The organism is Novosphingobium silvae (genome assembly GCF_009856825.1).
In the GTDB taxonomy this organism is placed as follows: Bacteria; Pseudomonadota; Alphaproteobacteria; order Sphingomonadales; family Sphingomonadaceae; genus Novosphingobium; species Novosphingobium silvae.
The window spans coordinates 109757-166227 of sequence record NZ_WVTD01000007.1 but is presented as its reverse complement, the minus strand read 5'-3'; the positions used below and the strand labels follow the sequence as shown (position 1 = coordinate 166227).

General features: G+C 61.3%; 59 protein-coding genes and 1 tRNA gene (2 of these 60 running past the window's edge). 35 read left to right on the top strand and 25 right to left on the bottom strand.

Annotated features, from left to right (window positions below; translation table 11 throughout):
- The 4 genes from GR702_RS11545 to GR702_RS11530 form a co-directional block, all read left to right on the top strand.
- A protein-coding gene (locus GR702_RS11545; RefSeq protein WP_160986034.1) for a hypothetical protein crosses the window boundary here: on the top strand, positions 1-3308 show its end. The gene continues 6832 nt to the left of window position 1, outside the view; the window shows 3308 of its 10140 coding nt (coding positions 6833-10140); its start codon lies off the left edge, out of view; its stop codon occupies positions 3306-3308.
- 343 nt (positions 3309-3651) lie between these two features.
- Entirely contained in the window at positions 3652-4386 is a 735-nt protein-coding gene (locus tag GR702_RS11540; protein ID WP_160986033.1) for a hypothetical protein, read from the top strand.
- 513 nt (positions 4387-4899) lie between these two features.
- The gene (locus GR702_RS11535; protein WP_160986032.1) at positions 4900-5112 is read left to right on the top strand and encodes a hypothetical protein; all 213 of its coding nucleotides are present in this window, start codon (positions 4900-4902) and stop codon (positions 5110-5112) included.
- Positions 5113-6144: 1032 nt separating this feature from the next.
- On the top strand, positions 6145-6357 hold the full coding sequence (locus GR702_RS11530; RefSeq protein WP_160986031.1) for a hypothetical protein: 213 nt from the start codon (positions 6145-6147) through the stop codon (positions 6355-6357).
- On the opposite strand, the gene GR702_RS11525 is transcribed toward GR702_RS11530, so the two are convergent.
- Positions 6338-6970 carry a glycoside hydrolase family 19 protein gene (locus tag GR702_RS11525; protein WP_160986030.1) on the bottom strand — a complete coding sequence of 211 codons (633 nt, stop codon included), beginning with the start codon at positions 6968-6970 and terminating at the stop codon, positions 6338-6340. The two genes, GR702_RS11530 and GR702_RS11525, sit on opposite strands and share 20 nt — an antisense overlap.
- 199 nt (positions 6971-7169) lie before the next feature.
- Between GR702_RS11525 and GR702_RS11520 the strand changes: the two genes are divergently transcribed.
- A complete protein-coding gene (locus GR702_RS11520; RefSeq protein ID WP_160986029.1) occupies positions 7170-7427 on the top strand; it encodes a type II toxin-antitoxin system HicA family toxin in 258 nt (85 codons plus the stop codon).
- The gene (locus tag GR702_RS11515; protein ID WP_160986028.1) at positions 7424-7996 is read left to right on the top strand and encodes a type II toxin-antitoxin system HicB family antitoxin; all 573 of its coding nucleotides are present in this window, start codon (positions 7424-7426) and stop codon (positions 7994-7996) included. The genes GR702_RS11520 and GR702_RS11515 overlap by 4 nt, the downstream gene beginning before the upstream one ends.
- Before the next feature lie 68 nt (positions 7997-8064).
- Here GR702_RS11515 and GR702_RS11510 read toward each other — a convergent pair whose 3' ends face one another.
- A complete protein-coding gene (locus GR702_RS11510) occupies positions 8065-8601 on the bottom strand; it encodes an HNH endonuclease signature motif containing protein (protein ID WP_160986027.1) in 537 nt (178 codons plus the stop codon).
- Positions 8602-9525: 924 nt separating this feature from the next.
- Between GR702_RS11510 and GR702_RS11505 the strand changes: the two genes are divergently transcribed.
- Positions 9526-10893 (top strand): hypothetical protein, encoded by a 1368-nt coding sequence (locus GR702_RS11505; protein WP_160986026.1) that lies wholly within the window; start codon positions 9526-9528, stop codon positions 10891-10893.
- Positions 10894-11334: 441 nt separating this feature from the next.
- Positions 11335-11556: a response regulator transcription factor gene (locus GR702_RS11500; protein ID WP_160986025.1), complete on the top strand. Its 222-nt coding sequence runs from the start codon at positions 11335-11337 to the stop codon at positions 11554-11556.
- A 461-nt stretch (positions 11557-12017) separates the two neighbouring features.
- On the opposite strand, the gene GR702_RS11495 is transcribed toward GR702_RS11500, so the two are convergent.
- Positions 12018-12602, bottom strand: coding sequence for a hypothetical protein (locus tag GR702_RS11495; RefSeq protein ID WP_160986024.1), 585 nt, complete (start codon positions 12600-12602; stop codon positions 12018-12020).
- 1098 nt (positions 12603-13700) lie between these two features.
- Between GR702_RS11495 and GR702_RS11490 the strand changes: the two genes are divergently transcribed.
- The 7 genes from GR702_RS11490 to GR702_RS11460 all read left to right on the top strand — a co-directional run bounded on the left by GR702_RS11490 (position 13701) and on the right by GR702_RS11460 (position 17437).
- A complete protein-coding gene (locus GR702_RS11490; RefSeq protein WP_160986023.1) occupies positions 13701-14333 on the top strand; it encodes a DUF4376 domain-containing protein in 633 nt (210 codons plus the stop codon).
- A 103-nt stretch (positions 14334-14436) separates the two neighbouring features.
- Positions 14437-14805: a helix-turn-helix domain-containing protein gene (locus GR702_RS22675; protein WP_160986022.1), complete on the top strand. Its 369-nt coding sequence runs from the start codon at positions 14437-14439 to the stop codon at positions 14803-14805.
- A gap of 174 nt (positions 14806-14979) precedes the next feature.
- Positions 14980-15387 carry a hypothetical protein gene (locus tag GR702_RS11480; protein WP_160986021.1) on the top strand — a complete coding sequence of 136 codons (408 nt, stop codon included), beginning with the start codon at positions 14980-14982 and terminating at the stop codon, positions 15385-15387.
- Between the two features lie 114 nt (positions 15388-15501).
- A complete protein-coding gene (locus tag GR702_RS11475) occupies positions 15502-15801 on the top strand; it encodes a hypothetical protein (RefSeq protein WP_160986020.1) in 300 nt (99 codons plus the stop codon).
- Positions 15802-15864: 63 nt separating this feature from the next.
- Positions 15865-16485 (top strand): hypothetical protein, encoded by a 621-nt coding sequence (locus GR702_RS11470; RefSeq protein ID WP_160986019.1) that lies wholly within the window; start codon positions 15865-15867, stop codon positions 16483-16485.
- A 121-nt stretch (positions 16486-16606) separates the two neighbouring features.
- Positions 16607-16807, top strand: coding sequence for a hypothetical protein (locus GR702_RS11465; protein WP_160986018.1), 201 nt, complete (start codon positions 16607-16609; stop codon positions 16805-16807).
- A 186-nt stretch (positions 16808-16993) separates the two neighbouring features.
- Positions 16994-17437 carry a mechanosensitive ion channel family protein gene (locus tag GR702_RS11460; RefSeq protein ID WP_337192589.1) on the top strand — a complete coding sequence of 148 codons (444 nt, stop codon included), beginning with the start codon at positions 16994-16996 and terminating at the stop codon, positions 17435-17437.
- A 58-nt stretch (positions 17438-17495) separates the two neighbouring features.
- On the opposite strand, the gene GR702_RS11455 is transcribed toward GR702_RS11460, so the two are convergent.
- Together GR702_RS11455 and GR702_RS11450 are read right to left on the bottom strand one after the other, a co-directional pair.
- Entirely contained in the window at positions 17496-18401 is a 906-nt protein-coding gene (locus GR702_RS11455) for a GGDEF domain-containing protein (RefSeq protein ID WP_237449676.1), read from the bottom strand.
- Positions 18402-18704: 303 nt separating this feature from the next.
- Positions 18705-19397, bottom strand: a complete 693-nt coding sequence (locus tag GR702_RS11450) for a helix-turn-helix domain-containing protein (RefSeq protein WP_160986016.1) — start codon at positions 19395-19397, stop codon at positions 18705-18707.
- Between the two features lie 231 nt (positions 19398-19628).
- On the opposite strand from GR702_RS11450, the gene cobA reads away from it, so the two are divergent.
- The 6 genes from cobA (at position 19629) to GR702_RS11420 (ending at position 24951) form a co-directional block, all read left to right on the top strand.
- Complete coding sequence (gene cobA, locus GR702_RS11445) at positions 19629-20432, top strand: uroporphyrinogen-III C-methyltransferase (protein WP_202408213.1); 804 nt, start codon at positions 19629-19631, stop codon at positions 20430-20432.
- Positions 20429-20725, top strand: a complete 297-nt coding sequence (locus GR702_RS11440; protein WP_160986014.1) for a DUF2849 domain-containing protein — start codon at positions 20429-20431, stop codon at positions 20723-20725. Before cobA ends, GR702_RS11440 begins: the two co-directional genes overlap by 4 nt.
- Positions 20725-22359, top strand: coding sequence for a nitrite/sulfite reductase (locus tag GR702_RS11435; RefSeq protein ID WP_160986013.1), 1635 nt, complete (start codon positions 20725-20727; stop codon positions 22357-22359). The genes GR702_RS11440 and GR702_RS11435 overlap by 1 nt, the downstream gene beginning before the upstream one ends.
- Positions 22352-22786: a DUF934 domain-containing protein gene (locus GR702_RS11430; RefSeq protein ID WP_160986012.1), complete on the top strand. Its 435-nt coding sequence runs from the start codon at positions 22352-22354 to the stop codon at positions 22784-22786. The genes GR702_RS11435 and GR702_RS11430 overlap by 8 nt, the downstream gene beginning before the upstream one ends.
- A 23-nt stretch (positions 22787-22809) precedes the next feature.
- Positions 22810-23619, top strand: coding sequence for a phosphoadenylyl-sulfate reductase (locus GR702_RS11425; RefSeq protein ID WP_160986011.1), 810 nt, complete (start codon positions 22810-22812; stop codon positions 23617-23619).
- A 135-nt stretch (positions 23620-23754) separates the two neighbouring features.
- On the top strand, positions 23755-24951 hold the full coding sequence (locus GR702_RS11420; RefSeq protein WP_160986010.1) for an MFS transporter: 1197 nt from the start codon (positions 23755-23757) through the stop codon (positions 24949-24951).
- A 10-nt stretch (positions 24952-24961) separates the two neighbouring features.
- Here the strand turns inward: GR702_RS11420 and GR702_RS11415 are convergent, their stop codons facing one another.
- Both GR702_RS11415 and GR702_RS11410 read right to left on the bottom strand, forming a co-directional pair.
- Positions 24962-25486 (bottom strand): dihydrofolate reductase family protein, encoded by a 525-nt coding sequence (locus GR702_RS11415; protein WP_160986009.1) that lies wholly within the window; start codon positions 25484-25486, stop codon positions 24962-24964.
- A gap of 112 nt (positions 25487-25598) precedes the next feature.
- Positions 25599-26138 (bottom strand): hypothetical protein, encoded by a 540-nt coding sequence (locus GR702_RS11410; RefSeq protein ID WP_160986008.1) that lies wholly within the window; start codon positions 26136-26138, stop codon positions 25599-25601.
- 52 nt (positions 26139-26190) lie between these two features.
- Between GR702_RS11410 and xth the strand changes: the two genes are divergently transcribed.
- Together xth and GR702_RS11400 are read left to right on the top strand one after the other, a co-directional pair.
- Positions 26191-26967, top strand: a complete 777-nt coding sequence (gene xth / locus GR702_RS11405; RefSeq protein ID WP_160986086.1) for an exodeoxyribonuclease III — start codon at positions 26191-26193, stop codon at positions 26965-26967.
- Between the two features lie 267 nt (positions 26968-27234).
- A complete protein-coding gene (locus tag GR702_RS11400; RefSeq protein WP_160986007.1) occupies positions 27235-28302 on the top strand; it encodes a DUF1440 domain-containing protein in 1068 nt (355 codons plus the stop codon).
- A gap of 61 nt (positions 28303-28363) precedes the next feature.
- Here the strand turns inward: GR702_RS11400 and GR702_RS11395 are convergent, their stop codons facing one another.
- Positions 28364-28927, bottom strand: coding sequence for an ankyrin repeat domain-containing protein (locus GR702_RS11395; RefSeq protein ID WP_337192588.1), 564 nt, complete (start codon positions 28925-28927; stop codon positions 28364-28366).
- Positions 28924-31068: a catalase gene (locus GR702_RS11390; protein WP_160986006.1), complete on the bottom strand. Its 2145-nt coding sequence runs from the start codon at positions 31066-31068 to the stop codon at positions 28924-28926. Before GR702_RS11390 ends, GR702_RS11395 begins: the two co-directional genes overlap by 4 nt.
- Before the next feature lie 306 nt (positions 31069-31374).
- Here GR702_RS11390 and GR702_RS11385 point away from each other — a divergent pair, with 306 nt between their 5' ends.
- From GR702_RS11385 to mnhG, 11 genes are all read left to right on the top strand, one after another.
- Entirely contained in the window at positions 31375-31956 is a 582-nt protein-coding gene (locus GR702_RS11385; protein WP_160986005.1) for a class I SAM-dependent DNA methyltransferase, read from the top strand.
- Positions 31957-32246: 290 nt separating this feature from the next.
- Positions 32247-34238 (top strand): TonB-dependent receptor plug domain-containing protein, encoded by a 1992-nt coding sequence (locus tag GR702_RS11380; protein WP_160986004.1) that lies wholly within the window; start codon positions 32247-32249, stop codon positions 34236-34238.
- An 84-nt stretch (positions 34239-34322) separates the two neighbouring features.
- A complete protein-coding gene (locus GR702_RS11375; RefSeq protein ID WP_160986003.1) occupies positions 34323-35114 on the top strand; it encodes an energy transducer TonB in 792 nt (263 codons plus the stop codon).
- 27 nt (positions 35115-35141) lie between these two features.
- Positions 35142-35945 (top strand): DUF4198 domain-containing protein, encoded by an 804-nt coding sequence (locus GR702_RS11370; protein WP_160986002.1) that lies wholly within the window; start codon positions 35142-35144, stop codon positions 35943-35945.
- Between the two features lie 26 nt (positions 35946-35971).
- The gene (locus GR702_RS11365; protein WP_237449675.1) at positions 35972-36442 is read left to right on the top strand and encodes an EF-hand domain-containing protein; all 471 of its coding nucleotides are present in this window, start codon (positions 35972-35974) and stop codon (positions 36440-36442) included.
- 286 nt (positions 36443-36728) lie between these two features.
- Positions 36729-39458: a hydrogen gas-evolving membrane-bound hydrogenase subunit E gene (mbhE, locus tag GR702_RS11360; RefSeq protein WP_160986001.1), complete on the top strand. Its 2730-nt coding sequence runs from the start codon at positions 36729-36731 to the stop codon at positions 39456-39458.
- Positions 39455-39835, top strand: coding sequence for a sodium:proton antiporter (locus GR702_RS11355; protein WP_237449674.1), 381 nt, complete (start codon positions 39455-39457; stop codon positions 39833-39835). The genes mbhE and GR702_RS11355 overlap by 4 nt, the downstream gene beginning before the upstream one ends.
- Positions 39828-41300 (top strand): proton-conducting transporter transmembrane domain-containing protein, encoded by a 1473-nt coding sequence (locus tag GR702_RS11350; protein ID WP_160986000.1) that lies wholly within the window; start codon positions 39828-39830, stop codon positions 41298-41300. Before GR702_RS11355 ends, GR702_RS11350 begins: the two co-directional genes overlap by 8 nt.
- A gap of 2 nt (positions 41301-41302) precedes the next feature.
- Positions 41303-41629 carry a Na+/H+ antiporter subunit E gene (locus tag GR702_RS11345; protein WP_160986082.1) on the top strand — a complete coding sequence of 109 codons (327 nt, stop codon included), beginning with the start codon at positions 41303-41305 and terminating at the stop codon, positions 41627-41629.
- On the top strand, positions 41626-41901 hold the full coding sequence (locus GR702_RS11340) for a monovalent cation/H+ antiporter complex subunit F (RefSeq protein ID WP_160985999.1): 276 nt from the start codon (positions 41626-41628) through the stop codon (positions 41899-41901). Before GR702_RS11345 ends, GR702_RS11340 begins: the two co-directional genes overlap by 4 nt.
- The gene (gene mnhG / locus GR702_RS11335; protein WP_160985998.1) at positions 41898-42248 is read left to right on the top strand and encodes a monovalent cation/H(+) antiporter subunit G; all 351 of its coding nucleotides are present in this window, start codon (positions 41898-41900) and stop codon (positions 42246-42248) included. The genes GR702_RS11340 and mnhG overlap by 4 nt, the downstream gene beginning before the upstream one ends.
- Before the next feature lie 76 nt (positions 42249-42324).
- Here the strand turns inward: mnhG and GR702_RS11330 are convergent, their stop codons facing one another.
- From GR702_RS11330 to GR702_RS11270, 13 genes are all read right to left on the bottom strand, one after another.
- Entirely contained in the window at positions 42325-43215 is an 891-nt protein-coding gene (locus GR702_RS11330; protein ID WP_160985997.1) for an SMP-30/gluconolactonase/LRE family protein, read from the bottom strand.
- On the bottom strand, positions 43199-43996 hold the full coding sequence (xylB, locus tag GR702_RS11325) for a D-xylose 1-dehydrogenase (protein ID WP_272916667.1): 798 nt from the start codon (positions 43994-43996) through the stop codon (positions 43199-43201). The genes GR702_RS11330 and xylB overlap by 17 nt, the downstream gene beginning before the upstream one ends.
- Before the next feature lie 28 nt (positions 43997-44024).
- Positions 44025-45149: a fumarylacetoacetate hydrolase family protein gene (locus tag GR702_RS11320; protein ID WP_160986080.1), complete on the bottom strand. Its 1125-nt coding sequence runs from the start codon at positions 45147-45149 to the stop codon at positions 44025-44027.
- A 32-nt stretch (positions 45150-45181) separates the two neighbouring features.
- A complete protein-coding gene (locus GR702_RS11315) occupies positions 45182-46810 on the bottom strand; it encodes a family 43 glycosylhydrolase (RefSeq protein WP_202408212.1) in 1629 nt (542 codons plus the stop codon).
- Between the two features lie 265 nt (positions 46811-47075).
- Positions 47076-48089 (bottom strand): copper resistance protein B, encoded by a 1014-nt coding sequence (locus GR702_RS11310; protein WP_160985996.1) that lies wholly within the window; start codon positions 48087-48089, stop codon positions 47076-47078.
- Complete coding sequence (locus tag GR702_RS11305; RefSeq protein ID WP_160985995.1) at positions 48089-49870, bottom strand: copper resistance system multicopper oxidase; 1782 nt, start codon at positions 49868-49870, stop codon at positions 48089-48091. Before GR702_RS11305 ends, GR702_RS11310 begins: the two co-directional genes overlap by 1 nt.
- A gap of 24 nt (positions 49871-49894) precedes the next feature.
- A complete protein-coding gene (locus tag GR702_RS11300; RefSeq protein WP_202408211.1) occupies positions 49895-50374 on the bottom strand; it encodes an RNA polymerase sigma factor in 480 nt (159 codons plus the stop codon).
- Positions 50375-50469: 95 nt separating this feature from the next.
- Positions 50470-50910 carry a periplasmic heavy metal sensor gene (locus GR702_RS11295; protein ID WP_160985993.1) on the bottom strand — a complete coding sequence of 147 codons (441 nt, stop codon included), beginning with the start codon at positions 50908-50910 and terminating at the stop codon, positions 50470-50472.
- 2 nt (positions 50911-50912) lie between these two features.
- A complete protein-coding gene (locus tag GR702_RS11290; RefSeq protein ID WP_160985992.1) occupies positions 50913-51176 on the bottom strand; it encodes a hypothetical protein in 264 nt (87 codons plus the stop codon).
- Positions 51177-51456: 280 nt separating this feature from the next.
- Positions 51457-51909, bottom strand: coding sequence for a hypothetical protein (locus GR702_RS11285; protein WP_160985991.1), 453 nt, complete (start codon positions 51907-51909; stop codon positions 51457-51459).
- A 184-nt stretch (positions 51910-52093) separates the two neighbouring features.
- Positions 52094-52170, bottom strand: a tRNA-Met gene (locus GR702_RS11280).
- Between the two features lie 107 nt (positions 52171-52277).
- Entirely contained in the window at positions 52278-52826 is a 549-nt protein-coding gene (locus tag GR702_RS11275) for a 2'-5' RNA ligase family protein (RefSeq protein ID WP_337192587.1), read from the bottom strand.
- Entirely contained in the window at positions 52823-53353 is a 531-nt protein-coding gene (locus GR702_RS11270; RefSeq protein WP_160985990.1) for a peroxiredoxin, read from the bottom strand. The genes GR702_RS11275 and GR702_RS11270 overlap by 4 nt, the downstream gene beginning before the upstream one ends.
- Before the next feature lie 136 nt (positions 53354-53489).
- Here GR702_RS11270 and GR702_RS11265 point away from each other — a divergent pair, with 136 nt between their 5' ends.
- Positions 53490-53912, top strand: coding sequence for a sugar transporter (locus GR702_RS11265; RefSeq protein ID WP_160985989.1), 423 nt, complete (start codon positions 53490-53492; stop codon positions 53910-53912).
- Between the two features lie 4 nt (positions 53913-53916).
- Here GR702_RS11265 and mltG read toward each other — a convergent pair whose 3' ends face one another.
- The 3 genes from mltG to GR702_RS11250 form a co-directional block, all read right to left on the bottom strand.
- The gene (gene mltG, locus GR702_RS11260; RefSeq protein ID WP_160985988.1) at positions 53917-54891 is read right to left on the bottom strand and encodes an endolytic transglycosylase MltG; all 975 of its coding nucleotides are present in this window, start codon (positions 54889-54891) and stop codon (positions 53917-53919) included.
- A 14-nt stretch (positions 54892-54905) separates the two neighbouring features.
- Complete coding sequence (fabF, locus tag GR702_RS11255; protein WP_160985987.1) at positions 54906-56168, bottom strand: beta-ketoacyl-ACP synthase II; 1263 nt, start codon at positions 56166-56168, stop codon at positions 54906-54908.
- Positions 56169-56313: 145 nt separating this feature from the next.
- A protein-coding gene (locus tag GR702_RS11250) for an acyl carrier protein (protein ID WP_007679564.1) crosses the window boundary here: on the bottom strand, positions 56314-56471 show its 3' portion. 79 nt of this gene lie beyond the right edge of the window; the window shows 158 of its 237 coding nt (coding positions 80-237); its start codon lies off the right edge, out of view — the gene reads right to left on this strand; its stop codon occupies positions 56314-56316.

The window sequence follows — 56471 nt, the reverse complement described above, 5'->3', positions numbered from 1 at the left end:
CGGCCAACTGGGCGAATTGGGCTGGTACACCCCCGGTCAGGCTGACGACCGGGCGAAACTCACCCTACGCGCTACAGTTCGTCACCGCATCGGGGCAGACCAGCCAAGGCATCCAGCAAACGGTCGCGTCCGCGCCAACCAGTGGCCTGAGCAACATGCAGCCGGGTTGGTACATCGTCGAGGCCGAAGTTGAACTCGTCGCGGGTGGCTTCACGGGGGCGGGCATACTGTTTCGCGGCCTCACCTCCGCAAACGCGACCGCCCAAGACATTCTGATCAATTTCGGCACGGAATTCGGCGTTGGCGAAGTCGGAAAGTCATACACGCTCCGCAAGCGCGTACAGATCACGAACGCGAATACAGTGCGCGGTCATGTGTTTTTGATGTCGCAATGGCTCAATTTCGGAGCATCCACCGCTAAGACGCTTAACGTCTACCGCGTTTCGGTGCGGCCTGAGAATTTCGCTGAAGCGTCCGTTACGACGCAAGCCGGGTCGATCACCGCCCTTGAGGGTAAGACGTCCGCATATTGGCAGACGGTCGCGAACGCGGGGACGGGTCAAGCGATCATTAGCGCCCGTGTGGACAACGCGGGAACCGCGAACATCACCATGGCAGCGGGCGAGATCGTCCTCGCCACCAGCGCTACGGGCAACGTCTTTCAAAAGGCCCTTGTCGTGGACGGGGCGGGCAATGCTACTCTCGCAGCGAAGCTCAAAGCCGGTGCAGTGGAGACTGACCACATCACGGCCAACGCGGTCAACAGCGGCAAAATCGCGGCGGGTTCGATCCAGACCAACCACATGGTGGCAGGGTCGATCAACGGTGACCGCATCGCTGCAAACACCCTGACGGCTGACAAGATTGCGGCCAACTCGATCACGGCTCGTGAACTATCGCTCGCTGACTTGACCAACTTGGCACCAAACGGCGACCTGATCACAGCACAGGGCTTCCCTACCTCCGGGAGGGTTGCCATCGCCGCCGATGCGGCCAACGCTTATGCGGGTAAGGCCAACGTGTTGGTTGTGACGCCTGCCGCTTCTGCTGGATGGGTCGCACTGGCCAATTCGACGTTCGGCGTTGAGGCCGGTGAACAGGTCTACTTTGAGATTGTCGCTCGTGCTGCCGAAGGCGCAGCGGGGCGCGCCGACGTGCAAATTCGTTGGGAGCGGCCTGATGGGTCGCAGACGAGCACGGCCACGGTTGGCGTCTCCAGTGCCGCCACAACATGGACCCGCGCAACCGTGAACGCGACTGCCCCGGCAAACTCCACCCAAGGTCGTTTGCAATTTTATGCGTCCAACACGGCGGGCAATTTTTACATCGGCCAAATCCGCATCTATCGCAAAAATGGTGCGAACCTCATTGTCGATGGCTCGATCACGACCAACCACATGGCCGCGAATTCCATAACGGCGGCTAAGATCGCTGGCGGCACGATCACAGGTAACGAGATCGCAGCCAACACGACCTCGGCCTCAAAGCTCCAGATTTCAGGTGAGAACCTGTTCCCCGATCCCTACTGTCAGGACATCAACTGGTGGAAGGGGCCGTCTCAGGGCACGTTTGCCGAGACTGGACGGGTGACACCCGTGAACGCGAGCAATGCGTATAACGTCGGGTGGGAGATGATACCGGCCCCCGACAAATCGCTGATCGGGCGAGTGGGCGGCAGCAAGGGTTTCTGGCAGCTTTGGTCAGGCAATAGCAACGATGGATACCGGGGAACGGAGACCACTCAGGTCATCGCGCCCAGCATCTATTGCAAACCCTCTACCACGTATGAGGTCGGGATCGGCTGCACAAACGGCTCAAACCGGGCTGTGAATGTCTATGTCCAATATTTCAACGCGGCGGGCGCGAACACGTCAACTGTGCTGGCCATGACATTTGCCGCAGGCGATCAATCGACCATTCTCCAGCGGGCCAAGGTTACGACCAACAGCGCAGCCGTTAGCATCCGCATCTTTTGGGAAACGCCTTCGGGTACTGCCTTCACCGGGTTCATCGATGTGGGCGGCGTAACGCTCCGCGAAGCGGCAGGCGGCACGATGATCGTCGATGGCACGATCACAGGCAACCTCATCGCGGCAAACGCCATCCAGACGAGCAAGCTCGATGCAGGCGCTGTGACGGCGGAGAAAATCCAGTCTGGGGCCGTGACGACCGACAAGATGACGGCCAACACGATCAATGGCGACCGCATCACTGCCGGAACCTTGAACGCGTCCAAGATCGTCGCGGGGTCAATCACTACCACGCAGATGACGGCCAACACCATCAATGGCGACCGCATAACCGCAAACACGTTGAACGCGTCCAAGATCATTGCGGGCACGATCACCACCGACCGGATGACCGCGAACACCATCAACGGTGACCGAATCCAAGCCGGTACCCTTGCTGCTGATAAGATCATCGCGAACAGCATAAGCTCCGCGCAGATTGCAGCGGGCGCGATCTCTGCCGACAAGCTGACTATCGGTATGGGCGGCAACCTCCTGTTGGGGGCTGGCCAGAATGTAAACCCGAATTCGTTTATGGACATTAACGACAGTGCTGGCGGCGCTCATTTCGAAAAGAACGGTAAGGGCGAGTGGCTGCTTGGTTCTTCCCAGTTTTCGTATGGCGGTGGCGCGGTTGGTGACGCTTGGAATCTCCCGGATCGCTCGACGTGGTGTCTGCGTCAGGTGAACGGAACTCAGTACGGGAGCGGCTACAGCGACTGCTTCTACGTCCGTCCAATGGCACAAGCCAACGGCGGAGCCCGTGAATTCGATGTGGAGCCGGGTCGCACATACGAGTATTCCATCTATACCGGGGCGCACAGGTGTCGCGCTCAGGTTTACCTACAGTTGCTTGATCCCAATTGGAATCACATCGGTTATGTCGGCGGCGATGCAAACGCCACCAACGATGAAGAGGCTGCTGGCGGCACTCATCTGGGGGGATACAAGCGCATCTGGGTTCGCGCAACAATGCCTGCAAACTGCCGCTTTGTCCGGATCATGACCCGTAAGTACAACACCAAGAGCGGGCAAAGCGACAGCTATCTGTTCATGGCCAAGGCGATGTTCGCTGAGACGTCACCCGCTGCGACAACGCTCATGTCTTGGACGCCGGGATCGGTGACGGTCATCGACGGGGCCAACATCGTGACCCCCAACATCAGTGCGATCACGGCCAACATCGGCACCCTGCGCACTGCCTCGTCAGGCCAACGCGTGGAGATCAGCGATAACGTGATCAAGGTGTTTGACGCAAGCAACGTCTTGAGGGTGAAGCTGGGCGATTTGAGCAAATAATAAGTAAGTCTATGGCTCATGGACTACAACTTATGAATTCATCAGGAGGTGTCATTCTGGACACCTCCCATCGCACGGCTACCATTCTTGGGACATCAATTGTTGGCCCCGGTGACACTCGTAACGGCGCGGTATTCGGGGCGGCACAGGCGTGGCGGACAATCGACGTCGGCGGCGTCCCGGCAGGCAGCACGCTATGGGTAGAGGTAGTATGCGTTGGAGCGCTCGCGAACCCAGAGGATTGGAATGGTGGCGCGCAGGTGTTGAGCGCCTCTCAATATCGGTACCGCATCGATAAGTGCCCGTCGAATGTCCAGTCGATGATAACATGGGGCTATCGCTGATGGCGTTCGGCATCAACATCCTCAACGACTTCAACACGCTTCAGATCGACGGATCGAATCCCAACCCGTCGTTGGTAAATAAAGGCGTATGGTACCCGGCTGCGGGGGCCGGATCGTCGAACACTCAGGCTAACGTAGGGTGGCAATCGGTCAACATCAGTCACAATTCAGGCAACGCCCCAAAAATGGTGATACGCGCAAACAACTGTTACGCAGGCATCTGGTCGGTGCAGAAATCGGGCAACACATGGACGTGGACGCTCTACACGATCCATTCGGAGGTCGGCCCTTCCGTGGAGTGGTTCATTTTCGACAAGGTCAGCGGCCTTGGGCGCGGAAGCGGTTTTGGGCTGGAGATATCAAGCGCGAGTGCCGAATTGCTGATGAGCGACATATACCCCACGCTTAAGCTACACGCGATGGCGTCGGATTATACATCCAACCAAGGTGCCAACGGCGGCAATGGCGCTTACCCACAAAGCTACGATGGCTCACGAAAATTCGGAAACATGGGAATTGGACCATTTTGGTCGTCGCGTATCGAAGAGCGAGGCGACTCCCTATCGGGGCAGGTTACCTTTGTGCGTTTGAACTGGATCGGAGCGTTGAAATGGACCGGCTCCACGGTGGATTACATCGACCATGAGACAGCGGGCACCGGCAAGACGTATGGATGGGACGACAGTTCGGGACAGCCTTCTCCCATGTGGATCGTGGACCTCACCAACTTATGACGATGCCCGTGCTCATCGGGTCTCGCGCAGCGGTGCACGGAGGTTTCCTGCCACCTTGGCGGAATGGTCGCGCGAACGACACTGACGTCGTGTGCACAGAAGCTTGGCTTGCCTCGTACTGTAAACGCGCAGGGATAGCTTTTCCGTCTTTAGAGCCATGGCCTCGTGGAATTCTAGCGCCTCATGCAGGAGAGCCGCCCGGTGGGCTGAACTGGGCTATAGCCACTGACGGGCGTCACGAGTTGATGGCCAACTTATGCCGTGAGACCATACTGCCATCGTGGAGCGACACTCACGTCCTTGTTGCGACCAAGGAAGTTGTGTGGGCGACCCGTGTCTTCACCGCTGGGCACAACCCAAGGACTTTTGAGAAATCAATGAAGGATTCTCTGTGGTACGACACCCTCGAATTAGACCTCACGCCTGAGCACTACACGCTCGCATACATGTGCTGCCGGTCGAATTTCCGCCTCATCACGATGAAGATGGATTCCTCTGCTGGCTAAATAGGGGATGACCTCGACACTGAAATCCCTCTCGAAATCTGCCATCACCTACCTTGGTGATGCCGCACACCGTCGTTTTGTCGCGGTGATCGCGGCGCTTGGTACGACCCACCTACTCGGTTGGGCGCTCGACGCCGACCAGATCGCGCTTGCCATTGAAATCGTCATCGGCGGCGTTGGCGGTGCTTGGACGGGTGCCCGCCCTGAGGCTGACCAGTGATCGACGCCAAGGCAGTTTGCGATGTCAGCACCGTGTGCCTTCCGGTAGTGGGGGTCGCGGTGACGACCTCAACGGTTGCCACCGTCGTCATGGCCCTGCCCGCGTTCATATGGTTTAGCTGGCAACTCTTGGATAAAGTCATGGCGAAGCGCGCTGAGAAGGCTTCAAGGGCGGCCAGAGAAGGCGGCTAGCGTTCGCTTCCGAACACCGGCTTGCTGTCGCTTGATGGCCGGAAGGGGTGGTTAGTTGTCGTCTGATCGCACAGCCGCGTCAGCCCGCTGCCGAAATATGTCTATCATGACCACAACACCATGAAAGAGCATCGCACCCAACCACGGCAAACCCACCCATATTCTCTCTTCAGGTGGCTCGGCCATTAGGAACGTGACGAAGGTTCCGATCAAAAGTGCGATGTAACTCAACCACCTAAGTCCAGTGAACGGTCTGTAGCGGTAGTTGAAACTGCGCATGAATGACGCGACATGAGAGGTGAGTAGCCGATCATAGATCGGAACGCCGAAAAGAGCGATGAGGGCAGCAATCTCCAAAGACATTGTCCGACTTTAGCAATTGAAGCTATGGCGGCAATGGGGCGCTTCCCGCTGGTCCGCTTTGCCGATTAAAATGTTGCAAGCCTGACCGTCTGGTTCCGGGGATCGGCCTAAGCATCATCGTCGAGCGTCACGGGCGACGTTGGCCTTTCAGCACGGCTACCACCGAGACGGCCTCTCGAACCATCAGGGCGGCTGAGAGCGCCAATGCACTACGGGAGGCCCCCATACTATCCCCGGCAGCCTCAGCGCGCTCTAGGGCAGCGCGCAACGCCTCTATCGTGTCGTTCATGGTCCTGTATTTAGCCGAATGCTGATTGGCAGGCGCGGTGTTGCGCATCATTTCCTGAGCAAGTTGCACCCGAAGTAGCTCTTGTTTCGCTTGCCCATTCGCGTTGACACGTCGCATTCTTCATTCGGTCACTACCTGAGGAATACAATGAACTACCGTCGTGGACTGCACCGAATCTTGATCATATCCATGATCAGCATCGCGCTGATTTTCTTGATAGGCGCTGGTTTCCTTTGGTCTGATTACCAGACCGCTGTTGCCAATGGCGATCCGAGTGCCAATGACAGACTGGCCGATGTCTGGGTCGCCTTAGCAATGTCCATTGCAATTCCAGCGACGATGTACGCGGCATGGCATTGCATGATCTGGATCAGCAGAGGCTTCATATCGCAAAGGCCTTGAGGAGGGAGTTGGAGTAGGCTTTCCGCTCGGCCAGCCCATGGGCCGGGTTCTTGCCGTTGATCCTCGATGATATGAGCGTAATCTGCCAACCGTCCGCGAGATCATTCAGACGAGTGGTGGACCAGAACCATGCCGCCGACATGAAAGCACCCTCGTCCGTTTTCAGATACTCGACCGTCTCCTCAAGGGTCTTGCCCATCGCCTTGGCGAACGCCGTTTGGTTGGCCTTGCCGGTAAGTTGGATGAAGCCGGAGCCCCGGTGCACCCAGCCCTGCCCGGACTTCTCGTCACCGTTCCCCATGCGATTTGCGTACACGCGCGCCGCGATCCGTGAAGGTTGATAGGCATAGGCTTCGGCCAGTTCGCGGGTCGGGAAATACCTCGGGAACACCCGTTGGAGGCCATGCGCACTGTACCAGAGGTTCTCGACCCGCGCGGTGAACAACGCGGACTCATGGGCGCATTGGGCGAGAAATGCGGAAACACGACGAACGCCAGTGATATTGAATTTCGCCATCGCTTTCGGCGCGTTCTGCGCGACCATCTTGGCGTTGGCAGGGGTGATGCGGGGGAATGCGGCCTTGAGGATTTCCGGGGTGAGCTTGGGGGTCATCCCATATTTAGGGTGAGGCCATAAAAGGGTAGGCCGCGACACCTATCCGCCAAGATTTTGTGCCGCGCCCCAAATCAAAACCAACCGGAGGGGTCATTGTTATTTAGCATCTGTCGTTCACCGGGGCGCGGGCTGTCGGAGTTCAAAACCTTTCTGTTTGGGGCTTGCACAAGGTGCTAGCACGTCTTATCATGCTAGCATGAACAGCAAGCAGAGAAAGACGCTTGAAGCGATATGGACTGACCCCGCGTCAGCCACCATCGTTTTTGCCGATATCGAACGCTTGCTGGTCTCGCTGGGCGTGACGGTGAAGGAAGGCAAAGGGTCCGGGGTCAAATTCATTGGACCCGCTGGGGAGTACCTAAGCTTCCACCGCCCCCACCCCGGCAAGGAAGCTAAACCATATATGATCAGGGGATTCCGTGAATATCTGATTCAACTAGGACACCGGCCATGAAGAATGTGATGACTTATAAGGGGTATTCTACCCGCGTCGAATATAGCCCGGAAGATGGTGCGCTCGTTGGGCGGCTCATCGGCATACAAGACATCATCATGTTTGAGGCCGATGGTGTGGCCGAGTTTGAGACGATGTTCCACGCCGCTGTCGATGACTACCTTGAGTCTTGCGAGGAACTTGGGAAAGAGCCGCACAAGACCTTCAGCGGCAAAGTGATGTTTCGCCTCAATCCTGAGGTTCATCGCGAAGCGGCAATCGCAGCGGAGATCGAGGGCAAATCACTCAATGAGTGGGCTGAGAATGCCTTGCATCAGGCGGCTACTCATCGCGTCACCGATGATGATGGGCGCGCATATGAATTCCCCGTCACTGCCCTGCCCTACAGCCTTTGGGCTTCTGATAACGCGGGAGGTTTGGACCGAAACTCTTCTGCGGCATCCATATGGAAAACCATATTGCAATCTCAAATGCTGCTTCCACAGCCCTATGCGGCGCATCCTCAAGGTCACCTAGCCCTTGCAACGGCTTTGGCCGCGAAGGCCAAGAGGGAAACAACCCACGGCTGATTGGCCGCAAAGCGAAAGGCCGGGATCACCCCGGCCTTTTTCTTTTTCCTCTCTCGCGTTTTGAAAACTCAGTCGTCGCGATGGCCGGTTTGCGCGAACTCGCCATCGTGCTTGCGGATGACTTCGTCACGATAGTTGATGGCGTTGTCGAGATCGCCGAAAACGTTCTGATAGCGGGTATCGCCGCGCTGAACCTTGACCGCGAACCGCGTCCCGAAGCTTTTGGTCTCATACACCGCGATGCATTTGTAACCCGAGGATGACCAACCCTTTTGGTTATAGACGTTTTGAGCGCGGCTAGCAGGTCGCAGATTGCTCCACCGATTGTCCCACTTGATGTGATTGCGATGGTCCATCTGGCCAGAGGGCCACTCGCCAGTCATAGTCAAGTGAGCGAGGCGGTGGGCATAGTAGGCCTGACCGTTGACCTTGATCTCGACATAACCAAGGTGCCTGTGAACATAGCCAGCTTTGGTACCGGCCTTGTACTTTCCCCGCGTTACTAAGCGAGTGAATTCCCCCGCATCTGCGTCATAGCTGAGGATCGCGTCGAGTTCGTCTTTCGTGAGTGCGGGTTTCGCTCCGCGAGCGGTGTCGTCGTTCATGCAAGTATTTAGTCAAATGGCGCAAAACGCCGCCGTAAACTCAAAAAACGGCGGTTTTCCGAAGGTGATCGCTACGCGTGATATCGGCTGCCGGTTTTGAAAACGCGTCACGAAAACGCTACTAGTGGCTGCACCGCACAGGTTCGGGTGCGCTTCGCGCCAAATTGACGGGGGCTAACCGCCTTACCCACCGAACGGCTGCACCTGTTTCCTAGTGATTGGCAGTTAGGAAATAGATTCAGATGGGTTTTCAAAACCCGCAAGGGCTCAATGAATTGACCTGAAACGACCTCGCCGATGTGTGATCGGGTGATTGAGCGGAAGCGAAATGAGCCGATCATCAAGGCGTCGCGCAGCCGGTCAGGTACTGGCCGGATGGCGTTTAGACCTGCAAATCCCAAGCGTTGAGCACTTGACGGCCCATCGGGTAACCCGTCCTCAACTCGATTAAGTTGTTGGACCTAAAGGGTTATGGCCCCTCGCTCGCCAACCGCTCACGACGCGCAGGATCATCGGCCACGTGACTGACATGACCGCGAGCGGCCATCTCAATCAGATGACCTCGATCCCCCTCAAGAAATCGACATTTCTGTGCATTTCAATTTTGACATAGGGATTCCTCAGGATGTATAAATAGGTCTGTAATCGATGTGGCTCCGCCTTTCCGATCAACCTTCCAACTCATCCATAGATCAAAAATAAATTGATCCATGTCACGCAAAATACCTATTATATATAAATAGAGCGTGACGCTTACGAGATCATACTAGTAGCGTTTTTGTGACATGTTTTGAGAGAAAGAAATTGACGAATACTTTGTATTATGACCCTCGCCCATGTGGTTCGGGTAAGACCTATCAGGAGATCACCGATATTGTAACGACGCGTGGGCTGTACGTTTACGCGGTCGAAAAGCGGGAGGCGATGGCCGAGATCGAGGCCTTGATCCACCAGCGGGCAGAGGAAACAGGATCGAGGGTCAAGGTCATCCGCATCTACTCGCGGGGCCAGATTCCGGACATCACGCCGGATGGATCGCTTGTGATCACCGGGTCGGCTAACGTTCGAGCCGATATCGAGGCCCTTCCGACCACCTATATCAAGGGTCATGTGGTCGCGCTCGTGACGCACGAAGGCCTCAAGATGGCAGACTTGAGCGGGTTCACGGGCTGGTCGCTGACAATTGATGAGACCCCATCCATCTGGGATCGTCAGACGATCAATGTCTCGCTGGAGAGCACTGCTTCTCATTTCGCCGCGCACTATGCGCTGAAGCAGTTGACCCCCACGCGTTTTCAAATCGTCCTGCGCGATGACCTCGATCCACAGACGGCCAAGACGATGAGCGCCGACGACATGGCTCGCACGGCTTCGGTTCTCCACGCACGTGTCCTGTCTGATCGTGTTTCTGTCACCACCGACATCGGTTCATGGAGTGAGATCGTCGAACGAAAGGCCCTGTCTTGGTCGTCCATCTGGTCGCCGGAGCAATTGCCTGTGTTCGACCACGTCCACGTGCTCGCAAACGATTTCGACCACTCGGTGACATTTCAAATCTTCCGCAAGCGTTGGCCCGAGCTTGTATGGGAGCGGCTCGACCGCCCTACCCGTCGCCGATACGAGCACCGCGATGTCGTGATCCGCTATCATGCTGATGCGCATGAGGCTTCGCGCAGCCTGTTTTCAAGCGAGCGCGGGCAACGTCATCTCCGCATGATCGCCCTCGACCTTGCAGCGCAGTTCAGCCCGACCAATCATATGTGGACCTGCAATTCGCGAGACGAGCCGCTGTTCAACTACCCTGACCGTGATCAAGGCGCGATTGCGCCGGGGGTCAAGCTGTCGCCCCGTCAGCAAGGTTCAAACCGGTTTCAATCGATCAACAACGCCACGATAATTTACACCGCTAAGCCCGACAATACGGACATCGCCATGTTTGAGGAGATCGGCCTCGACCCCCAGTACATCACGGACAGCCGGGAGCGCGAGACTATCGTTCAGTTCTCCACTCGGACGAGTGTGAGAGACGCGGCATCAACCGCGACGGTGACGATCACCGTGTATGACCGAGAGCAAGCCGAGCACCTTGAGCGCTATTTCCTGCGGACCGGGTATTGCCGCCCTACCCTTCAACTGGTTGATCTTGGTTTCGCTGGATATGTTCACAACAGCACGGCAGGCAGGCCAAGGACGGTGCGGACCGCCGAACAGACAAAGGCACGTGACGATAAGCGTCGGGAGCAAGCGCGGCTTAGGAAACAGGCTCAACGTCAGCGTCAAAAGGCTGCGTGATGAAATGGGGAAGAGCCGATAGTTAAACTACCGGCTCCCCAGAATACCAAAATATGATGAGTGTCAGGTGAGCGCCCTTCAACTCTATAAGGTTGAGAGAACCTGACCCGCCAATCTTACTGAAGCAGTCCTCGGCAAGTCTATAAAAAAAGGGCAGCCCCTTGCCCAGAGACTGCCCCACATCAGGAAGTTTTGATGCCAAAGGGAGAAAGACGAAAGCCCTTTGACATCTGTATTTATATCAGAGCGCGATTCTCCGGTTCAATATCATAATGCTGGAATCCATGCTGCAACGCGGTGGTGATTTCCCCCAAGTCGGAAATCGGTTTGACCGACCTATTTCCGGGCTTTCGTCCTTACAATTTTGTCATCCGGGAAATAATGAGTATCTTTCCCTACCCCTTTCTGCGAGCAACCCCACATCATTAATCGGGGGTTACGATGTACAGCAACTTTGCAGCAACAACTCAATTAAGTTTGACCAGTCGTGAGACGGACGTTATTCGCCTTGTCGCCGATGGCTGGTCTGCCAAAGAGGCAGCAATCAAGCTGGAAATTGCCCCCTGCACTGTGGAGCGCCATGTGGAAAATGTCCGTCTCAAGACACGGACGCGCAACAGAGCGCACATGATTGCTCATGTGTTAAGGGAAAATCTGATTTGAAATGTAATGGGGTCGGGCGACTGGTGACGTGGTCGCGTTCGATCAGTCGCCCTGTCTTGACCTTTAAGGCCCTTTACAGCGACGTCAAGGTTGGTGGAGGCACGAGAACGTGCCCCCACTGCCCTTTTTACTCGTAGATCGGGATGCGGAAAACACCGCCATTCTTGCGGTAGATGCGCCGCCCCTTCACGGTGATGTAGCGTCGGTAGATGTAGTCTATCGGTTCACGTTTCATGGCGTTTTCTCCATGCCATGTTGAAACGGACGCTTCCGTTTGCTAGGTGAACCTTGCGATGGAGGCCTAGCGTGGATGCGCCCGGTCTTCTCACACGGTCCCCGCGTGGGATCGTGTGGAAGGTGGAACCGCTGGTGGAAAGTGGCGGAACAGCAATTCCCCACTGCTCACAAGCGGAAACTCATCATTGAGCGCCCGGCCCGCGAAGCTGGGCGCTCTTTGCGTCTCAAAGGTCGTACTCCTTCCCCCGTGGGCCAAAAACGTCCATCGCCTTGGCTGGAAGATGGCCTTCTAATGGACCCTGCGGCTCAAGCCTGCCATCAAACTCCTCATCGTCGTCAGGGACCGTCGTGTTCGTTGCCACCAGAGTCCACCCGGCTCGCTTGTGGGAGCGGAACAACGGCGACTTCGACAGCATGGCGGAAAGATTGTTCTTCGGATCGTCACCGCCGATATCATTCCCGGCAGCAATCAAGGCATCGTAAAGGTCACTGGTGCGAGTGGGCTCGGTCCTGCCGCGCAGGATGTTTTCAGCATCTTCTAGTACTTTTTGCCGAGCCACCGAGGTCATGCGACGATTTCCGTCAACAATCGCCTCACCGCCGCCAAAGGACCGCGCGGGCTTGCTTACTCCTATTACGGAGAGCCCGACGCCCATCATCTTCAGGCCGCTCATCGTTTCTGCGAGCGGGCTGTATAGCTGCGAGAGCCGCTGAAGCTCTTGCAACTTCACAAATCGAGGATCGCTCTGAAGCGACGACTCCAACTCAGCAATCTCGCGCTCAAGCGCCTCTTTGAATTCGACGGACATAGCGAGTCCTTTGCCTAGAAATTTGTTAATGCCACAAACCCGCTGGGAAGGAAATGGGTGTTGCAGGAATTTATCCACGGTTCGCTAAATGGGTGGCTCAGTTCCCATTCCCATTCGGAAATGCCGAAAATAGCATGGGGGAGCAGCCTTCCAAACGTTCCCCTAATGTTCTATTCCTCGCCTTATGGTTGGCCCGCCCAGAGATTTGAGTGACGTAGCGCGCAGGGGCGGCACCCTCGAACTTAAGTGCACGTGTGGACACGAGAGCATGATGGACCCTCGCGAACTCAACGATTGGCTAATCTCGCGGCGCAGAGACACCGGATGGCGCAACTTCACGCGATATTTCATATGCTCCGAGTGCGAGACTCGCGGCCCTAAGGCGAGTTGGACTCCGCTCGACCCGCCGCCCAAGCCCCCTACCCTGCATCAGGAAATCGGCGGTAAGACCCCTCGCCCGCGCATCATCACACCCGAGCACTTCCGCACACATCGTCGGATGTCACGTTGATCGCGGAAACGATTTCGTTAATTCGCCATCATATTCGTCAGTGCGACCGTTAGGACGATCACCACAACGACCATCAGTCCGACCAAGAATGCGATGGTCAATCCCGTTCGACAAAAATCCGGCAGAAACTTCACACAAATGTTGATGCGTTTAAACGCATCGCTTATATCCAAGGTTGTAGCGGATGATTTCAGTGAACGGCATCAGCCCGCTCCATTTGATCCGACCCCTCACCAATTGCCGTGGTGGGGGGTCCATCAACCCGCCAGTAGGGGACGGTTTTGCCGTCCGCCCCCTACCTTTCGGCGGTCTCTTACTTCTGCTTCAGCTTGAGGACAAAAGTCCCAAAAAGAATCAAAAGCGTCAAGAGAGCGCAGACGTCAGTGAACGACATCAGCGTTGCTCCATTTGATGTTGGGCGAAATGCCCATCCCCGCTATAGCGTCAGCCGACCCGCTTTGTCTCGCCTCTGATTGACAACGGGGGGGATAACGCGCCTTTTTCCACAAGTTGGGGACAAGTTGCGGTCTGGCGCAGGGCAGGCCCCATGCGAGGGTCTTGACCGATCCCGACTAAATACAGGCGCTATGATCATATTTGAAATGCTGATGCCCAATCACGCCATGGGCAAATACCACCAAATCTTGAAGTGGGAGATGACCGCTGACAGCACCCACGCGGTCATCAACTCATATGCCTCCGTCGAGATGGAATTCATAAGCTGGCAGGACACGTACACGATTCCGCTCGAATGGCCCGTTAGGTCCATCGAAGATATCGAATATATCCTTACCCAAGTCGGCGCGCCCATGGCTGGCGGTTCCATCGTTCCCGACACGGTCGTGACTGTCCAGTGTGCGCAGGCGAGAAAGTGGGCCGCCGTCAAAGTAGATCGCGACCGCCGTATCAATGGCGCGTTCGTCACCAGTCACGGCGCGATCCAGATTGACGATAAATCATTCCTCGCTCTGTCTGCTGCCCGCCGCATCCTCCTGACCGCCGACGCATCGGTGATGTGGACGATGGCCGACAATTCCACTGTGAGCCTCACCAGCGCCGATATTGATGTCATGTTGACCGAGGTTGTCCAATTCCAAACCGACGTTCACGCTGCCTCTCAGAGGCTCAGGCTGGCCATCTACGCGGACGAGATCAGCATCGGTGAGGTGGAAGCTATCGACGTTGAGGGTTACGGCTGGCCATCCGCTCGAACAATTTGACCCTCTATGACCCTTTAAAGGTTGACTAACGGTCGCAAAGCGGTCATTAAGGTTGCGTAGCAGCCAGAGGAGGCCAAAAACGACCGATGAACTAGTTCTTGAAGTGCCCGCTGAACTGATTGAGTTAATAAAAATTGGTTCCGTCGGCGAACACTCAAAGGTGACCGTTAAATTCGGAGATCAGTGGTTTATCAATGATAAGCCGTTGGCCACCGTCCATGAAATTGTTGTTAGCTTGCAATCGTCCAAGCCGAATGACAATGAGAATCCTATTCCAGAACCTCATGAAGATTTACTCTCTCCTCTTGAGGTATGCGAAATGGTAGGAATTTCTCTTTCTACTTTAAAGCGCCTTCGTCGGAGCGACAATTTTCCCGTTCCGATTGCATTAGGCGAACGGGTTAGGCGCTGGAAACGGGACGAGCTTGAGGAATGGCTCACCATCCAGCGTCCCGGAAATATCAAAAGATAAGATAATAACTTTTGGCGTAGTAACAATTTGAATGAGGCACTTATTGCCCGACTTCATAATTGATTAAGGCTGCCGAACCCGAACCTAATTCGGGTTCCTTTTCACAAACCGCTTAACGACAGCATTCCCGAATTTTCGGGAGCGCCTTCGCTCGCCTACTTGAGAGGTTAGATCATGAGTTCTCCCGTCAGTATCGACGAAAAGATCAACGCCACGGGCCTCTTTCTGTTTGAGCTTCAGAATGGCCGGAGGGGTCTGCCCAATACGTTCAAGGAACGAGTCTGGTTCACCATTTGCACGGTCAAAGATGCCTACCGCAATGGTTGCACCGAGTTCGTGCCTATCGACGCGGTTCTCATCACCTTCAATATGATCGGGGAATCCTTCCGGATTTCCTTCACGCACCCCGAATGGGAAATCATCGTCGAGCACGGCGGTAAGCCGGGCGACAAGCTCGCCGTCGCTCCGTTCCCGAACGAGAGCGCAATGAAGCACTTCCTTGCATGGTTCGCGCGGATCGCGGCCTCCAACGATGTGGACCTCATCGGAGAAGACGAGACCACCGCGTTCAAGTCGGTTTAACCCCCGACCGCCGCGTCGGCGGCAATCCAACTCCCGCAAATTTCAAATTCACAATCACTGCGAGCCTCGCGCTTCGCGGAGCGCCTTCGCTCGCCTTCATGAGAGGATTACACAATGCCGAGGACTGCCGAACTCCAGCGCTGGTGCCACGATCTCGGAGCCGCCCTGACCGCTAAGACCCGTGACCGCATCGTCGTTTCGCCGCGTGGAGCCAATCTCGACTTCGAATGTGAGTGGGATGCCGAAGGCCACCCCACCATTGCGGGGTCGCTCCCGCTGCCGCTCATGGCCGCTAGCTTCTGCCGCACCGTGTCCCCCGAACGCTACTGCGCCGAGATTTGGGCTCAGGTAGGCTCATGGGTCGATTTCTACCTATTCTGGTCTGACCACCAGCGCGAGCAGTCTGCCGCCTAACCCTTACCCGGTTGGCGCATTGACCGCCGCACCAGCGGCAAACTCTATTCCCCGCAAAAAACAATGGTTGCAGGCGAGCGCGCTTTGCGGGGTGATCCCGCTCGCCTGCGAAATCGAAGGAAAATTAGAATGAATAACGAAACTGTCCGCGAATTTCTCGATGCAATCCCGCCCATCGTGCAGGGGATCAAGGAATTGGAGAATGATTTGCCCGTTCCCATGATTATCGCGTTCGGGAACGGCGGGTCGGTCCTTATCTTCGACATGGACGATGATTTCGCGCTCACCTTCGCCGAGGAATTCACCGATGCATTCGATGAGACCGCTGGCCCGATTTCGCGGGACGACTTCAGCCGCGAACTCTTCGCCGCGCTGAATCCCGGTGATGCAGTGAACTGCCACATTCGCTCCAACCGCTGGTATACGCTGCGCAAGGTGAGCCGGGACGCGATGGGTGAGGCAACCCCGTGGCGCGAGGTTCTGGGCGGCTCCGGTCAGGCTGAGGATGTCATGGTCGAGATTGAACCCGAACTCATCGTTGCAACCGATTTCCTCGCCGAAGTCGCCGCGCAGGGTGGCGAGGCGGTCACGACCGATCAGGTTCTCGCTGAATGCCATAGCGCAATTGAACGTCTCGGACTGACCAAGCTTTTCAATGATTTTCGCGACGCGCGCGCCGACTAATCGCCTGACCTTCTGACCGCCGCGCCTGCGGCACCCTCCCCGCAAATTCAAATCCACCGACTGGCGAGCGTGGAGCGCTTCGCGGGACGATCCCGCTCGTCAACTTCACATAGGATTTCATATGACCAAGGCACCTGATCTTACGCTTACCAATGGCACAGATTGCAAGCTCCTCGCGCGTGGGCTTGTCATGCGCGATGGCGAACCGCTCGCCTCAGGTCTCTGGCGGGGCGGGGACAATAAGCACTTGATGACGGTCGGCACTGACACCTCGACCTTCGACATCAGCGCGTCTCACTTTGCCGCAGAACTGATCTGTTGATCGCCGCGCCTGCGGCACCCTTACAAACGCCGCTAACCACATTCCATAGAGTGTATCCTAGTTTGGATAATTGACCAAACTAGGATACGTCTAGGATACATACGTTGAATATCCATGACCTCGCGTGAACGCTCGTGACCATCTTATAACCGCATAAATGGAGACTTTCAGCCACATCGCTAAAATGTGATACGCATTTCCGTCGCCTGCTTACTGATGGTCAATCAGGTGGAGAACTGGTCCTACTCAAGCCGCAACGTGCGCATTCAGGTCCATGTCGTGATCCCTTATGCCTGCGACATCGAGCAGGCCGAGCAGCTGATGCTGCAGTCGGCACGCTCGGTGACGCGAGTGCTGGCCGCACCGCCTCCCACCGTCTGGCTTGACAGCTTCGCCGACAACGGCGTTGCCTTCGTGATCCACTGCTGGATCACCGACCCCGAAGAAGGGATCGGCAACGTCCGTTCCGACGTGCTCAAGACCCTTTGGCGGCTCATGCGCGAGAACGGCATCAAGGTCCCCTTCCCGCAACGCGATCTCAATCTGCGTGATACCGAGGTGATGCGTGAGCTGATCGATGCGGTTCGTGGCCGCGACGAAAGCGGGCGTTCCGATTCGGGCGACCGTTAGCTGACGGGTTGATGTTCCCCTCGTGCTTATCGCAGCCTCTCGGCAGCCGGCGATAACGTCAACCTACGGCAAGACGGACAGGCTTTTCCATCTCAAGGCGATTGCGTCCCTTGGCCTTGGCGACGAAGAGCGCCATTTCCGCTCGTTCGATGGTGGAATCAAGGCTGGTGCCGATGCGGGCGACACTCGCGCTGGCGGTCATCTCGAAGTGGCTCGAGCCGACTTTCTGCTTGAGCTCAGCCAGAGTGGTAACCACTCGGCGGCAGATGCCTTCGGCCTCGACTGGAGTCACTCTCGGGAGGATCACGGCGAAGCGCTCGGAACCGATACGCGAAATGATATCGTCCGTCCGCAGCATTTCGCGCAGGAGATCCGAGAAGACGGTAAGGACCTCGTCCCCCACGGCCTGCCCGTACTGCATGTTGATGGTGCGGAAGAAGTCGATGCTGAACAAAGCCAGGCATCCGTCCATTCCGGCTTCCAGCATATGCTCGAGCATGGATATGAAAGCGGTCCGATTGGTCAGGCCGGTCAGTGGATCGGTGTATGTGGCGGTGAAAAGCCGCTCGCTCAACGAGCGCAGTTCATCGACATTACGCAGCACCGCCAGCACGCCGTACGGGGCGCCATCGTGCCGCAGCAGGGCGCGAAGCCGGATCTCGAACCAACGTTTCCGGTTGTCGCGGGTGATCGCGGGAAATTCCACCCAATCCACATCCTCGCCTGCGAGCGCCCGGGCATGGGCACGAGAGATCTGCTGCTTGGCTTCGGGTGAGACCAGATCCAGGAGATGCTGCTCGACGAGGCCGCCAACCTCTCGCCCTGCTTCACGCAGCCCCAGTTCCGCGATGGCCGACGTGGCGTGAACGATGAACCCTTTGGGGTCGGTCTTCAGGATGATGTCGGTCGTACTCTCGGCGAGCATCCCGTAAAGGACGGAGCTTTCCTGAAACGTGAAATTCATGCCCATGCCGCCTGCGTCCCGAATGTTCCGCCCGTAACCGCTCTGATGGACCGGCAGTGACCCGAACCACCGCATATCTTGGCTGTTCAGTGATATGCCTATTCAACACACCAGAACCGCCAAATATCCTCCGTTCGATTACAAACTTGCTCCGCGCTATTTGTTATAGACGTTGTATAACTATACTAATTCTTTTTCTTCCTTACGATTTTGTTTACCATTGCCGAGTTTGGACGTGAATACAAAAACGTTCGCCGTGCACATTTTCCCAGAAAGACCGAGAGAGCGGTCCGAAGGCGGAGGTCAGAGCTCCACCATGATGCGGACCTTTTCTGGGGCCGTCTCCATGGCGGTCGCGATCTGATCCCGGCAGCGCGAGATGAGGTCGGCCAGCCCCGGAACGGTGCGGGTGGGACGAAGGTCGCCGCTTTCCACGCCGAGCGCTTCGGCGATAGCTTCGATGCGATCCTCGATCGGCCGCGCACGCCCCTGCTCCCACGCCCATACGGTGGGCTTGCTGACGCCAAGCCGATTGGCAAGCTCCCCCTGCGTCAGGCCTCTCAACTTGCGAAGTCGATGCAGCCTTTCGCCGAGGCTCTCGCCGCCTATGGGGTTGGGCCCCACGGGCACTGGCATCGGTTCAAGCCCAAGGTCGGCACGGACGGCGCCGCGAAGTTGCACGGCGCTAAGCGTAGCCGTGGGCACCCGAACGTCGAAGGCGCATCCGTAAAGCTGGCCGCTGGCCCAGATCACCCGTGCCCGCGCCTGCGGTATCTCCGGCAGTTCGATCTCAAGGGATTCGCCGATCTCGAGTTCGACCCGGCTTTCCAGCAGCGCCCCGCTCTCGGACACATTGTGGAGGATCACCTGCGTTTCCCCGCCTGAGGCGAGAGCACCCTGTGTTTCCAGCAGCAGCCGCCGCCGCTCGGCACGGCGTTTGCCATCGGCAATGCCGGCATCAGAACCTTCTACTTCAAAATGGGCCGCAATGGGCATTGTCGCGCCTCCTAGGAGCCGGAAACGTCCACGTGTTCGGTTAAGATTCGGTTAGCAGACGGGGTGAAAGCCCATTCCCCCGCAGTTTCGAGCTTTAGGAACGTTTACGATGATGCTTCCTCCGCCGCCTGCACGGCGCAAGGACAGGGTGCGTTCGGGCTAAAGCTTGCCTTACGAACTGCAAAGCCATTCTGGCTGGCGCTGGCGAGCCTTAATCGCCATCTGCGCGCCATGAAACCGAAATCCGTCTCCGAGGGTCACAATGGACTTGATGGCGTGAAGCCTGCCGGCAAGGTCTTCCTCGTCGGCGCGGGTCCGGGCAACCCGGATCTGCTGACGCTGCGTGCCGCACGGCTGCTGCTCGGCGCGTCCCTGGTCGTGCACGACGGGCTGGTCGATCCGGCGATACTCTCCATGGCGCGGCCGACGGCTCGCATGATCTCGGTCGCGAAGAGCCGGTCGCGGCACACCATGAAGCAGGAGGAGATCAACGCCCTGCTTGTGCGCGAGGCGCTGGCCGGCAACGACGTCGTGCGGCTCAAGGGCGGAGACCCTTTCATTTTCGGACGTGGCGGTGAGGAAGCGCAGGCATGCCGCGTTGCCGGAGTGGAGGTAGAGGTCGTACCCGGCATCTCCTCGGCACTTGGGGCAGCAGCCGCGGCGCAGATCCCCCTCACCCACCGCGATCATGCCTCGATTGTCAGCTTCGTAGCCGGTCAGTGCAAGGGGCTTTCCGAGCAGGACTGGTCGGGCCTTGCCGGCAAGGGGCGCACGCTCGTGATCTTCATGGGTCTCGCTACGGCCGCCCAGATCACCGAGAAGCTCATTGCCGACGGGCTGGCGCCTGACGTGCCTGTGGCTGTCATCGAGAACGCCACCCGATCGGACATGCGTGTTCTGCGGTCTTCCTTGGCCGGACTTTCGAATGTCGTTGAAAGCGAGAGGGTGCAAAGCCCCGCGCTTATCGTTATCGGCCACGTTACCGCTGAGAACGACAACACCATTCGCGCGCTCGCGCTGGAGGCAATACAGTGAAGATCCTGACCGGCAACGATCTCAAGACCGGCGCCGTCGTCTGGTGGACCGGCGTGGGCTGGTCGCTGGATGTCAACGAATCGTCCGATGTGGGCGACCATGGCGCTGCGATCATCGCCCGCGAGGAAGGGGCTCAGAACGTCTTTGCCTCCTATGTGGTCGATGCCGAGAAGACGGCCGACGGGGTGCGTCCGGCGCACATCAAGGAGCGCATCCGTGCCCTTGGCCCCACCGTCCGGCCTGACCTGACGCTCAAGCCCGCCGACCCCGATGCGATCAACTGGGTGATCTGATGTACAAGTATGACGAATACGACCAGCAGATGGTCGACACCCGGGTCGAAGAGTTCCGTGACCAGGTGCGCCGTCGCCTCTCGGGCGAACTGACCGAGGACCAGTTCAAGCCGCTGCGCCTGCAGAACGGCCTCTATCTCCAGCTGCACGCGTATATGCTGCGCGTGGCGGTGCCTTACGGCACGCTGAACTCCACGCAGATGAAGCTGCTTGGCGACATCGCGGACAAGTACGACCGTGGCTACGGGCACTTCACCACGCGCCAGAACATCCAGTACAACTGGATCAAGCTGGAGGACACGCCCGACATCCTTGCCGAACTGGCGAAGGTGGAGATGCACGCCATCCAGACGAGCGGCAACTGCATCCGCAACATCAGCTCGGACCAGTTCGCCGGAGCCGCCGCGGACGAGATCATCGATCCCCGCCCCTACGCCGAGTTGCTGCGCCAGTGGTCCAGCTTCCATCCCGAATTCCTTGTCCTTCCGCGCAAGTTCAAGATCGCTGTCATCGCGTCGGAGAAGGATCGTGCGGCGATGCGCCTGCACGACATCGGCATCAAGATGGTGCGGAACGACGCCGGCGAAATCGGCGCGCAGTTCTATGCAGGCGGCGGCATGGGCCGCACCCCGATGATCGCGCCGCTGATCCGCGATTTCGTGCCGCTGAACCAGCTGATCACGTTCGCGGAAGCCTGCCTTCGCGTGTACAACCGCTACGGCCGGCGCGACAACAAGTACAAGGCCCGCATCAAGATTCTCGTCCATGAGCTTGGCCGGGACGAGTACGTGCGCCAGGTGGAGGAAGAGTTCGCTCACCTCCTCACGCAGCCGATCGAGCCTCCGCTGGCTGAGCTCGAGCGTATCAAGGCCCACTTCACGGGTCCCGACTTCGAACAGGGCCTTTCGGACGAACTCGACCTCCGCGACCCGGATTTTCGTCTGTGGGTCGGGCGCAACACCACCGCCCACAAGGTGCCGGGCTACGTCATCGCCACTGTCAGCCTGAAGCCTGTGGGCGGTATTCCCGGCGATGCGAGTGCCGACCAGATCCGCCTCATGGCGCAGCTGGGCCGCGACTACTCGTTCGACGAGCTGCGCGTGACGCATGCACAGAACATCGTTCTCCCGCACGTCCGGAAAGCAGACCTCTACACTGTGTGGAAAGCGCTGGACGAAGCGGGTCTGGGCACTGCCAATCTCGATACCCTGGGCGATATCATCGCCTGCCCGGGACTGGACTACTGCAGCCTTGCCAATGCGCGTTCCATTCCGGTCGCGCAGAAGATTTCCGAACGCTTCGGCTCGGCCGAGAAGCAGGCCGAGATCGGGGAACTGAAGCTCAAGATTTCAGGCTGCATCAATGCTTGCGGGCACCACCATGCGGGCCACATCGGCATTCTGGGCGTCGACAAGAAAGGGCTGGAAAACTATCAGCTTCTGTTCGGCGGCAGCGAAGGCGCGGATACCTCGTTGGCCAAGATCATCGGCCCTGGCTTTACCGAGGACGGCGTGGTCGACGCGATCGAAAAGGCTACGCAAGTCTACCTCGCCAACAAGCAGGGCGAGGAGCGCTTCCTCGATACCTATCGCCGCATCGGCATGGATCCGTTCAAGGAGGCCATCTATGGTTGAAGTCCAGTTTCGCTTCCGTGACGACGAGCCGGTGAACGATCCTGCGGTGACGGTGGATGCCTTTTCCGAGCAGTCCAACGCCACGGCCGTTCGGATCGAACCCGGCGACGACGCCCGCGACCTGCTGCCGCAGCTCGACAGGCTGGCGCTGGTGGAGATCAATTTCCCCGCGTGGACGGACGGCCGCGGGTACTCCGCAGCCCGCATACTGCGCGAGGCAGGCTACAAAGGCGAAATCCGGGCTGTAGGTGACCTGGTGATCGATATGCTCGGCCACCTCCAGCGCTGCGGCTTCGATGCCTTCGCGCCCGAAAAGGCGCTCAACCCCGTGGACGCGCAGAATGCGTTCAGCCGCTGGGACAATGTGTACCAGGCCACGGCCGTCGATGGGCGCCAGGCCATCTGGGCCAAGCGCCATCCCGCCTAAGATCAGGGAGAAGGGATACCCCGATGCTCCGTACCGAAGCTGACACTTCTCGCATTCGCGACGTCATCAACACCGCGCCCCGCTTTGTGGAGGCCGATGCTGTGCGTCTCAACCGTATGTTCCGAGGCACTGACACGAGCGAGATGCTCGAGACGGTGCTCAAGGAGCGCATGGCGGGCGACGTGGCGATCGTGTCGAGCTTCGGTGCGGAAAGCGCAGTCCTTCTGCACCTCGCTGCCAGCATCGACCCGACGGTGCCGGTGCTGTTTCTCGAGACCGGCAAGCACTTCCCCGAGACGCTCGCTTACCGCGACCTGCTTGTGAGCCGCCTCGGTCTTCGCAACCTCGTCAGCCTCACGCCAGACGAGGCCGAGATCGCGAAGAAGGACGAGAACGGTCTTCGCTGGTCGTGGGACCCGGACGGCTGCTGCGAAATCCGCAAGGTCAAGCCCCTGGCAAAGGCGCTGCTGGGCTTCGATGCCTCGCTCACTGGGCGCAAGGCGTTCCAGGCGGCGACCCGCTCCAGCCTTCCTCGTTTCGAGATCGACACCACGGATACGCAGGGGCGACTGAAGATCAACCCGTTGATCGACTGGTCGGCGGAGCGCATCGCGGCCTACATCGAGCAGCACGACCTGCCTCCTCACCCGCTTGTGGCGGAAGGCTATCCTTCAATCGGGTGCATGCCCTGCACCAGCAAGGTCGCTCCCGGCGAGGATCCACGATCGGGCCGCTGGAAGGGGTGGGACAAGACGGAATGCGGCATCCATGTTCCCGGCCAGGGTGACAGTCCGGCAAGCGAACTGCCCCCCGGCTTCGACCCGGTCTTCTAGGGCCTCTTGTACGGGAACCGCGCCCCTTCGGTTTGCGGGTGCAAGTGGATGTAGTATGGGCAGCATCCCGTTGCACTAATTGCACGCGGTCTCTGGTAGTCAGTCGCTGCATTCCTTTCTATTTTGCAACGCAACATGACTGAACCTTCCGCACCCGCCGCCACTCATCCCGCGCTCGTAACGCTTGCCCTCGCCATGGGGGCCTTCGCCATCGGCACCACCGAATTTGCCGCGATGAGCCTTGTTCCATTCTTCGCGCGGGACCTTGGCCTCAGCGAGCCTGAAGCAGGGCACGCGATCAGCGCCTATGCTCTAGGTGTGGTGGTGGGCGCGCCGGTCATCGCGGTGCTGGCGGCCAAGATTGAGCGGCGCAAGCTGCTGATCGCCCTCATGGCGGTATTCGCCATCGGCAACGGTATCTCGGCCATGGCAGCGAGCTACCCCCTCCTGCTGCTATGCCGGTTCGTCAGCGGCCTCCCGCACGGCGCGTACTTCGGCATCGCAGCGCTCGTAGCGGCTTCAATGGTGCCTGCGAACCGGCGGGCGCAATCAGTGGCCATGGTGATGTCTGGTCTTACCGTCGCGACGATCATCGGGGTTCCCGTGGCGAACTGGCTGGGCCAGGAACTGGGTTGGCGGGCCGGCTTTGCAGTCGTCTCCGGCTTGGCGATCCTTACGATGGCGCTTGTGGCGCTCTACGCGCCGGTGCAAGCAGCCGACCCCGACGCCAGTCCCCTGAGGGAGCTTGGCGCATTGCGCCGGCCGCAAGTGCTTCTAACGCTGCTCACCGGAGCGATCGGCTTTGGCGGCCTCTTCTGCGTCTACACCTACGTCGCATCCACCATGATCGAGGTTACGGGCGTTTCCGAGCGGTTTGTTCCAGCCGTCCTTGCCATCTTCGGCGTCGGCATGACCGTAGGCAACCTGTTCTGGGCGTGGGTAGCCGACCGCGCACAGACCAAGGCAGCCATCGCGGCTCTCCTGTTCAGCGCGGCATCGCTAGCGCTGTTCTCGGTGCTTGCCGGCAACATCTGGACGCTGAGCATCGTGGTGCTGCTGATAGGTTTCGGCGGAGGACTGGGCACGATCCTCCAAACCAGGCTGATGGACGTGGCTGGCGACGCGCAGGCTCTCGCTGCAGCGGCCCATCACAGCGCATTCAACCTTGCCAATGCACTGGGACCTTGGCTGGGCGGCCTTGCGATCGCCGCTGGCTACGGCTTCACGTCGACGGGCTGGATCGGCTCGGGCCTGGCACTCGGCGGCCTGGCGATTTTCCTTGTCACGGTCTCCCTGCACAAGCAGGAAACCATTAAGGCGTGCCCTGCCTGACCCGGCTGGCTCAGCGCTTTTCCAGATGCATGTGGACGGCTTCAGCTGTGGAATCGATTTCGGACACGAAATAGTTCTCCACCGGAACGCCATCATCGAACAGCGGCGCACCATCGCCCAAGGTGCGGGAGGTCATCCGCAGCCAGATTTCATCGGCCTCGCCGTCGTGCATCGCGGCCTTAAGCGCGCTGGCCTCGCCCACAACGAGGACGGCTCGCTCGCCAGCGGCTTTTCTCGCCTGTGCGAAAGCGGCGGCATATCCTTCTACGAAATGGAACCCTGATTTTCCGTTCGCTGGCCGAGCATCGGTGACGACGAAGACCGGGGTTTGCGCGGCGTAGGCCTCCCCGATCCAGGCTGTGTCCTCGGAAAGCTCGAAGGTGCGACGGCTCATCACCACCGCTCCGCAGGTGCCGGGCAGTTTGCCCGACAGGCCCGCGCCCGCGAGTTCACGGGCGGAAAACACGCTGCACCCCCGTGCATCGGCCCAGAACCCGTCAAGGCTGGTCGCGGCGTCGATGATCATCCTGCCCATCTCGTCGGCTCCCTGCGCTGTTCATCCAGTGAGGTCGTATCGATGCCAACGTCACTTCGACCAAAGAGTTTCCCGCGAGAGGCGAACTGTGACTGAGGCGCGGGCGTTCGCATCAACCTTGCCATTCCCTCAAAGCAGCATGATAAGCGTCCTCCTCACGGCTGCGCCGCTGTTCGAGCTTGCTCAGTTCCTGGTCGCGCTTCCGGCGTATGTCGTCGCGCTGCTTTCGAAGAGCCTCGATCTGCGCATGGATGTCGGCGACGGACGCTGCAAATGCCTGAGACTTCGCCTTCAGCACCGCCTCGGCCTTGTCCAACTTCGTACGGCTCGGCCGCGGGACCTTCCTTGTTGGCAAGGGTGGCGGACCGGCCTCGTCCCTGGCTGGCTTTCGCCCCGCTTCTCGCTTGAGGTCCTTGCCTGCAGCGGCAAGATGCTGAGCCGTCGTGCCCCGCGCCACTCGGATCACCAAACCGGGCTGTTGAAGTGGCGCCTTGGTCAGAGCGGGATCGATCACTTGCTCGGCCGCGCCGCTGGAGAACAGGTCGCCTCCTGCACCCCAGGCCTGCAGCGCTGCCTTGCGGCTTGTCGTAGCGACATAGGCATCGTGGAAGCCGATCGCGGTTCTGAAGACCTTGAGAGGACGCTTTGCCATGCCCACGCAACGCGCGAGGAACACATCGGCGCCCATGCGCTTTGCCGGTGGCATGAAGATCTCGACCTACAACGTCAACGGCATCAACAGCCGCCTTCCTGTCCTGCTGCGGTGGCTTGCGCTGGCCAAGCCCGACATCGTGTGCCTGCAGGAGCTTAAGGCACCTGACGATCGCTTTCCCGAAGATGCGATCCAGGACGCGGGCTACAGAGCCGTATGGCATGGACAAAGCCGCTGGAACGGAGTCGCCATCCTCAGCCGTGCCTGGGAGATACATGAGACCCGCCGCGACCTGCCCGGTCAAGCGGGCGACGCGCAGAGCCGTTACATAGAGGCCGCGATCAACGGCATGCTGGTTTGCGGGCTATACCTTCCCAATGGCAATCCGCGGCCAGGGCCGAAGTTCGACTACAAGCTGCAGTGGTTCCAGCGTCTGCACGATCATCTTGCAGGCCTGGTCGGCCTTGACGCCCCGGTCGTGTGCATGGGCGACTTCAACGTCATGCCGACAGACGATGACGTCTACGCCCCGGATCGCTGGCGGGACGATGCTCTGTTTGCCCCGGAAGTGCGCGAAGCCTTCTTCCGCGTTCTAGACCAGGGGTGGACGGATGCGGTCCGGCACCTTCACCCTGATGAAACCGTTTACACGTTCTGGAAGTACTGGCGCGGTGCATTCGAACGCAATGCAGGCCTCCGCATCGACCATGCACTTCTCAACCCTGTTGCCGCAGGCCGCCTTGTTTCGGCCACCGTCGATACGCGTCCAAGGGGATGGGAGAAGACGAGCGATCACGCTCCCTTGTGCATCGAACTTACACCTTCCTGACCCGTCCTGCAGCCTGCCATAAACTTCTTCAAAGAATAGCTGCACCGGCAGGCTGAATATCCTGCGCGATCAGTTGCGACATCTTTAGGAACTCCTCGCGCGTGTGAGTGTTCAACTGTCAAACAACAAAACAAAGCCTCATCGGCCCGACCTTCCTTCCCCCACCCCCTCCCGAAAGGTCGGGCCGATCCTTCCCTCATTCCAGTTGCGGCACGCCGGTCTGCGCGCATCCAGGTGTCGCAGCGACATCCGAAAGGCGATTGCCCGATGAACTCCATAAACTCAGCCGGCCGACCCTCGACCGTCGATCTCCTGGTCGACACGGAACGGGGTGCGGCAGCCGGCGCACTGGCCGGCTTCGCGGCGTCGGCCGTGATGAACGGCTTCCAGTCAATGGTCAGCCCGCTCGTCAGCCCCAGCGGCGGCGGCGCTCCGCCAGCGACGGAACAGGCCGCAGACCGGTTCGCGCTGCTGGCGGCAGGCACTCGGCTCGACGAAGGTGACAGGCCGCAAGGCGGTAACGCCGTGCACTATGTCGTGGGCACGGCGACAGGTGCATTGTACGGCGCGCTGGCAGAGTCCTACCCCGCCGTCACGCGCTGGCAGGGTCTGGCTTTCGGTCTCGCCAGCGCCACGCTGATCGACCAGATCGCAGTGCCTCTCGCCGGGTTTGCGCGGCCACCATGGCGCTACACGCTCCGAACGCACCTCTACGGTTACGCCTCGCATCTCGTGTTCGGCTTCGTCACCGAAAAGCTGCGGGCTCTGTTGCGGGAGAAACTGGAGCAAGGCCGACTGGTTCGTCGCAATTCGATCACCACCGAGGACATAGCCGTGCCGCTTCTCCTTGGTCTTGCGAACGGACAGCGCACGTTTACTCCGCCCGCTACCGTCACGATCGCTGCAGCCAGCAGCGGGCTTGCGCTGGAAGGAACGCCGCTGGCAATCCTGAACTCACGCTGGGCGGGCGCCCTTCTTGGCGCAGCGGCGGTGGGCGAGTACTTCATGGACAAGCAGCCGGGCATCCCCGCCCGCATCGCTCCGGCCGGGCTTGCCGGAAGGGCGGTTGGCGGCGCGCTCTCGGGAGCGGCGGCGGCACGACCGGGGAAGGCCGTGCTGGCAGCCGGGGTTGGCGCTGCGGGCGCACTTGCAAGCGCTTACGTCAGCTACCGGGTGAGAATGACGCTGGCACGCGCACTTGGCCGTGACCGGCCGGTCGCCTTTGCGGAAGATGCGCTTGCTCTGGTGGGCTCCGTACTCGTGGCAAGCTACGCCGCGGCACGGCAAAAGCAGGTCGACCGTCGCGAACCTGCCCGCTTTGGCCCCGGCAGCTGACACGAAAAACGCGGGGCTGAAAAGCCCCGCGACTTCATGCGATCGGCATGGTTCCGTAAAGCTAGCCGTCGCTGACTACAGGTTCAGCCGCGCTCTCGAGCATTGTGGCAAGCGCCTCGTTGCCCTGAGAGCGAGCCAGGGCTGCAGCATCCGTACCGGTAATGTCCTGAAGATCCGGCGATGCGCCTGCTTCCAGAAGCAGTGTCACGACTGCGGCCCGGCCGAAAAGCGCTGCCATCATCAGGCTTGTCTGCCCGGCAGCGTTCCTGAGGTTGGGATCAGCGCCTGAGCGAAGAAGCACGTCGGCGATCGCGACATGCCCCTTGAACGCCACGCCCATCAGCGCGCTTCCGTTGTCGCCCAGAGTGTCGGGATCTGCGCCGAGGCGCAGAAGAGTAGCCGTCGCGGCCTCCATGCCGTGATAGCTGGCAAGGACAAGCGGGGTATGACCCCGCTCGTCCCTGGCCTCGATGTCCGCCCCTGCATGGACCAGCGCTTCGATGACATCCTCGCGCCCCATGCGCGCTGCGTCGAAGAGGAGTTGCTGGAGCCTTTCAGGGCTTGGAAGAGGAGGCGGCGCATTCAGCGCCGCCTCCGTCCGCGTTTCCGTCGGGGCAGCGTTCACGCTGCGCCCGCCTTGAGGAAGCTGGCTGCATCAAGATCGATCTTGAGTTCGCGATCCCAGACGCGCAGCTGACCACAGGTTTCGAGGAAGGTCTGCGCCTCCGACGTCGATTTCAGGGCAATGACTCCCGCGTCGTGATCCGAGGCGGCGACACCGGCGCGTTCGAGCAGCGGCAGGGCCTCCGCCGTGTAGGCGATGAACTTGCCGTGGCCGAAGGCGTCGCTGACGAAGTCCTTCGCCGTCTTGTCTTCTGAGAGCATCGCTGCACCCTCGTCCGATACCACCAGAGCGACGGCATCGTAGAGAACCGAGGGACCACCGTCGATCTTCTGTTTGGCCTCTACCAGAGTGCCATCGTCGAGGGTCGCGCCCGCGATCTTGGGCGAGATGATCTCGTAGACCGCCGGCAGTGCTTCGACCGCCTTGACCAGGGCCTTCACCACAGACGCCGAGGCACCGTCGGTGACGAGGATCCCGAGCTTGCGTCCCTCAAAGCTTTGCGGCCCGCGCTTGACGATGCTCAGCGCTTCGGACGGGGGCAGATCCGTGCGGGTGGGAACCGCGGCCGGGAACGGCTCGGGAAGAGCGGGCAGGCCTAGGCCATCGGCGACGACGGTGGCCAGGGTTTCATCGATGTTGCGCAAGTGAGCGACAATGCGTTGCCGGATGTCGATGCGTTCACACTTCGAAAGCTCGAAGACCAGGGCGTCACCGATGTGCTTCTGCTCGATCGGCGTCTGGCTCACAAAAAACTGGCGAGCCTGGCTGTAATGGTCGGCGAAGGTGGCGGAACGCACCTGAGCCTTGCGGCCCGTGTCTTGCGCCGCGAAGTGGCGGTAGCCGATCTCCGGGTTCTCTCGCGGACCGCCCCAGCTGTTCGGCTCATAGTTCACGCGACCCTTGGGATTGCGCATGGCCATGTGGCCGTCCTGCTGGAAGTTCTGCACCGGCACCTTGGGCGCGTTGATCGGGATATGGGTGAAGTTAGGGCTGCCCAGCCGCTTGAGCTGAGTATCCAGGTACGAAAAATTGCGGCCCTGCAGCAGGGGATCGTTGGTGAAGCCGATGCCCGGCACGACGTTCTGCGTGCAGAAGGCAACCTGTTCCGTCTCGGCAAAGAAGTTGTCGACGACGCGGTCAAGCACGAAGCTGCCGATACGGCGCACGGGGATCTGCTCTTCCGGGATGATCTTGGTAGAATCGAGCACGTCGAATTCGAACTGGTCCGCGAAATCGTCGTCGAAGAGCTGGACGCCCAGATCCCACTCTGGCGGCGTACCCATCGTGATCGCGTCCCACAGGTCGCGGCGATGGAAATCGGGATCCGAACCGTTGATCTTGAGCGCCTCGTTCCACATCACGGACTGCAGGCCCAGCTTGGGTTTGAAGTGGAACTTGACGTAGGTGCCCTTGCCTTCCGCATCGATGAGGCGGAAACTGTGCACTCCAAAACCTTCCATGAAGCGGAAGGAGCGCGGGATCGCCCGGTCCGACATGATCCACATGATCATGTGCATGGATTCAGGCGTAAGTCCGATGAAATCCCAGAAGTTGTCGTGCGCGGTCTGGGCCTGCGGAAAGCCACGGTCCGGCTCCTGCTTGGCGGCGTGTACGACGTCGGGGAACTTGATGGCATCCTGGATGAAGAACACCGGGATATTGTTTGCGACGATATCCCAGTTCCCCTCCTTGGTGTAGAACTTGGCAGCAAAACCGCGAACGTCGCGCGCAAGGTCGAACGAGCCCTTGTTGCCCGCAACCGTGGAGAAGCGCACGAACATGGGCGTCTGTTCGCCCACCTCGGTCAGGACCTTCGCGGTCGTATATTCGGCAAGACTTTCATCCAGCGTGAATGTGCCGTGTACGCCGAAGCCGCGGGCATGGACGACGCGTTCGGGAATACGTTCGTGGTCGAAGTGGAAGATCTTCTCGCGGAAATGAAAGTCTTCCAGCAGCGTCGGGCCGCGTTCGCCAAGTTTCAGACTGTTCTGATCGTCGGCGACAGGCACGCCCTGCTGAGTGGTCAAGACAGTACCGTCGCTTCCCGCGATCTGGTGCAGTTCGCCGCCCTCGCCAGCGAACGTCTCGAACTCAGCGGCATGCGACTGCGCACCGGTGTCCTTGCCGATTGTTCCGGTCATCCGTGATTGCTCCGATGTTTTCTGTTCGCGCCAAGCGCATCCCGGCCCCCGCCATGATGGCGCAAGCAGCCTCTACAACGGGACTGTCTTCGCGATAGTTCCGCACGCTCAGCCAAACTTAGCCTGGGTTGGAACGCATCCGGCTTGGGGACTGCACCGCTCGTCGCTCGGTATGGCGAGGAACAAAAATCCGGGCACGCGTTTACCAATGTCCTTCGGCGCGGCCCCGCAAAACTTCCTTTCCGAAGACGTCAGCCGCCGTCTTGATCACGGGCCCAAAGCGCTCGAACCAAGGAGAACGATGCCATGACCGGATCAAGTCTGGGAGAAGCCTATTTCGACAGGATCTTCGAAGCAGACGACGATCCTTGGGATCTGGCATCCAGCGAATACGCAGCGGAGAAGTTCGCGCATACGCACGATGTGCTCGCTGATCGCCGCTATGCGCGGGCGTTGGAGGTTGGCTGTGCCCATGGCGTACTTACTAGCCACATCGTCGGGCTGTGCGACAGCCTGCTCGCCGTGGACATCAGCACCCATGCCCTTTCAAAAGCGCGGGAGCGGGTCGGCGACCGTCCCGAACTCACTTTGGGACACATGACATTCCCTGCCGAAGCGCCGGAGGGAGAACCGTTCGATCTCGTGATCCTGTCGGAAGTCGCCTATTATTGGGGCCTTGTCGATCTGGACCGCACGAGCGAATGGCTGCGTGGCAACGTCGCGCCTGGAGGAAGGGTGATCCTCGTGCACTACACCGGAGAGACGGACTATCCTCACACCGGCGATGCGGCGGTCGAGGAGCTCTGGACTGAACTGCAGGATGTCTTCACCGTCGAACGCGCCGAGACCAAAGACAGCTACCGCCTCGACCTTTGGCAAAGAACCTAGCCCATCACTGGGCGATTTTTGATTGCCACGTCTGGCAGATGGAGGCGGCGAACGGCGGGCGCCGCCTTTTTCATGTCCATGACTACCGGCGCTGCCACGGCTGTTGCCGAAGCCTTCCGACGCTTCTCACGCGTTTGAGGGAGCCCACGCGGCTTTCGCAGCAAGTTCAACCTGCAAACCTCACCCCTAGCCTGCGGCTCCGGTAAAAAAGCTCCTTTACGAAGCCGCAGCAACCCTTAAAGCGAACCCCGCTAATGCAAGCGATTCGCATTAGCATAAGGGGAATCATCATGCTTCGTAGTCTTGCCGCCCGTGCGTTGGTCGGCGCCTCCACGCTCGCCTTTCTCGTTGCAACGCCCGCCTTGGCGCAGGACGTCAGCCTGGATGGAGATACGCCCACAGGCGACTTCCTCGGCACCATCGACATCGGCGAGAGCACGCGCGTGGTGCGGACCGACACGGCAACGCCTGTGACCGTGATCGACCGGGAGGAGATCGAGGACCGGCAGGCATCGACCATTGCGGAACTTCTGGACTCTGTCCCGGGCGTCACTCTCATCAACGGCTCGACGCCGATCGGTTCGGGCATAAACATCCGCGGCTTCGGTGCGAACGGCACTTACGGCACCGACCAGAAGGTCGCGTTCGTCGTCGATGGTGCCACCACCGGCTCGGAGGAAATCTACAGGGTCGGCACGCAGCTCTTCACCGATCCCCTGCTCTACAAGCGCGCCGAGGTCATCCGCGGCACGGTCGGCAGCTTCGAGTGGGGTTCCGGCATCATTGGCGGCGTCGTGCTTCTGGAGACAAACGACGCAGCCGACGTTCTGCGCGGCAAGCCGGGCCTGGCACTGAGCCAAACGCTGTCGGGACAGACGAACAAGGAAGGCTTCGCGACTTCCACCACTGTCGCGGCCATGCCCTCGGAGCAGTTCGAGTTCCTGGCCAACTACACCTGGCGCACGCAGGGAACACAGGAAGACGGCCGCGGCGATCCGATCGAGAACAGTGCCTTCGACTTGCCGAGCTTCCTGGTGAAAGGCGCGGTCCACTTCGGCGCGGATAACGCCCACACGATTGAAGCCAGCTTCAACCAGACCACCACCAGCGACCGCGACGTTCCTTACGACAGCTTCAGCACCACGGCGGGCATGTTCGGTAATGTCGATCGCGACACCAAGAGCCAGGTCCTGACCGTCAGCTACAACTACGACCCGGTCGACAACGACGCCGTCAACCTCTCGCTGCTGTACACCTACGCCAACCAAGAAATCGACCAGACGGCCGTCGGCACTCCGATCTCACCCGTGGTCAACGCGGATCATCGCTACGAGACATCGAAGATCACGCTGAAGAATGCGGGGCTGTTCGCGACCGGTCCGGTACGCCACAATCTTCACTTTGGTGTCGAATACATTCAGAGGAAACGTCTGGATGCGAGCAGCGCCCCGGGCGGCGTGGACAACCGCATGGCTGCCTTCGCCGTCGACGAGATCGCTCTGTTCCGCGGGTTCAGCGTCAGCCCGGCGATCCGATGGGAGACCTCGAACATCAAGGCCACGACCGACGCCGGCGCTCGCGTCAGCTACAACAACGAGGCCTGGATGGGAGGCGTGTCCGCCCGTTACGAATTGCCCTTCGGCCTCGCCGCCTTCGGAAGCTGGGCTCGCACCCGCAACCTGCCGATCATCGATGATCTGGACAATTCGACCTACATGAACCAGCCCGAGAAGAGCCGGACCTGGGAAGCAGGTGGATCGTTCAATCGTGTGGGCCTGCTGGGACGGGGTGACAGGCTGGCGGTCAAGGTCAACTACTACGATACCGAACTGACCGACAACACCGCCTACTCCGGCGTTCGCGAGATCTACCTCGACGGTTTCGAGATCGAGGCTTCCTATGCGACCGCACAAGGCCTCTATTTCGACTTCAACGCCACCATCCCGGACGGGCAGCGTCTGCGCACCAACGGCGTCGTGGATGACTGGACCAACCTTCCGCAGAAGACGTACATGCTTTCTGCCGGCAAGCGCTTCGGCCAGCTCGTCGATGTGCGTTGGGAAGCGACGCTTGCCGAAGACCTGACCATCAACGGCACGGAGCATGAAGGTTTCGACGTGCACGCGCTGCGCGCCACGATAACCCCAGCGGGCGGAATACTCGACGAATTGGCGCTGCGCCTCAGCGTCGAGAACATCTTCGACACCTATTATCAGTCGGCCCTGTCGACGCGGCCTGCCACGGGTCGCAACTTCAAGGTCGCGCTGTCCAAGCTCTTCTAAGGGGGCCGGGAGGTGGTCACCGCAGACTGGGCAGGACGGCAGGGCTTTGCTCAGGCCCTTCGTCCCAGGATCAATCCTGGTGCCATGACCGCCTCCGTCGCGGCTCATGCCGCCGTGGTTGCGCTGCTGGTCATGACCTGGAAGGAAGACATTCTGGTGGAGGGCGGCACTCGAAGCGCGCTTGTGGCCATAAACCTCTCAGGCCAGGAGGGTGGGCCGGGCCCAAAGGCGATGGATCCGCTCATGGCGAATGATCCTGTATCCACGCCGCCCCCCGCCCCTGCACAGACCGGCACCACCCCGGTACAGCCGCAGCCCCACTCTCTGCCCGAAGCGGTGTCCCCTGCGGCTCCGCAAAAGGAGGCACTGCAAGCCGATAATGCGGGCGGCGGCCAGGGCCGCATCGGACCGGGGAATGCCGCAGCCACCACGCAGTCAGTACCGGCCGCAACGCCGGTGCCGGTGCCGGTGCGCGCCATGACTGCCCCAGCTCCATCCATCGCGCTCGCGGTCGCAGCCGTCCCGCCGAGCCGAGGTTCCGGGCGGCCGGAGCCTGCCGGCGGGATCAACGGAACCGGAGGCGTTGGCGGTGGGCGCACCGGCATGGCCGGCAACGCCGCCACCAGCAATTACAAAGTGAAGCTCTACCAGCATCTCACCCGCTACAAGCAGGTGAACGTCGTCGGCGCAGGAACGGTGGTGATCGCGCTCACTGTGGAACCGGGCGGGACTGCCCGCGACATCGTGGTCGCACGCAGCTCCGGTTCGATACGGTTCGATCGGGAGGCGCTGCAACTGGTGCGGCGAGCGGTGCCGCTTCCGCCTCCCCCCGACGGCAAACCCTATCGCTTCAACTTCGAAATCACCGGCGACTGACCGGCTTGTGCAAAAGGATCGACGATCATGGCCGTAACGGCATTTACCAACCCGCGCGCGCTAAAGCTTGCAGCGCTCGTCTGCATCGCCATGCCGGGCGTCGGTCACGCCCACACCTCCTACCTGCTGCCAAAGGTCTTCTCGGCCAACACCGAGCAGATGGTGACCGTGGAATCCGCGTTTGCAGAAAAGTTCTTCCGACCCGAAGTGCCGGTCGATGCCAAAGACTATCATGTCGTGCTTCCGGATGGCTCTCGCGGCGAGTACCAGTCGATTACGCCCCTCAAGCAGCTGGTGATTCTGGAGGCCCCGCTCGCGCAGGACGGCACCTACCGGTTCACGACCGGTGTCCGCCTGGGCCGCGTCGGGAAGAGCGCACTCATCGACGGACAATGGCGTCCCGTGCACGATCAGGTTCCCGCAGGCGCCACGAAGGTGCGCACGAGCCAGACCGAAACGGTCGCCGACGTGTATGTGTCGAAGAAGAAGCCCACGCGCGCGCCAGTGGATGCATCGATCGGTCGCTTGCAGATCCGGCCTGTGACTCATCCCAGCGAGCTGTACCTCGACACGCCGTTCGCCGTGCAGGTGCTGTTCGACGGCAAACCGCTGCAGGGCCAGGAGCTGGTGCTCGATCGCGGCGGCGCTGACTATGAGGAAGCGCTGGTGCACCGGCAGGTCACTACCGATGCGAAGGGCGGCGCCACGTTCCGCTTCGACCGTCCCGGCGTCTACGTCCTGATGACCCGCCACAGGGCCGAGGCCCCTGCAGGCTCGGGCACGGACGAGCGCAGCTACACCACGTCGCTCACTTTCCAGGTCGAAGAGTGACCCACCTTTACTCCACGGAGAAGACAATGCAGCATCTGAAGTTCTATGGCCCCCTCCTCGCAATTGCCTTCGCAGGGATGGCCGGCTCCGCCGCCCTTGCGCAGGAGGCCCCTCGCCAAGGTGAGCGCCGCGCGGCTCCCGGCCACGGCAAGGCCGCCTTCATTCGGGAAAGCGACGCGGATGGAGATGGACGCGTCACCGCTGCCGAGTTCGCCGCCGCGCGCGCCGCCAAGTACCGCACTTTCGACCTGGACGGTGACGGAAAGGTGAGCGAGGTCGATTACGTGGGCGAGTTCACTAGCCGGATGGGCAAGGACGCAAAGGTTCCCGACGGTCAGCTCAAGCAGGCTCACGTGCGTTTCGGCGTGCTGGACACTGACAAGGATGGCAACCTCACTCTGGCGGAATTCAACGCCTCGGGTGAGCGCATGTTCGCGAAGCTGGACACCAACGGTGATGGCGTCGTCGACGCCAAGGACACCTCCAGCTCGTACTGAGCGAAGGGCGGCGGGCGGGCACGCGCCAGCCCGCTTCCGCAAGGATCGCGAATGAAGTGCGGCTGCTTCGAGCGCCGTTTCCCTGAAGCCGCGGTCCAGCCGTCGGTCGACTGAAGGTGCGGCGGGTTTACTAGACCATCGAGTTCAAATCCCGTCGCGCCTTCTTCAACGTCGAGTATCCGCCGGAACGCGTCGCTCATCAGGGTGAAATCGGCAGTGAGACTTAGCCCGCGTTTGCTACTGCGCCGGGCGGAGCCGGACGCCGTCTCGGGCATTATGGAAATAGATGCTCGAATGGCTACTTATCTCCCTGGTGGGCGCTTGCTGCGTTCCGCTTCTGGCGCGCGTGATCGCGCGGGGAGCAGGCTTTCTCATCGCCCTGCTGCCGCTTGGCCTGTTCGTCGTCCTCATCTCGACGGCGCCGGTGATCGAGCGGGGATGGGTACGTTCCGCCGGATTCCCATGGGCACCGTCTTTGGGCCTCGACTTCACGCTGCGGCTGGATGGCTTTTCCTTCCTGTTCTGCCTGCTGGTCACCGCCATTGGCGCGCTGGTGACGATCTATGCCGATGGATACCTCGCCTCGAAATCACCTGCCGAGCGAAGCCGGTTCCACACGCTCATTCTCCTGTTCATGACCGCGATGCTGGGCACCGTGCTTGCGGAAAACATGCTGGTCATGCTGATGTTCTGGGAGGCGACGAGCGTCCTCTCCTTTCTGCTGATCGGCTTCGAAGGCCGCAGCGGACGTGCGCGCCGCGCCGCGCTGATGGCACTGCAAGTTACAGCCTTCGGCGGCCTTATGCTGCTTACCGCGGTGATGTTGATCGGCAACGAGATCGGGACGTACTCGATGGCCGAGGCCGTGCGACAGGCGGACAGGCTGGTCGGCTCACCCAGCGGAAATGCGATCGTTGCCTGCATCCTTCTTGCAGCGTTCACGAAATCCGCCCAGTTCCCGTTCCATTTCTGGCTTCCCAACGCAATGCAGGCGCCGACGCCGGCCTCCGCCTATCTGCATTCGGCCACCATGGTGAAGCTGGGAATATATCTGCTGGCTCGGTTCGAGCCGGTTTTCGCAGCCACAAGCTGGGGCCGCAACACCGTCATAACGGTAGCCTGCCTTACAATGCTCGTCTCGGCCCTACAGGCTCTCAGGGCAGAGAACTTCAAGTCGGCTCTCGCCTACTCCACCATCGCATCGCTGGGCATCCTGGTCCTGCTGGTAGGGCTCGACGGCCCGGCAGCAAGCGTCGCGATGGTTGGCTTCCTGCTGGCGCACGCTCTCTACAAGGCGGCGCTGTTCTTCTGCGCCGGCTCGGTCATCCATGCGACTGGCCTTCATAGTCTTCGCGCGATGGGCGGACTTGCGCGCTTCCTGCCGCTCACCGCCCTCGCCTGCCTGGGAGCAAGCCTCTCGATGGCGGGCATTCCCCCATTCATCGGCTTCATCTCGAAAGAGTTCCTCTTCGAAGCGCAGCTGGAAAGCAGCTGGGAACTCGTGCCCCTCGCAATCGCGGTCGTCGTCAATGCCGTCATGGTAGGCGTTGCCGGCGTCATAACCCTGCGACCGTTCTTCATGGGGCGCGGCAAGGTGACGCAGGTCCGCAATCATGAGACGCTGGCCCTGGCGGCGCCCCCGCTGCTGCTGGCGGCAGCGGGCCTCGTCATCAGCCTGGAGCCGGGGTGGATTACCCGCTCTGCGCTACGTCCGGCGGTGGCCGCAGTCTACGGAAGCCCCGTTAAGGTCGACATCGCGGTGTGGCATGGCATTACGCCCATGCTCATGCTGAGCGGCGTCGTGATCGCAACGGGCGCATTGATCGTGCGGTTCTGGCGTCCCATTCACGAACGCCTGCGTGCAGTGGACCGGCTCGACCGGCTGGCTATTGAACGTTTCTGGGGCATGGGGCTGCGAGGCCTGATCACAGGCTCGCGAAGGCTGACACGCAGGCTGCAACATGGCGATCTGCGCCGTTACCTGCTTACGGTGATTGCAGCCATGGTCCTCCTGCTGCTCTGGTCTGCATTTGCCGGAGGCGTCCGTCCTCGTTTCCCCGTGCCCGACACGATCGAGATCGCGCCTACCCTCATCGCGTTCGTAGCTCTCGCCGGTGCCATCATGGCGGCGGTCGGGCGTTCCCTGATCGCATCCATGGTGGCGACCGGGCTTACCGGGATTTCGGTGGCCATCACCTTTCTTCTGAACGGGGCGCCGGACCTCGCCCTGACCCAGTTCGCGGTCGAAGCGCTGCTTGTCGTCCTGCTGACCGCCCTGCTTCTCGCCGTGCCGCTCTCGAGCCCGGTCACGCGCGGAAGTGGCATGCGGCGTTTCGACTTCGCGGTCGCGTTTGCCTTTGCGGCAGTGCTTGCGCTCGGCGTCATCGACATGGCGGCGAGCCGGCACCCTTCGGCGGTGAGCGACCTCTATGGTCGTCTAAGCTATGTCGCCGCCCATGGCAGGAACGTCGTGAATGTCATCCTGGTCGACTTCCGCGCATTCGACACGCTGGGAGAAACGACGGTGATTGCCGTGGCCGCGGTGCTTGCCCGCGCGCTTTTGCCGCATGCGCATTGGGCACAGGATACTGCGCCTCCCCCAGCCACCCATTTTTCTTTCCGCATGGTGGGCAAGCCGCTCTTTTGGCTGCTGCTCGCCTCCTCGCTGGTCATACTGTGGCGCGGCCACAATGATCCGGGCGGTGGCTTCGTGGGTGGCCTGATGGCAGCACTTGCCGTCGCCATCCTCTCGCTCGCCTATGGCACGGCGCGGGCGGAGCGGGCCATGCGGGTCGATCCGATGATGCTCGTGGGCTTGGGGATGCTCCTTGCCCTCTGCAGCGGAGTTCCCGCGCTCCTGCTTGGTCGTCCATACCTGACGCAGCTCTGGTGGGAGCCGGCGTCCTGGCTGCCAGCCGTGGGAACCGCGCTCGTCTTTGACCTTGGGGTTTATCTCGTGGTTCTTGGCGCCGTCGTCACCTTCCTGCTCGGTCTGCAGAAGGAGGCGGCACGTTGAGTCTGGTCTACGCCCTCGTCGGCGCAGGAATAGTCGCCTGTGCCCTGTTCATGATCCTTTCGCGCAACCTCGTTCGGATGCTGCTCGGATTCTCGATGCTGGCGACCGGAGCAAACCTCCTGCTCTTTCTGGCAGGCGGTCCCGTCACCGATCAACCTCCGATCATTGCCGAGGACGCGTCGACGCTTGCCGCTTCCGCCGACCCAGTGGTTCAGGCGCTGATCCTCACTGCCATCGTCATCGGCTTCGCCTTGACGGTGGTTATCGGCGTTCTTGTGCTGCGGGCCTGGAAAGCCCGAAAGACGATCGACGCGCGCGAGATCAACGATGCCGAGGCACTCGGCCAGCCGCGAAGGAACGACCCTGCGGATGGCTGACACGCTGCTTCTCGTCTCGCCCGTGCTGGTGGCCTTCCTTGGCTCGGCAATCGCCATATTGCTTCGCGTACGACCATCTGCAGCGCGGCTGACCGGCCTGACCACGAACGTTCTCCTGGCCGCATGTTCGCTCGCGCTGCTGGTTCGCGTCGGGCCGGGAACCTCGCGCGTGCCGCATACCGTCTTCGGAGGATGGCCGCGAGGGTTCGGCATCTCCTTCGCCGCTTCCCTGCCCGGCGTGCTGCTGGTCGCCGTAACAGCGCTCGTCTCCTGCGCTGCCGCGATCTACGCCATCGAAGATATCGGCCCACGTCGCCGCCGCGCGGGGTACGACGCCTTGATGCTGGCGCTGATAGGTGCGGTGAACGGCGCCTTCCTGACAACGGACCTGTTCAATCTCTACGTCTGGTTCGAGCTGGCCCTGCTTGCGGCGCTCGGCCTTCTGACGCTCGACCGGCGCGCCGCCCAGATCGACGGGGCCATCCGCTACGTCGCCTTCGCCACGCTTGCTGCGACCTTCATCCTGCTTGGAATCGGGATGATCTATGGCCTTGTTGGCAACCTCGACCTTGCGATGGCGCGCTCCGCGATCTCGCGCATGCAGCCCGCCTTCGGGCTCGCGATCGCCGCCGCTCTGCTGCTGGGCGGCTTTGCTCTGAAGTCGGGCCTGGCTCCGTTCCACCTCTGGCTCCCGGCCTCCTACCATACCGCACCCGTCACGGGCACCGCCACATTTGCAGGTCTGCTCACCAAGATGGGGTTCTATGCGCTGATGCTGGTGCTGGTGGGTCTGTTGAACGTCACCGGTCCGGCCTCAGCCGCGCGCCACCTCATGCTCCTCGTGCCGTGGATCGCGGGAGCGACCATGATCCTGTGCGCCATCGGAGCGCTGGGGCAGACCGACATGCGGCGCATCCTCTCCTACCAGGTCATCGCGCAGGTCGGGTACATGGCGACAGGTCTCGCTCTTGGGACGATCCAGGGCGTCGCAGGAGCGGTGTTCTACATGGTCCACACGATCATCGTGCAAGCCAATCTTTTCTTTGGGGCCGGCTTAATCCACCGGGCGAGCGGAAGCTGGGACCTGACCCGAGCAGGCGGCATGCGCACCAACCCCGTTTTCACGATGCTGTTCGCGGTTCCCATGCTTTCGCTGGCAGGCATCCCGCCGCTTTCGGGCTTCTGGGCCAAGCTCATCGTGCTTCGTGAAAGCCTCGAGGCCGGATACATCTGGCTGGCAGTGGCCGGGCTTGTCGCGGGGTTGATGACGATCGTATCCATGGCGATCTTCTGGTCCGAAGCCTGCTGGAAGGATTCGAAGCGCCCGGTCCGACCGGTGCCCCGCAGCGGCCTTCTAGCGATGGCGCTGCTCTCCACGGCGACCGGCGCAATCGGCCTTGCTCCCCACTGGCTCTGGCAGATGGCGCAGGCCTCCGCCCTGGCTCTGGCGGGAGGTCTGCAGTGATCATGCGCCGCCTTCGCGCCATCATTGTCCTTGCGGCCGTTTTCCTGTGGGATCTCGTCGCTGCGTCGATTTCGGTCGCACGCATCGTTCTGTCGCCCCGGCCAGCTACGCGGCCGGCCATCGTGGCAGTTCCTGTCTCCGTTCGCAAACCCTGGGCCGTTGCCCTGTTCGCGTATTTCACTTCTCTCACGCCCGGCTCGACTTGCCTGCACGTCTCGAAGGACCTGCGCACGATCTACCTGCACGTACTCGATACGGATGATCCGCAGCAATCGGCAGAGCACTTCAAACGGCACTACGAACGCTGGATCCTGGAGCTGGAAAGATGATCGACCAGCAAACCCTCGCAGGAGCGCTCCTGATCGTTCTTGCCATCGCTCTCGTCCTGGCAGGGTGGCGCATGGTTCGCGGCCCCAGCCTCGCGGATCGCTTCGTCGCCCTCGACATGTTGACCGCCGTGGCGGTGGGGTTCACCGCCATCGCGGCTCTTGCGACGGGCCGGGTATTGTTCATGGACGTTGCGCTGGCGCTGTCGCTCATCAACTTTGTCGCCACCGCCGCATTCGCCGCTTTCCTCGAGCGGGACGGGGGGAAGCCATGACGGTGGTATCCAATATCTGCATGATCCTTGGAGCAGGCTTTCTCCTTGTCGCCGCCATAGGTCTTGTCCGGCTTGGAGATCCGCTGCAACGCATGCACAGCGGGACCAAGGCCGGCACCTTGGGGACCGCCCTGCTGCTTGGCGGTGTCACTGCGTCCGATATGGTGGAGGGCCGGGCGTCGGCCTTCCTTGCCGTTCTGTTCCTGTTGCTCACGCTTCCGATCGGAGCCCAGTTGCTGGGCCGGGCCAGTTATCTCTCCGGCACTCGGTTGAAAGGGATCGAAGACGATCCTCTCGCCGACCACCTTGATCGTCCGCAACCTTCCGAAGAGGATCATCAGGAATAGAAAGGCGGCAACGCGCCTCCCCGATCTTGAACGGGGACCGGCCGAACGCCGGCCACCTCCTCCCGAGAGAACCGCCCTAGGGAGTTGGCGGGCTCGGTCGGGGATGGACTTGCTCCTGCCCCGCGACTTCAACCTCGAACATGAAGAGATCACCCGCGCCGCTCTGGCGGGCCAGCTCCGCATCGGACAGTCCCTTGCGGGCAGTCGTGGCATAGACGGTCTTGAGATCGGGGCCACCGAAAGCGATTTTCGTGACATTGGCCACCGGGAACTCGATACGTCCCAGCCATGCACCGTCGGGCGAGAATCGGCCTACTCCCCAGCCTCCGAACAGCCCCACCCAGACGGTGCCCTCGCTGTCGACGACAGGCCCGTCGGGATATCCCATCCCCTCCGGCAACCGGGCGAATACACGGGCCTCTCCCGGACGACCGTCGGGCCCGACCTGAGCTGCCAGGATCGCGCGCTCCAGCGTGTCGACGAGGTATACCGTCCCGCCATCCGGCGAGAATGCAGGCCCATTGGTGATGACCATGGGCTCAGGCGAAAGCTGTTCAAGGTCGCCGCCATGAAGGCGATAGTACGCGCCGGTAGGAGCTTCTTCCGCATTGTCCATCGTGCCGAGCCAGACCGAGCCATCGGGATGAACGGCAGCGTCGTTCAGTCGATTACCGGGCTGTTCATGCTCCACCGGATGCAGCAGTTCGAAGGTCGCTCCATCGAACAGGTGTACGCCTTCCCTGGCGCCCACCAGCAAGGCTCCGTCTGTCATCGGAAGAACCCATCCCGGCTCTTCGGGCGCTCGGAAGCTTTCCAGAGCTCCCAGCGGTTCGAAGCGGTGAAGCGCATGTCCCTTGATGTCGACGAACCAGAGGCAGCCGCGCTGCCCGTCCCAAATCGGCCCCTCGCCAAGCATGGCCCCGACCTCGCAAGCGATCCGCACATTCATGTCAGCGCCATCCCGCATCGACGAAGTACTCGTGCCCGGTGCACATCCGCGCATCGTCCGAGGCCAGGAACAGCGCGAGCGCGGCCACGTCCTCGGGCTGCACGCGCGCCTTCAGGCACTGCGCATCAAGGATTTCCCGCTCACCCTCAGGCGTGTACCACCTCTCCTGCCGCGGCGTCTGGACGTTGCCCGGAACGATCGCGCAGACCCGGATGTTCTTCTCGCCAAGCTCGCGGGCCATGGCGCGGGTCATTCCCTCGATCCCGGCCTTTGCCGTCTGGTACAGCGAAAGCTGGTCAAGCGCGAGGTGCCAGCTGATGGATCCGAAATTCAGGATTACCCCGGCTCCTGCAGCCTCCATGAATGGAATCGCGGCCTGGGAGGCGAAGAACAGATGGCGCAGGTTCACCGCCATGCGCTCGTCCCAGTACTCGGGCGTGACGTCCGCTATGTGATGGCGGTCATCGTTCGCGGCGTTGTTGACGAGGATGTCGAGGCGGCCAAGCTCGGCATGCGCCTCCCCGATCCTTGTCCTGACGAAAGCCAAGTCCCGAAGATCCCCTGCGACGAACCGGGGAGTGAACTCGACCTTGCCGTCAAGCTTCGCGACCAATGCCCGTGACGGTTCATCCGCGATGTCCACGAAGAGGACCTTCGCTCCTTGCAGGGCAAAAGCCTCGACGAGCGCCGCGCCGATGCCGGAGCCGCCGCCTGAGACGAAGACTCCTTTCCCGGCGAGAGAGGGAAAGCGCGCCATCCCTGTATTTTCCACGCTGTCAGACATGGCGGTGGTGAGCATGATCTTCCTTCAGTTCCGGAGGTGGCGTTCAGTCGGCCAGCACTGCGGCTTGCGCGCGGATCAGACCGCGTGCCGCGAGATTACGATAAAGTGCGGAGATACCCGTCTCCCAGGACGGAGCTTCGCTCGAGGTGGAGACGGTATTGACCAGCGTTCCGAGGCGAGCACTCGAGATCGTCACGAGATCGCCTGCCTTGTGCGTGAAGCCCCGTCCGGGTGCATCGCGGTCCTGCGTCGGCGCGAACAGCGTGCCCAGAAACAACACCACTCCGTCCGGATACTGGTGCTCGGAAAAGCACTGGCGCAGAAGATCGAGCGGGGGTCGGCTGATCTCGGACATGCGGCTTTCCCCTTCGAGCAGGAAGCCTTCGGGCCCTTCGATGCGCAGCAGCACCTGCGCGCTTTCCACATCGGAGATCGAGTACCCTGCGTCGAACAGCCGCACGAAGGGTCCTATCGCGCAGGAAGCATTGTTGTCCTTCGCTTTGCCCAGGAGCAACGCCGAACGGCCCTCGAAATCCCTAAGATTGACATCGTTGCCCAGGGTTGCCCCAACCGGCTTCCCGCGAGCGTCCGCGAGCAGGACGATCTCGGGCTCGGGATTGTTCCAGTCGGAGTCCGAACGCACTCCGATGAGGGCGCCCGACCCAACGGTGGAAAGCACCGGGGACTTGGTGAAGATCTCTGCGTCGGGACCGATCGCCACCTCCAGATACTGCGACCACATGCCGTCTTCGATCAGCGCGGCCTTCAATGCCGCTGCGTCCGATGATCCCGGCACGACAGAGCGGATCGAACCGCCGATGCGCGCTTCAAGGCCGCCACGCACCGCCTGCGCCTTGTCGGCATCGCCGCGCGCGCGCTCCTCGATGACACGCTCGAGGGCCGATACGGCGAAAGTAACGCCCGCGGCCTTGACGCACTGCAGGTCGATGGGGCTGAGCAAGCGGGCCCTGCCCAGCACGTCTTCCACATCGCCGAGAGGAAAGCCGAGAGCCGGATCGAAAGCAGCAGCGTCCACGAGATCGGCCACTGTCGGCGCCAAGCTGCTCATGTCGTAGGCGATGCCGCCGCTCAGCAACACCGGCGTCGGCCCATCGCCGAGGTCAAGCCGGCCTAGAAAAAGGCCATCGCGCCAGTCGGCCGGGAGCATGGAAAAGGTGTCGGTAATGTCTTGTCGCTCCTTCACAGCGCGCGGAACTTGAAATCGCGGAAGCGGGCCTCGCCGTCACCGGCCGCGTAGAGCCCGGGGCGAAGCATGAGGAAACCGCCGCGGACATTGTGGTGGTATCCCGAGACCTCCATCCCGCGATCGAAGCGCTTCCACGTCTTACCACCGTCACCGCTCGTATGGACGGCGACGATGTGGCGATCGTTGCGCACTCGCATCAGCATCTTGCGTCCGTGATAATTCGCCGGCCGCCCGCGCTCCATGCCATATTGATGCGTCACGAACGTCGCTTCGTCGAAGCCGAGGCCGCAATAGAGTTGCTGATCGTAGAACAGCAGGAGGCCAGCGGTAACGCCGGGGTCGATATCGATCTCGCACTCAAACTCATACCCGATATCGCCAGCAATGAGGAGAAGAGGCGAGGAATCGACAGGTGCCCTCCCCGCCGCCTTCAGGTGAAGCGTGTTGCCCGCCACCCTTGCCCGCTTCGCCTCGTCCGCGGCCGGCTTGAAGAAGTTCCAGCGTCGGCCAAGTTCCAGCCGCGAGAAATCGTCCGACAGCGGCATGCCGTGAGGACCGGCCTTGGTGCCGCCCTGCGGGGCACGAATGGGCCGCGACAAGTCGCCGCCTTCCATTCGAAACCAGCCGTCGGGAGTCCACGTCACGGGGTCGAGCAGCGTCTGGCGACCAAGCGTCCAGAAGTCCTTCTCGAAGCCATGATAGACCGACCACCAGTCACCGCCAGGGCCTTCAAACAAGGTCGCGTGTCCTCTCGACCACCAGGCCTCGGACAGGTCGGTGGTGCGCACGATCGGATTGTGGGGGCAGTTCTCCCAGGGTCCATGGATCGACCGGGAACGCGCTGCAATCACCATGTGCCCCGTCGGTGGCCCGGCAGTGCCGCCCACGGCGGTGATGAGATAGAAGTAGCTGCCGTGCCGAACGATCTTCGGTCCCTCGGGCGAGAACCCTTCGACGTTCCATTCTTCCGGATAGCGCCAGGGATCGTAGACATGCTCCACCGCCCCGACCGTACGCAGTCCGTCTTCGGACAGGCGGATGCGATCGCCGCCGGAAAGGAAAAGCCAGCGGGACCCGTCCTCGCCCACGGCGTGGCCCGGATCGATATGGTCCGGCAGGCCAAGATCGATGGGATCGCTCCACGGCCCCTCGATGCGATCCGCCCAGATGACGTAGTTGGCGTTAGGGCTCGCCTTGGCCGGGAAATAGATGAAGTAGCGGCCGTCATGCTTGCAGATGTCCGGCGCCCACACGGCGCCGACATTCCGGGTCAGCGCCGCCGTGATGGGCCGCCAGTTGATGAGGTCGCGAGAGTGCCACACGACCAGACCCGGATAGGAGTCGAAGGTGGAAAAGGTCATGTAGTAGTCCTTCCCGTCCTTCATGATCGAAGGATCGGGATGGTCGCCGGCCATCAGCGGATTCAGGTACGTTCCGTTCCCGAGATCCGATACGCGCTGGTTATCGAAGCCGCGACGGTAGGGGGGCAGCCCTGCAGCCGCCGGTGCTTTCTCCGTAGTGCATAAAGACTGTCCCGCAGCACGAGCGGCAGTGCCTGAGAGCGCCGTCATCGACATCACGCCCATCGTCGCGCCGATAGCCTGGCGGCGGTCCAACTTCATGCCTCTCTCCGTGCTTGTTTTTATGCTAGCGCTATCAAACTAACGGCTGGTCCAGCGTAAGACAAGAGCTACTTGCCTTGCCTTGCCCAGCCCGAACGGAACCTTTCAGAACCGGAAAAGGCTATGGCCACACCGCCACCGTTCGAACACCGGCCCGCGGTCATGATGATAACGATATCAGAGGCACCTCAGCTTACTGCAGGATCTTGGAGGGCACTCCGGCACCGTCCCGCGTTTCTCCCCTTGGGCGGCCGAAGATGCCGCGCTAGAACATCGCGCGCATGCCGAACACGGCCGAGATTCCAGAGGCGTTTTCGCCGGAGCTTCTCGCAAGCCGTGCCGTCTTCCCGAGCTTTCGCTCCCAGTGCACACCGACGTACGGCGCAAGCGAACGGTTGCGTTCGTAACGCAACCTGCCGCCAAGCTCGAGCCGCTCGAACCCCGCACCAACCTGGAGTTCGGGAACGTCCTGCATCGCCATGTCGACTTCCAGTTCAGGCTCCAGGACAACCGACTGGGTAATGCGCTGCTGGTACGCAGCTTTGCCGCGTGCATGAACGTCACCCCTGTCGGAGACGAGAAGCTGACCTTCCAGTTCGAACCAGTAAGGCGCAAGTCCCTCGATGCCGAGGAGTGCGTATGTGCGCTGCGGGTCTGGGCGAAAGTCGTGCCGCACTCCCATCTGCAGGTTGAACCATGGATCGAGCCCGTGCCGCCAGAAGGCGTTCAGTTCGATCCTTTCGGCGGCCTGCCCGAAGGTGCCCTCACCTTCGCTTTCCAGCACGACGCGATCGATGTCGCCGCTGTACCATGCCTGCCAATCCCAGCCGAACCCGCCCCGCCCCTTGCCCGCGCGATATTCAAGGCGGTCTACCTGCAGCGCGAATGTGCTGAAGCGCATTTCCTCGAGCATGACCCCGCGCGACGCTTCCATCCGATCGGGCGCGAAGAAGGCATCGGCGGAATGGTCGGTGGGAACGGGCGGCGCGGGAGCATCGCCCGGTTTATCGGAGACCGGCGAAGAAGGCATGACGTGCCCCGCATGAGCGTCATGACCGTGCTCGGAAGAACCTGCCGAAGTTCTGCCCTGAGGGTCGGGCATGGAATGGCTCATGCCTGAGTGATCCATGCTCGAGTGGTCCATAGTTGAGTGGTCCATCCCGGCATGGCTCGTGGCGCCCGCGCTCGTGCCGGCGGCGTCCTGCGCGAGTGCGGCAATCGGCGTTGCTGCCGCGAGCATCGGCAACGAAGCGGCCAGCAGGCTCGTCCTGCGCCTCATCACTCCTCTCCCGCCGTATCGCGCCGGACAGTGACGACACGCATCATCCCTGCATGCATGTGCAGGAGCATGTGGCAGTGGAACGCCCAGTCTCCTTCCGCATCGGCGGTAAGGTCGAACGCGACCTTGCCGCCGGGAAGAACGTTCACGGTGTGCTTCCTGACGCGGTCCCCCGGCTGTCCGCTGACCAGCTCGAAAAAATGGCCGTGAAGGTGGATCGGATGCGGCATCATCGTATCGTTGATCAGGTTAACACGCACCCGCTCCCCGAGCTGGAACGCGATCGGTTCCGGGTTTTCGGACATCGACTTGCCATCGATCGACCACATGTACCGCTCCATATTGGCGGTGAGGTGAACATCGATCTGCCGGCTTGGCGTGCGCTGGTCGGGGTTCGGGTCGCGCGAACGTAGCTGGGCATAGGTCAGGACGCGGTGACCGACATCTTCCAACCCGGTCGGCCGGTCCGCCAGCCTGTCGACCGGCATGGGCGAGAGCATCGCCACGCCCGGCCCCATCTTCACACCGGGCGCAACGGAAGGATCGCGCATCGACATGGAGTGATCGGCCATCCCGTGCGTTTCCTTGCCGCTCATGTCCATGCCGCTCATGTCCATGCCGCCCATATCCATACCCATATCGCGCATGGTAAGGATGGGACGCTCGCGAAGGGTGGGGATCGTGGCAGACAGCCCGGGCTGCCGCGCAAGGGTTGCACGCACCAGCCCGGACCTGTCGATCGCCTCGGCCACGATGGCGTAGGTTTCGGCGCTACCCGGCTCGACGATGAAGTCATAGGTCTCGGCGATGGCGATCTGCACCTCGTCGGTTTCCACAGGCTTCACGGCGTTTCCGTCGCTCGCAACCACCGTCAGCGGCAGGCCCGGGATCCGGAAGTTGAAGTTGGTCATCGAAGATGCGTTGATGACGCGAAGGCGCACCCTTTCGCCCGGCTGGAAAAGTCCGGTCCAGTTCTCCGCCGTCCCATGCCCGTTCACGAGGAAGCTGTAGGTCGAGCCCGTCACGTCCGCGATGTCCGTGGCATCCATGCGCATCCGCGCCCAGGCGAGGCGATCCGCAAGCGGCTGGTCCTCACCCGCAAGCAGTCCGGCCAGTGTCTGACGCTGGCGATTGAAGTATCCGCTCTGCATCTTGAGGCGGCGCATCTGCTCATGCGGGTGAATCGGGCTCCAGTCGGACAGCACGAGCACATGCTCGCGCTCGCAGGCGAGCGGATCGTCGCTTTCCGGATCGATGACGATGGGTCCGTAAAGGCCGACCGCCTCCTGCATTCCGGAGTGGGAGTGATACCAGAACGTGCCTGAGTGCCTGACGGGAAATTCGTAGACGAAAGTGTCGCCGGGATCGATACCCGGAAAACTGATGCCGGGCACCCCATCCATCTGGAACGGCACGAGAAGGCCGTGCCAGTGGATCGACGTCTGCTCGCGCAATCGGTTCGCTACGGAGATGCGTACGGTGCGCCCTTCCTGAAGGCGAAGCAGCGGAGCGGGCAGCGTGCCGTTGACCGTTACCGCGTGCGCCGAACGTCCCCCGGTGGCGAACTGGCCTTCGGCGATTTCCAAGGCGATGTCCTCGCCCGACAGGACGCCCGAGCCTGCTGCAACAACGCCTCCCCTGCCGTGGACAAGACCATGCGTGCCGCTGCGCGCCCATGCCGGCAAGAGCCCTGATCCAAGCGAGCCTGCAAGCGTGGCTCCCAAGGCAAGAACATGGCGGCGGTGGAAGAGGGAGCCGGCAGGGCTGTCGGAAAACGTCATGCCGCTAGTACGCGGCGCGCGGGATTATCCCTCGAGCAGATGCGACAGTTTCTGCCGTGCCCGGTATATCCGGGTTTCCACGGCCTTGCGGCTGATACCCAGGACGGCGGCCGCCTCGTCCTGCGCCAGTCCTTCGAAGGCGCACAGAAGCAAGGGCTCTTTCAGACTGTTGGGCAAGGCCGCAAGGGCGGCATGGATGTGCTCGACGGCATGGGCGGAAGCCAGCGCGGCCTCTGGGCCGGGGGCCGTATCGGGTACCTCAAGGCCATCCCCGAGCGGCAGGGCAAACGCAAGAAAGCGCCGTACCGCCCGCCTTCGGGCGATGTCATGGCACTTGTTGATCGCGATCCGCAGGATCCAGGCGCGAAAGCTGCGAGCCTGATCGAAGCGGTGGAGCCCGAGGAACGCGGCCACGAAGCTTTCCTGAGTCACGTCGAGCGCATCAGCCTCGTTGCCGAGATGGTTGCGCGCCAGGCGAAACACCGTGTCTCGATGCCGCTTCATCAAGGCGTCGAAGCCAGCCTGACTCCCCGCGCGGGCAGCCCTGACGGCCCGCGCGTCGTCTTCGTCGTCCCCGGATCGGGATGTGGGCACGGTCCTCAACCTTGGGTGGTGGACGTCAGTGCCTCGGCCACCGCCTTGTCGAACCGTCCGGTCTGCTCGGGGCGAAGCACCGCGCGCATCGCGAAGATGTGCTGGAGCGTCGCCTTCTGCAGTTCGCCCATGGCACTGTGCGATCGGTCGACCGCCCTCTCCACGGCGAAGCCATAAGCATGTTCGCGGCCGATCGCGGCGGCAAGATCGGCATTGGCTGCGCGCAGTTCGCCTTCAAGGCGCTGGCGCCGCTTCTCGAAGCTGTGCTCAAGCGCGCCTATTTGCTGCCTCTGGGCATCATCGAGCGCAAGCTCGCGGTGGACGACGGCATGGATGCGGCTTTCGCCATCCCCATTCGAACGCATTCGCTGCCCGATCCAGAGTGCCCCCAGCGCGACGAGGAAGGCAAGAACGGCAACGAGAACGTACCGAGCCGGACCGGCCATGCTCACGAGCCCAGCAGATGCGATGGTGCCGCCTCTGGGACGGCAAGAAGCGGACGGCCGTGCGCATGAGCCGTGCTCAAGCCCGTCAAGCCGCCCCACAAACCCACGCTGGCAGCAACCACGCAAGCAAGCCCCATCGACATGCGAGCGCCGAAGCGCTCCCGCTTTCGATCCACTCCTGCCATGACGGCCTCGCCCAGCGTTTCGAGGGCAGCCGGAACCGGCTCCGCCTGTATCCGCGCGAACATGTTGTCGAGTTCGTCCATGGTATGGTCCTTCCGCTCATTCGTGACGCGTGCCTAAGGGAAGTACGCATTGATGAGGCGCTTCCCTCACCCCGCGTGTGCCGCGATAATGCGCGCTCGGTCTGGAGGGACTATGACCTGCGACATGTACAGGCAAGGTGTACGTAAACGCGAGGGAGGGAACCGCGGCACCGGGGAGTTGGACAATGCTCGCGGACGATCTGGTGCGGAGCTGGCCTAGGCGCGGCCCTACCAGAACGTGTCCAGATAGTCCTCCTCACAGCCGCGACAAGGATGCCGTTCAGTGCACCGGGCTACCCCGTGCTTGCAAGTCCAAGGCCTTGGCAGAAAGCGGCGGAAAATGCGTCGAAGTAGGATGATAAAACGCACTAAGCCCCTGCCTGACATCGCCTTTCCCGCTTTTGTAGACGCACGGCGACCGGGCAGAAGTGAAAATCTTGAAAGGCCCCTCTAAAGCCGAAGCTCGGCGGCATTCAGAAGATGAGGGACACGTGGTGGCCACGGCCGCTGTGACCGCAAGCGGCTTGAGGAAGGCGAGAAGCAGATCGGGGCGCTGATCAACGCGATCACAGCCGATTTCGCTGACTTCCCCGAGATTGTTGCCACGCCATAAATTGCGCGAGCGGCGCACGATCACCTTCAAAAAGCCTGAGATCGGCCGCAACGTGGTCATCAGCCTGCATCGGCGAAAGCCGACGCCTACCACAAAACGGCTGGCGACGTCACGATGCACCTAAAAGCCAATCAGGCGAGCGCTCGAACCGGACGTGCCGCCCTGCTAACGCTCATCGACGCGGTCGTGCTGACGCCGAAGAAAGGCCGGCCCGGAATGGACATCGATCTGGAAGGCCGCCTGGAAAACATCGTCAACCTCGCCACCGGCGAAAAGCCGGTAGAACGCGAAGGGATGTTATTGGTGGTAGCGGAGGAGGGACTCGAACCCCCGACACGCGGATTATGATTCCGCTGCTCTAACCAGCTGAGCTACTCCGCCACATCAAGGCTGCCATGCGGCGCGCCTGACGTAGTGCACCGTCGCTGCGGTGCAGGCCGCGTCCTCTAGGGGGAAGGTGGGCATCGGTCAACACCGAAAATGCAACGTCATCTGTGAAAGGAAATGACCCTCAGCGGACGCCACAGTCCCTCCTCCCAGGCATAAAGGCCAAAGCCCCGGAACCGGAACGATGTGGCCGGGAGGCGCGGCCGAAGGTCCTCCTGCAAGGCTCGCGCCGCCTGGCTCGTGACCTTGTTCTGGATCGTGACGTGAAGGCGCAGCGGTTGGGCATCCTGCCTTGTCATAAGGCCGTGCATCCGCTCGGCTATCGCGGCGTGAAGCGCTACCATTTCGGGGCTTTCGATCGCGATCGCGGTCCCATTGCCGAGCTTCATCACCCCGGCGAACCGGGCTTGGGGCGGAGCCGTCCGGGCCAGCGCTCCCAGCAAGTCCACCAGTTCCTCCTCGACCGAGGGAGGCAAGGCATGGAACAGGGTAACGTGCGCCCTCAGACGATTGCGCTCGGGCGGATAGTGCTCGCGGCGAAGCGCATCCGCCCAGGCAAGGACGTCGTCAGGCAGTTCGGCCGTGATCAGCAAGGGCGCGTTCGGGTTGCGCGGACCACGAGCCACCCAGTCAGCAGGAGGCGCAATCACGAAGCGCGCAGAACTTCCAGCACCTTTTCTGGCGCGGTCTCACCATAAGGGTCCTCGTCCAGCCCCTCATCGTTGATGCCGGGCTCCTCGAACCATGCGGTAATCCGGTTATCCTCCACAATCATGGCATAACGCCACGAGCGCATGCCGAAGCCCAGGTGATCCTTGTCGACCAGCATGCCCATGCGGCGAGTGAATGCGGCGGATCCATCCGGCAGCAGGCGCACCTTCGAAAGCCCAAGATGGCGGCCCCATTGGTACATGACAAAGGCATCGTTGACCGCGAGGCAGTAGACCTCGTCCGCCCCCGCTTCACGCAAGTCGTCATAAAGGCGCTCGAAAGCCGGACACTGCTCGGTCGAGCAAGTCGGCGTGAAAGCGCCAGGCAGGGCGAAGACCACCACCTTCCTGCCCGCGAACTCGTCCCTTATGCTAAGATCCTGCCACCTGAACGGGTTCGGGCCATCAAGCGTCTCATCGCGGACGCGGGTCTTGAGAGTGACGGCAGGTATCTGGCGATCGAGCATGGTTCCTCCGGATCTGGATGCGGACGGCGGCGATGGGATGTTCCGATTGCAACAATGCTCCGGCCGCGGCAAAGTTCGCCGCGGGGGATCATGAGCTTCGGCCTCGCGGCCGTTTTCGTGAAAGGGGCAGTGCGCCATGTGTAAGGCTGGAACGGGATTCTGGACCATCGCCGCCCTGATCCTGCTGTGGAACCTCATGGGCGACTGGGCATATCTCACGCAGGCGACCACGCCTCCCGAGACGGTTGCCCTGACCGATCCAGTCGCGGCGCGTGCTTTCGATACGATGCCCGTTTGGGCATGGGCGGCCTATGCACTTGCCGTGGGTGCTGGAACGACGGGAGCCGTGTTGCTCATCATGCGCCGCAAGGTGGCATGGGCGTTTTTCGCCGTTTCCACCGCGAGCGCGACAGCGCAGTTCGGATGGTCCTTTTTAGGTTTCGGCATCCTCGCCGCCAAGGGATGGACCGCAGCGATCTTTCCCGCGGCAATCATCTCGATCGCCTTGGCCTCTATGCTGTATGCGCAAGCCAAGGCACGGGACGGGACCTTGCGTTAAGCGTTCAGATCTCGCCTCGTTCGCGGCGGATCGCAAACCACTTAGCAACGTTCCGGTTGTGCTCGGCCAAGGTCGCGGCGAAGACATGCCCGCCGCCGCCATCCGCCACCATGTAGAGCGCCTCCGTCTTGGCAGGGTTCAGCACGGCAGCAATTGATTCGCGGCTGGGATTGGTGATCGGCCCCTTTGGCAAACCGGTCATCGTATAAGTATTGTAGTCGTTGACCGCCTGGATCTCGGACTGGAGGATGCGCCGGCCGAGGCGCTTGCCCTTGGTGATGGGATAGATGATTGTCGGATCGGCCTGCAGCAGCATTCCGGTTCGAAGGCGGTTGGAATAGAGCCCCGCCACCATCCTGCGTTCGGAAGGCTTGCCGGTCTCCTTCTCTACGATGGAAGCAAGCGTCAAAGCCTCTTGCGGCGTCTTGACGACCAGGCCCTTGGCGCGATTCGCCCAGAGTTCCTTGAGAGTCCGGCTCATCGCCGCCTGCATGCGGCGGAGCACAGCCTGCCGCGACTCGCCGGATTCGAAGGCATAGCTATCGGGCAGGACAGAGCCCTCTTGCGGCACGCCCACCTCGCCGGTGAGCGCCTGCTGCGCTTTCAACCGCTCATACACCATGATCGAAGGCATGCCTTCCGGCACGGTCACGAAGCGGCGGATCACGTCGTCGCTCGAGATGATCGCAAGCACGCGCGATGCGCTGGCATGAGCTGGAATGGCGAATTCGCCCGCCTTGATCGCTCCCCCGCCGCCGAAGATGCGGGCGCGCAGGGCGAAGCCGGAGGCCGAACGGATCACGCCCTTGTCCTCCAGCCTCTCCGCCACGGTGGCAAGGCTTGCCCCGTTCGGAACGATGAAGTGGGCTTCCTTCTCCAGCGGCCCGGAACCGAACCATCCGCCAAGGAATGCCCATGAACCACCGACGATAGCCAGGCCCAGAACCGCTGCCAGAACGCACCCACGCCGGGTCATCATCGTCGATAAGCCCTTCAGTCGACCTTGCGCAACACCAGGCTGGCATTGGTGCCGCCGAAACCGAAGCTGTTGTTGAGCACGGCGCGCACTTCACGCTTCTTGGCGACATGCGGCACCAGGTCGACGCCCACGCAGCTCTCGCTCGGGTTGTCGAGGTTGAGCGTCGGCGGCACGATCTGGTCGCGCATGGCAAGGATGCAGAAGATCGCCTCCACCGCGCCCGCGCCGCCCAGCAGGTGGCCGATCGCCGACTTGGTCGAGCTCATCGAGACATTGTCGATCGCATCGCCGAACAGGCGGCGCACCGCGCCCAGTTCCAGCTCGTCGCCCAGCGGGGTCGAGGTGCCGTGAGCGTTGATGTAGTCGATGTCCTTGGGCTCGAGGCCGGCCTTGCGCAACGCCATCGCCATCGAGCGATACGCGCCCGAACCTTCCGGGTGCGGGGCGGTGACGTGGTAGGCATCGCCCGAGAGGCCATAGCCGATCACTTCGGCGTAGATCTTCGCCCCGCGCGCCTTGGCGTGCTCGTACTCTTCCAGCACGACGACGCCTGCGCCCTCACCCATGAGGAAGCCGTCGCGATCCTGATCGTAGGGACGACTGGCCTTCTCAGGCTGATCGTTGAACGACGTGGAGAGCGCGCGAGCCTGCGCGAAGCCGGCGATGCCGATCGGGCAGATGGTGCTTTCCGCGCCGCCCGCCAGCATGATGTCGGCGTCACCGTCCTTGATCATGCGCGCAGCATCGCCGATCGAGTGAGCGCCGGTGGAGCAGGCGGTGACGACGGCGTGGTTCGGCCCCATGAGGCCGTACTTGATCGAGACCTGGCCCGAGATCAGGTTGATCAGACGGCCATGCACGAAGTGCGGCGAAACGCGCGCCGGTCCCTTGTTGGCCAGCACAAGCGATTCGCTTTCGATGCCCGGCAGCCCGCCGATACCCGAACCGATCGAGCAGCCCGCCATGAAGCGCGTCGCTTCGTCCATGTCGGTAAGGCCCGCATCCTCGATGGCCTGCCCGGCCGCGTCGATGCCGAAGACGATGAAAGGATCGACCTGCCGCTGCACCTTGTGGTCGACGCGCTTGTTGGCATCGAAGCCGTATTCATGGTCGGCCGGCTTCACCTCTGCAGCGATGCGGCACTTCTGGTCCGAGGCATCAAACTTCGTGATCGGCCCGGCGCCGGACTTTCCGGCAAGGATGTTGGCCCAGGTGGTTTCGACGTCACCACCCAGCGGAGTGACAAGACCAAGACCAGTTACGACGACACGACGCATTATGTTCTCCGAAATTCCTTCGGCCCAAAAGGCAACAGGCCCGCCCCCTTAGAGGTCGAGCCTGTCGTTTTCAATCAGGTGTTGCATACTGCCTCCGCCCGTTCGGGCGAAGCGCTTGCATGCGGTCCTGAAATCAGCCCAGGGATTAACCCTTGTTCTCTTCGATGTACTTGATCGCATCGGAGACGGTGCTGATCTTCTCGGCGGCATCGTCCGGGATTTCGACGCCGAACTCTTCCTCGAACGCCATGACCAGCTCGACGATGTCGAGCGAGTCAGCGCCCAGATCGTCGATGAAGCTGG

Coding starts and splice junctions, on each gene's coding strand:
- GR702_RS11505 (WP_160986026.1), top strand. CDS start 9,526: ATGGCCGAGATCGAGGCCTTGATCCACCAGCGGGCAGAGGAAACAGGA.
- fabF (WP_160985987.1), bottom strand. CDS start 56,168: ATGCGTCGTGTCGTCGTAACTGGTCTTGGTCTTGTCACTCCGCTGGGT.
- mltG (WP_160985988.1), bottom strand. CDS start 54,891: ATGATGACCCGGCGTGGGTGCGTTCTGGCAGCGGTTCTGGGCCTGGCT.
- GR702_RS11400 (WP_160986007.1), top strand. CDS start 27,235: ATGAACTCCATAAACTCAGCCGGCCGACCCTCGACCGTCGATCTCCTG.
- GR702_RS11340 (WP_160985999.1), top strand. CDS start 41,626: ATGATCGACCAGCAAACCCTCGCAGGAGCGCTCCTGATCGTTCTTGCC.
- GR702_RS11270 (WP_160985990.1), bottom strand. CDS start 53,353: ATGCTCGATCGCCAGATACCTGCCGTCACTCTCAAGACCCGCGTCCGC.
- GR702_RS11480 (WP_160986021.1), top strand. CDS start 14,980: ATGAGTTCTCCCGTCAGTATCGACGAAAAGATCAACGCCACGGGCCTC.
- GR702_RS11370 (WP_160986002.1), top strand. CDS start 35,142: ATGGCCGTAACGGCATTTACCAACCCGCGCGCGCTAAAGCTTGCAGCG.
- GR702_RS11525 (WP_160986030.1), bottom strand. CDS start 6,970: ATGACCCCCAAGCTCACCCCGGAAATCCTCAAGGCCGCATTCCCCCGC.
- GR702_RS11290 (WP_160985992.1), bottom strand. CDS start 51,176: ATGGACGAACTCGACAACATGTTCGCGCGGATACAGGCGGAGCCGGTT.
- GR702_RS11295 (WP_160985993.1), bottom strand. CDS start 50,910: ATGGCCGGTCCGGCTCGGTACGTTCTCGTTGCCGTTCTTGCCTTCCTC.
- GR702_RS11415 (WP_160986009.1), bottom strand. CDS start 25,486: ATGGGCAGGATGATCATCGACGCCGCGACCAGCCTTGACGGGTTCTGG.
- GR702_RS11495 (WP_160986024.1), bottom strand. CDS start 12,602: ATGTCCGTCGAATTCAAAGAGGCGCTTGAGCGCGAGATTGCTGAGTTG.
- GR702_RS11520 (WP_160986029.1), top strand. CDS start 7,170: ATGAACAGCAAGCAGAGAAAGACGCTTGAAGCGATATGGACTGACCCC.
- GR702_RS11380 (WP_160986004.1), top strand. CDS start 32,247: ATGCTTCGTAGTCTTGCCGCCCGTGCGTTGGTCGGCGCCTCCACGCTC.
- GR702_RS11350 (WP_160986000.1), top strand. CDS start 39,828: ATGGCTGACACGCTGCTTCTCGTCTCGCCCGTGCTGGTGGCCTTCCTT.
- GR702_RS11420 (WP_160986010.1), top strand. CDS start 23,755: ATGACTGAACCTTCCGCACCCGCCGCCACTCATCCCGCGCTCGTAACG.
- GR702_RS11390 (WP_160986006.1), bottom strand. CDS start 31,068: ATGACCGGAACAATCGGCAAGGACACCGGTGCGCAGTCGCATGCCGCT.
- GR702_RS11375 (WP_160986003.1), top strand. CDS start 34,323: ATGACCGCCTCCGTCGCGGCTCATGCCGCCGTGGTTGCGCTGCTGGTC.
- GR702_RS11500 (WP_160986025.1), top strand. CDS start 11,335: ATGTACAGCAACTTTGCAGCAACAACTCAATTAAGTTTGACCAGTCGT.
- GR702_RS11435 (WP_160986013.1), top strand. CDS start 20,725: ATGTACAAGTATGACGAATACGACCAGCAGATGGTCGACACCCGGGTC.
- GR702_RS11330 (WP_160985997.1), bottom strand. CDS start 43,215: ATGCGGGATGGCGCTGACATGAATGTGCGGATCGCTTGCGAGGTCGGG.
- GR702_RS11430 (WP_160986012.1), top strand. CDS start 22,352: ATGGTTGAAGTCCAGTTTCGCTTCCGTGACGACGAGCCGGTGAACGAT.
- GR702_RS11320 (WP_160986080.1), bottom strand. CDS start 45,149: ATGCTCCCGGCCGACTGGCGCGATGGCCTTTTTCTAGGCCGGCTTGAC.
- GR702_RS11410 (WP_160986008.1), bottom strand. CDS start 26,138: ATGGCAAAGCGTCCTCTCAAGGTCTTCAGAACCGCGATCGGCTTCCAC.
- GR702_RS11305 (WP_160985995.1), bottom strand. CDS start 49,870: ATGACGTTTTCCGACAGCCCTGCCGGCTCCCTCTTCCACCGCCGCCAT.
- GR702_RS11300 (WP_202408211.1), bottom strand. CDS start 50,374: ATGAAGCGGCATCGAGACACGGTGTTTCGCCTGGCGCGCAACCATCTC.
- GR702_RS11470 (WP_160986019.1), top strand. CDS start 15,865: ATGGTTGCAGGCGAGCGCGCTTTGCGGGGTGATCCCGCTCGCCTGCGA.
- GR702_RS11475 (WP_160986020.1), top strand. CDS start 15,502: ATGCCGAGGACTGCCGAACTCCAGCGCTGGTGCCACGATCTCGGAGCC.
- GR702_RS11385 (WP_160986005.1), top strand. CDS start 31,375: ATGACCGGATCAAGTCTGGGAGAAGCCTATTTCGACAGGATCTTCGAA.
- GR702_RS11265 (WP_160985989.1), top strand. CDS start 53,490: ATGTGTAAGGCTGGAACGGGATTCTGGACCATCGCCGCCCTGATCCTG.
- GR702_RS11345 (WP_160986082.1), top strand. CDS start 41,303: ATGCGCCGCCTTCGCGCCATCATTGTCCTTGCGGCCGTTTTCCTGTGG.
- GR702_RS11425 (WP_160986011.1), top strand. CDS start 22,810: ATGCTCCGTACCGAAGCTGACACTTCTCGCATTCGCGACGTCATCAAC.
- GR702_RS11310 (WP_160985996.1), bottom strand. CDS start 48,089: ATGAGGCGCAGGACGAGCCTGCTGGCCGCTTCGTTGCCGATGCTCGCG.
- xylB (WP_272916667.1), bottom strand. CDS start 43,996: ATGCTCACCACCGCCATGTCTGACAGCGTGGAAAATACAGGGATGGCG.
- GR702_RS11315 (WP_202408212.1), bottom strand. CDS start 46,810: ATGAAGTTGGACCGCCGCCAGGCTATCGGCGCGACGATGGGCGTGATG.
- mnhG (WP_160985998.1), top strand. CDS start 41,898: ATGACGGTGGTATCCAATATCTGCATGATCCTTGGAGCAGGCTTTCTC.
- GR702_RS11510 (WP_160986027.1), bottom strand. CDS start 8,601: ATGAACGACGACACCGCTCGCGGAGCGAAACCCGCACTCACGAAAGAC.
- GR702_RS11455 (WP_237449676.1), bottom strand. CDS start 18,401: ATGAATTTCACGTTTCAGGAAAGCTCCGTCCTTTACGGGATGCTCGCC.
- GR702_RS11530 (WP_160986031.1), top strand. CDS start 6,145: ATGATCAGCATCGCGCTGATTTTCTTGATAGGCGCTGGTTTCCTTTGG.
- xth (WP_160986086.1), top strand. CDS start 26,191: ATGAAGATCTCGACCTACAACGTCAACGGCATCAACAGCCGCCTTCCT.
- GR702_RS11450 (WP_160986016.1), bottom strand. CDS start 19,397: ATGCCCATTGCGGCCCATTTTGAAGTAGAAGGTTCTGATGCCGGCATT.
- GR702_RS11515 (WP_160986028.1), top strand. CDS start 7,424: ATGAAGAATGTGATGACTTATAAGGGGTATTCTACCCGCGTCGAATAT.
- GR702_RS11540 (WP_160986033.1), top strand. CDS start 3,652: ATGGCGTTCGGCATCAACATCCTCAACGACTTCAACACGCTTCAGATC.
- GR702_RS11465 (WP_160986018.1), top strand. CDS start 16,607: ATGACCAAGGCACCTGATCTTACGCTTACCAATGGCACAGATTGCAAG.
- mbhE (WP_160986001.1), top strand. CDS start 36,729: ATGCTCGAATGGCTACTTATCTCCCTGGTGGGCGCTTGCTGCGTTCCG.
- GR702_RS11535 (WP_160986032.1), top strand. CDS start 4,900: ATGACCTCGACACTGAAATCCCTCTCGAAATCTGCCATCACCTACCTT.
- cobA (WP_202408213.1), top strand. CDS start 19,629: ATGAAACCGAAATCCGTCTCCGAGGGTCACAATGGACTTGATGGCGTG.
- GR702_RS11365 (WP_237449675.1), top strand. CDS start 35,972: ATGCAGCATCTGAAGTTCTATGGCCCCCTCCTCGCAATTGCCTTCGCA.
- GR702_RS11490 (WP_160986023.1), top strand. CDS start 13,701: ATGATCATATTTGAAATGCTGATGCCCAATCACGCCATGGGCAAATAC.